The organism is Stenotrophomonas beteli (assembly GCF_001431665.1).
Classification (GTDB): Bacteria; Pseudomonadota; Gammaproteobacteria; order Xanthomonadales; family Xanthomonadaceae; genus Stenotrophomonas; species Stenotrophomonas beteli.
Genome location: NZ_LLXV01000014.1, coordinates 56423 through 111280, shown reverse-complemented (window position 1 = coordinate 111280; position 54858 = coordinate 56423). Strand labels below are relative to the sequence as shown.

General features: G+C 67.8%; 55 protein-coding genes (2 of these 55 only partly in view). 38 read left to right on the top strand and 17 right to left on the bottom strand.

Features of this window, described 5'->3' with window-relative positions:
* The 3 genes in view from ARC23_RS02155 to ARC23_RS02145 are tightly spaced (each overlapping or abutting the next) and all read left to right on the top strand, a layout consistent with a single transcriptional unit that may run on beyond the window.
* Positions 1–520: the final stretch of an ATP-binding protein gene (locus ARC23_RS02155; protein WP_057495709.1), read on the top strand. Its footprint begins 1718 nt before the window's first position; only the last 520 of its 2238 coding nucleotides appear in the window; its start codon lies off the left edge, out of view; it ends in the stop codon at positions 518–520.
* A complete protein-coding gene (locus ARC23_RS02150) occupies positions 517–984 on the top strand; it encodes a response regulator (RefSeq protein WP_057495708.1) in 468 nt (155 codons plus the stop codon). The genes ARC23_RS02155 and ARC23_RS02150 overlap by 4 nt, the downstream gene beginning before the upstream one ends.
* Complete coding sequence (locus ARC23_RS02145; protein ID WP_057495707.1) at positions 977–3376, top strand: hybrid sensor histidine kinase/response regulator; 2400 nt, start codon at positions 977–979, stop codon at positions 3374–3376. Before ARC23_RS02150 ends, ARC23_RS02145 begins: the two co-directional genes overlap by 8 nt.
* Positions 3377–3378: 2 nt before the next feature.
* Here the strand turns inward: ARC23_RS02145 and ARC23_RS02140 are convergent, their stop codons facing one another.
* The 3 genes from ARC23_RS02140 to ARC23_RS02130 are packed head-to-tail and all read right to left on the bottom strand — an operon-like array spanning position 3379 to position 5377.
* Complete coding sequence (locus tag ARC23_RS02140) at positions 3379–4071, bottom strand: NAD(P)H-binding protein (RefSeq protein ID WP_057495706.1); 693 nt, start codon at positions 4069–4071, stop codon at positions 3379–3381.
* Between the two features lie 11 nt (positions 4072–4082).
* Positions 4083–4757: a ChrR family anti-sigma-E factor gene (locus ARC23_RS02135; protein ID WP_057495705.1), complete on the bottom strand. Its 675-nt coding sequence runs from the start codon at positions 4755–4757 to the stop codon at positions 4083–4085.
* Positions 4754–5377 carry a sigma-70 family RNA polymerase sigma factor gene (locus ARC23_RS02130; RefSeq protein WP_057495704.1) on the bottom strand — a complete coding sequence of 208 codons (624 nt, stop codon included), beginning with the start codon at positions 5375–5377 and terminating at the stop codon, positions 4754–4756. Before ARC23_RS02130 ends, ARC23_RS02135 begins: the two co-directional genes overlap by 4 nt.
* 130 nt (positions 5378–5507) lie before the next feature.
* On the opposite strand from ARC23_RS02130, the gene ARC23_RS02125 reads away from it, so the two are divergent.
* From ARC23_RS02125 to ARC23_RS02085, 9 genes are all read left to right on the top strand, one after another.
* Entirely contained in the window at positions 5508–6275 is a 768-nt protein-coding gene (locus ARC23_RS02125; protein ID WP_057495703.1) for a hypothetical protein, read from the top strand.
* Positions 6276–6345: 70 nt separating this feature from the next.
* Positions 6346–7290, top strand: a complete 945-nt coding sequence (locus tag ARC23_RS02120; protein WP_057495702.1) for an acyl-CoA desaturase — start codon at positions 6346–6348, stop codon at positions 7288–7290.
* Between the two features lies 1 nt (position 7291).
* Positions 7292–8569 carry an NAD(P)/FAD-dependent oxidoreductase gene (locus ARC23_RS02115; RefSeq protein WP_057495701.1) on the top strand — a complete coding sequence of 426 codons (1278 nt, stop codon included), beginning with the start codon at positions 7292–7294 and terminating at the stop codon, positions 8567–8569.
* A complete protein-coding gene (locus ARC23_RS02110; RefSeq protein WP_057495700.1) occupies positions 8566–9333 on the top strand; it encodes a DUF1365 domain-containing protein in 768 nt (255 codons plus the stop codon). Before ARC23_RS02115 ends, ARC23_RS02110 begins: the two co-directional genes overlap by 4 nt.
* Complete coding sequence (locus ARC23_RS02105; RefSeq protein ID WP_057495699.1) at positions 9330–10589, top strand: SAM-dependent methyltransferase; 1260 nt, start codon at positions 9330–9332, stop codon at positions 10587–10589. Before ARC23_RS02110 ends, ARC23_RS02105 begins: the two co-directional genes overlap by 4 nt.
* 1 nt (position 10590) lies before the next feature.
* Positions 10591–11139 (top strand): DUF2878 domain-containing protein, encoded by a 549-nt coding sequence (locus ARC23_RS02100; RefSeq protein WP_057495698.1) that lies wholly within the window; start codon positions 10591–10593, stop codon positions 11137–11139.
* Complete coding sequence (locus ARC23_RS02095) at positions 11136–11921, top strand: DUF1295 domain-containing protein (protein ID WP_057495697.1); 786 nt, start codon at positions 11136–11138, stop codon at positions 11919–11921. The genes ARC23_RS02100 and ARC23_RS02095 overlap by 4 nt, the downstream gene beginning before the upstream one ends.
* On the top strand, positions 11918–12991 hold the full coding sequence (locus ARC23_RS02090) for an SAM-dependent methyltransferase (RefSeq protein WP_057495696.1): 1074 nt from the start codon (positions 11918–11920) through the stop codon (positions 12989–12991). The genes ARC23_RS02095 and ARC23_RS02090 overlap by 4 nt, the downstream gene beginning before the upstream one ends.
* Before the next feature lie 8 nt (positions 12992–12999).
* A complete protein-coding gene (locus tag ARC23_RS02085) occupies positions 13000–13533 on the top strand; it encodes a lipocalin family protein (protein WP_057495695.1) in 534 nt (177 codons plus the stop codon).
* 247 nt (positions 13534–13780) lie between these two features.
* Here ARC23_RS02085 and ARC23_RS02080 read toward each other — a convergent pair whose 3' ends face one another.
* The 3 genes from ARC23_RS02080 to ARC23_RS02070 all read right to left on the bottom strand — a co-directional run bounded on the left by ARC23_RS02080 (position 13781) and on the right by ARC23_RS02070 (position 20199).
* Complete coding sequence (locus ARC23_RS02080; RefSeq protein WP_057495694.1) at positions 13781–15355, bottom strand: alpha/beta fold hydrolase; 1575 nt, start codon at positions 15353–15355, stop codon at positions 13781–13783.
* Between the two features lie 152 nt (positions 15356–15507).
* Positions 15508–16734, bottom strand: coding sequence for a YadA-like family protein (locus tag ARC23_RS21280; protein WP_275044120.1), 1227 nt, complete (start codon positions 16732–16734; stop codon positions 15508–15510).
* A gap of 108 nt (positions 16735–16842) precedes the next feature.
* Complete coding sequence (locus tag ARC23_RS02070) at positions 16843–20199, bottom strand: S8 family serine peptidase (protein WP_057495692.1); 3357 nt, start codon at positions 20197–20199, stop codon at positions 16843–16845.
* 291 nt (positions 20200–20490) lie between these two features.
* Here ARC23_RS02070 and ARC23_RS02065 point away from each other — a divergent pair, with 291 nt between their 5' ends.
* The 3 genes from ARC23_RS02065 (at position 20491) to ARC23_RS02055 (ending at position 23638) form a co-directional block, all read left to right on the top strand.
* Positions 20491–21795 (top strand): hypothetical protein, encoded by a 1305-nt coding sequence (locus tag ARC23_RS02065; protein ID WP_057495691.1) that lies wholly within the window; start codon positions 20491–20493, stop codon positions 21793–21795.
* A 298-nt stretch (positions 21796–22093) separates the two neighbouring features.
* Entirely contained in the window at positions 22094–22834 is a 741-nt protein-coding gene (locus ARC23_RS02060) for a DNA/RNA non-specific endonuclease (RefSeq protein WP_057495690.1), read from the top strand.
* A gap of 108 nt (positions 22835–22942) precedes the next feature.
* Positions 22943–23638 (top strand): HAD family hydrolase, encoded by a 696-nt coding sequence (locus tag ARC23_RS02055; RefSeq protein ID WP_057495689.1) that lies wholly within the window; start codon positions 22943–22945, stop codon positions 23636–23638.
* Positions 23639–23645: 7 nt separating this feature from the next.
* Here ARC23_RS02055 and ARC23_RS02050 read toward each other — a convergent pair whose 3' ends face one another.
* Genes ARC23_RS02050 through ARC23_RS02035 form a run of 4 tightly spaced genes read right to left on the bottom strand, consistent with a single transcriptional unit; the run spans position 23646 to position 25693 of the window.
* Positions 23646–23876, bottom strand: a complete 231-nt coding sequence (locus tag ARC23_RS02050; protein ID WP_057495688.1) for a hypothetical protein — start codon at positions 23874–23876, stop codon at positions 23646–23648.
* Positions 23873–24298, bottom strand: a complete 426-nt coding sequence (locus tag ARC23_RS02045; protein ID WP_057495687.1) for a VOC family protein — start codon at positions 24296–24298, stop codon at positions 23873–23875. The genes ARC23_RS02050 and ARC23_RS02045 overlap by 4 nt, the downstream gene beginning before the upstream one ends.
* 10 nt (positions 24299–24308) lie before the next feature.
* Positions 24309–24770 carry a helix-turn-helix domain-containing protein gene (locus tag ARC23_RS02040; protein WP_057495686.1) on the bottom strand — a complete coding sequence of 154 codons (462 nt, stop codon included), beginning with the start codon at positions 24768–24770 and terminating at the stop codon, positions 24309–24311.
* Entirely contained in the window at positions 24767–25693 is a 927-nt protein-coding gene (locus ARC23_RS02035) for a LysR substrate-binding domain-containing protein (RefSeq protein WP_057495685.1), read from the bottom strand. The genes ARC23_RS02040 and ARC23_RS02035 overlap by 4 nt, the downstream gene beginning before the upstream one ends.
* Before the next feature lie 90 nt (positions 25694–25783).
* On the opposite strand from ARC23_RS02035, the gene ARC23_RS02030 reads away from it, so the two are divergent.
* Positions 25784–26824, top strand: a complete 1041-nt coding sequence (locus tag ARC23_RS02030) for a hypothetical protein (RefSeq protein ID WP_057495684.1) — start codon at positions 25784–25786, stop codon at positions 26822–26824.
* Positions 26821–27702, top strand: a complete 882-nt coding sequence (locus ARC23_RS02025) for a TolB family protein (RefSeq protein ID WP_057495683.1) — start codon at positions 26821–26823, stop codon at positions 27700–27702. The genes ARC23_RS02030 and ARC23_RS02025 overlap by 4 nt, the downstream gene beginning before the upstream one ends.
* A gap of 7 nt (positions 27703–27709) precedes the next feature.
* Here the strand turns inward: ARC23_RS02025 and ARC23_RS02020 are convergent, their stop codons facing one another.
* Positions 27710–29065: a sigma-54 dependent transcriptional regulator gene (locus ARC23_RS02020; RefSeq protein ID WP_057495682.1), complete on the bottom strand. Its 1356-nt coding sequence runs from the start codon at positions 29063–29065 to the stop codon at positions 27710–27712.
* 396 nt (positions 29066–29461) lie between these two features.
* On the opposite strand from ARC23_RS02020, the gene ARC23_RS02015 reads away from it, so the two are divergent.
* The 14 genes from ARC23_RS02015 (at position 29462) to ARC23_RS01950 (ending at position 42286) form a co-directional block, all read left to right on the top strand.
* Positions 29462–29992, top strand: coding sequence for a hypothetical protein (locus ARC23_RS02015; RefSeq protein WP_057495681.1), 531 nt, complete (start codon positions 29462–29464; stop codon positions 29990–29992).
* Positions 29993–30015: 23 nt separating this feature from the next.
* Entirely contained in the window at positions 30016–30606 is a 591-nt protein-coding gene (locus ARC23_RS02010; protein WP_057495776.1) for a hypothetical protein, read from the top strand.
* A gap of 45 nt (positions 30607–30651) precedes the next feature.
* Positions 30652–31968, top strand: a complete 1317-nt coding sequence (locus ARC23_RS02005) for a hypothetical protein (RefSeq protein WP_057495680.1) — start codon at positions 30652–30654, stop codon at positions 31966–31968.
* Between the two features lie 99 nt (positions 31969–32067).
* Entirely contained in the window at positions 32068–32769 is a 702-nt protein-coding gene (locus ARC23_RS02000) for a C39 family peptidase (protein ID WP_057495679.1), read from the top strand.
* Positions 32770–32782: 13 nt separating this feature from the next.
* Positions 32783–33532 (top strand): hypothetical protein, encoded by a 750-nt coding sequence (locus tag ARC23_RS01995; protein WP_057495678.1) that lies wholly within the window; start codon positions 32783–32785, stop codon positions 33530–33532.
* A 47-nt stretch (positions 33533–33579) separates the two neighbouring features.
* A complete protein-coding gene (locus ARC23_RS01990; RefSeq protein WP_057495677.1) occupies positions 33580–34872 on the top strand; it encodes a transporter in 1293 nt (430 codons plus the stop codon).
* A 148-nt stretch (positions 34873–35020) separates the two neighbouring features.
* Positions 35021–36160, top strand: coding sequence for an SPFH domain-containing protein (locus ARC23_RS01985; protein ID WP_057495676.1), 1140 nt, complete (start codon positions 35021–35023; stop codon positions 36158–36160).
* Between the two features lie 21 nt (positions 36161–36181).
* Entirely contained in the window at positions 36182–37534 is a 1353-nt protein-coding gene (locus tag ARC23_RS01980; RefSeq protein WP_057495675.1) for a hypothetical protein, read from the top strand.
* Positions 37531–37788 (top strand): hypothetical protein, encoded by a 258-nt coding sequence (locus ARC23_RS01975; RefSeq protein WP_057495674.1) that lies wholly within the window; start codon positions 37531–37533, stop codon positions 37786–37788. The genes ARC23_RS01980 and ARC23_RS01975 overlap by 4 nt, the downstream gene beginning before the upstream one ends.
* Before the next feature lie 143 nt (positions 37789–37931).
* Positions 37932–38516 carry an AprI/Inh family metalloprotease inhibitor gene (locus ARC23_RS01970; RefSeq protein WP_057495673.1) on the top strand — a complete coding sequence of 195 codons (585 nt, stop codon included), beginning with the start codon at positions 37932–37934 and terminating at the stop codon, positions 38514–38516.
* A gap of 69 nt (positions 38517–38585) precedes the next feature.
* Positions 38586–39545 (top strand): cation diffusion facilitator family transporter, encoded by a 960-nt coding sequence (locus ARC23_RS01965; protein ID WP_057495672.1) that lies wholly within the window; start codon positions 38586–38588, stop codon positions 39543–39545.
* Positions 39546–39617: 72 nt separating this feature from the next.
* A complete protein-coding gene (locus ARC23_RS01960; RefSeq protein ID WP_057495775.1) occupies positions 39618–40253 on the top strand; it encodes a DNA-3-methyladenine glycosylase in 636 nt (211 codons plus the stop codon).
* A complete protein-coding gene (locus ARC23_RS01955) occupies positions 40253–40447 on the top strand; it encodes a hypothetical protein (RefSeq protein ID WP_057495671.1) in 195 nt (64 codons plus the stop codon). The genes ARC23_RS01960 and ARC23_RS01955 overlap by 1 nt, the downstream gene beginning before the upstream one ends.
* 120 nt (positions 40448–40567) lie before the next feature.
* Positions 40568–42286, top strand: a complete 1719-nt coding sequence (locus ARC23_RS01950) for a sensor domain-containing diguanylate cyclase (protein ID WP_057495670.1) — start codon at positions 40568–40570, stop codon at positions 42284–42286.
* Here ARC23_RS01950 and xth read toward each other — a convergent pair whose 3' ends face one another.
* Positions 42287–43078, bottom strand: coding sequence for an exodeoxyribonuclease III (gene xth / locus ARC23_RS01945; protein ID WP_057495669.1), 792 nt, complete (start codon positions 43076–43078; stop codon positions 42287–42289).
* A 159-nt stretch (positions 43079–43237) separates the two neighbouring features.
* On the opposite strand from xth, the gene ARC23_RS01940 reads away from it, so the two are divergent.
* A complete protein-coding gene (locus tag ARC23_RS01940; protein ID WP_057495668.1) occupies positions 43238–44824 on the top strand; it encodes an alpha-amylase family glycosyl hydrolase in 1587 nt (528 codons plus the stop codon).
* On the opposite strand, the gene ARC23_RS01935 is transcribed toward ARC23_RS01940, so the two are convergent.
* On the bottom strand, positions 44794–45780 hold the full coding sequence (locus ARC23_RS01935) for a TIGR03885 family FMN-dependent LLM class oxidoreductase (protein WP_057495667.1): 987 nt from the start codon (positions 45778–45780) through the stop codon (positions 44794–44796). The genes ARC23_RS01940 and ARC23_RS01935 overlap by 31 nt on opposite strands.
* A 59-nt stretch (positions 45781–45839) precedes the next feature.
* Here ARC23_RS01935 and ARC23_RS01930 point away from each other — a divergent pair, with 59 nt between their 5' ends.
* From ARC23_RS01930 to ARC23_RS01920, 3 genes are all read left to right on the top strand, one after another.
* Positions 45840–46223: a sensory rhodopsin transducer gene (locus ARC23_RS01930; protein WP_057495666.1), complete on the top strand. Its 384-nt coding sequence runs from the start codon at positions 45840–45842 to the stop codon at positions 46221–46223.
* Positions 46224–46323: 100 nt separating this feature from the next.
* A complete protein-coding gene (locus tag ARC23_RS01925) occupies positions 46324–47190 on the top strand; it encodes a glucose 1-dehydrogenase (RefSeq protein ID WP_057495665.1) in 867 nt (288 codons plus the stop codon).
* Positions 47191–47195: 5 nt separating this feature from the next.
* Positions 47196–47789: a mechanosensitive ion channel family protein gene (locus tag ARC23_RS01920; RefSeq protein ID WP_057495664.1), complete on the top strand. Its 594-nt coding sequence runs from the start codon at positions 47196–47198 to the stop codon at positions 47787–47789.
* 117 nt (positions 47790–47906) lie between these two features.
* On the opposite strand, the gene ARC23_RS21275 is transcribed toward ARC23_RS01920, so the two are convergent.
* The 3 genes from ARC23_RS21275 to ARC23_RS01910 are packed head-to-tail and all read right to left on the bottom strand — an operon-like array spanning position 47907 to position 49785.
* Positions 47907–48029 carry a hypothetical protein gene (locus ARC23_RS21275; protein WP_275044119.1) on the bottom strand — a complete coding sequence of 41 codons (123 nt, stop codon included), beginning with the start codon at positions 48027–48029 and terminating at the stop codon, positions 47907–47909.
* A 13-nt stretch (positions 48030–48042) separates the two neighbouring features.
* The gene (locus ARC23_RS01915; RefSeq protein WP_057495663.1) at positions 48043–49131 is read right to left on the bottom strand and encodes a DNA glycosylase AlkZ-like family protein; all 1089 of its coding nucleotides are present in this window, start codon (positions 49129–49131) and stop codon (positions 48043–48045) included.
* A gap of 45 nt (positions 49132–49176) precedes the next feature.
* Positions 49177–49785, bottom strand: coding sequence for a TetR/AcrR family transcriptional regulator (locus ARC23_RS01910; RefSeq protein WP_057495662.1), 609 nt, complete (start codon positions 49783–49785; stop codon positions 49177–49179).
* A gap of 239 nt (positions 49786–50024) precedes the next feature.
* On the opposite strand from ARC23_RS01910, the gene ARC23_RS01905 reads away from it, so the two are divergent.
* Complete coding sequence (locus ARC23_RS01905) at positions 50025–52220, top strand: TonB-dependent receptor (RefSeq protein ID WP_057495661.1); 2196 nt, start codon at positions 50025–50027, stop codon at positions 52218–52220.
* Positions 52221–52335: 115 nt separating this feature from the next.
* Here ARC23_RS01905 and ARC23_RS01900 read toward each other — a convergent pair whose 3' ends face one another.
* Entirely contained in the window at positions 52336–52707 is a 372-nt protein-coding gene (locus ARC23_RS01900) for a hypothetical protein (protein ID WP_057495660.1), read from the bottom strand.
* A 566-nt stretch (positions 52708–53273) separates the two neighbouring features.
* Between ARC23_RS01900 and ARC23_RS01895 the strand changes: the two genes are divergently transcribed.
* Together ARC23_RS01895 and ARC23_RS01890 are read left to right on the top strand one after the other, a co-directional pair.
* Positions 53274–54299: a fimbrial protein gene (locus ARC23_RS01895; RefSeq protein ID WP_152985184.1), complete on the top strand. Its 1026-nt coding sequence runs from the start codon at positions 53274–53276 to the stop codon at positions 54297–54299.
* Between the two features lie 11 nt (positions 54300–54310).
* Positions 54311–54858, top strand: the 5' portion of a protein-coding gene (locus ARC23_RS01890) for a fimbrial biogenesis chaperone (protein ID WP_057495658.1). 193 nt of this gene lie beyond the right edge of the window; 548 of the gene's 741 nt are visible here — the first part of the coding sequence; the start codon lies at positions 54311–54313; its stop codon lies off the right edge, out of view.

The window sequence follows — 54858 nt, the reverse complement described above, 5'->3', positions numbered from 1 at the left end:
CACGCTGGTGGATGACCTGCTGAGCTTCTCGCAGATGGGCCGCTCGACGCTGGGCCGGGTCCGCCTGGACATGGCCGCGGTGGTCGAGGATGTACGCCATAGCCTGGCTCTGGACTATGCCGGCCGCGAGGTGCAATGGCAGATCGCGCCGCTGCCCAGGGTCGAGGCCGACCCGGCGATGATCCGCCTGGTCTGGCAGAACCTGCTGGCCAATGCCATCAAGTTCACCCGCGAGCGTGCCTCGACCGTGATCGAGATCGGCCATGCGCGTGACGCCGAGGAAGACCACTTCTTCGTGCGCGACAACGGCTGCGGCTTCGACATGCGCTACGTCGACAAGTTGTTCGGGGTGTTCCAGCGCCTGCATCACGTCGAGGAATTCGAAGGCACCGGCATCGGCCTGGCCAACGTGCGCCGCATCATCGGCCGCCATGGCGGCCGCACCTGGGCCGAAGGCGAACCCGGCAAGGGCGCCACCCTCCACTTCACCCTACCCCGTTCCACAGGAGATCACCCATGAGGGACCTGAGGCCGATCCTCCTGGTCGAGGACAGCCCCAAGGATGCCGAGCTGACAATGGCCGCGCTGTCGCGCTGCCAGCTGCTGAACGATGTCATCCATGTACGCGACGGCGCCGAAGCGCTGGATTACCTGCGCTGCGAAGGAAAATTCGCCGGCGCCAACCACGGTGGGCCGGTGGTGGTGCTGCTGGATCTGAAGCTGCCCAAGATCAACGGGCTGGAAGTCCTGGAGCAGGTCCGTGGCGATGCCCGGCTGAGCAGCACGCCGGTGGTGATGCTGACCTCCTCGCGCGAAGAACAGGACCTGGTGCGCAGCTACGAGCTGGGGGTGAACGCCTTCGTGGTCAAGCCGGTGGATTTCAAGGAGTTCTTCGACGCCATCCAGGGGCTGGGCATGTTCTGGGGCATCACCAACCAACCGCCGCCGCATCGCCCCAACGGCTCGGGGCAGCACAATGCATGATGGATCACGCCGCAGCGGGCACCTGCGCATCCTCATGCTGGAGGACAGTGCGCTTGATGCGGAGCTGATCACCGCGCAGCTGCAGCGTGCCGGCCTGGAGTTCGAGGCCGAGCGGCTGTGGACGCGCAACGCCTTCATCGAGGCGCTCGACAGCCGGCCCTTCGACGTGATCCTCGCCGATCACGTATTGCCCGGCTTCGATGGTGATGCCGCCCTGGCGCTGGCCCGCGAGCGGGTGCCGCAGACTCCTTTCATCTTCGTTTCGGGCACCCTGACCGAAGAGCTGGCAGTGCAGGCACTGACCCGTGGCGCGCGCGATTACGTGGTCAAGCAGCGGCTGCAGCGCCTGCCCGATGCGATCCGTCGCACCCAGCAGGAAGCCCGTGAGCGCAACCAGCTTGCGCAGGCGCAGGCGGCACTGGATGACAGCCAAGCGCAGCTGCAGCAGGTCACCGACGCGGTGCCGGCACTGATCGCCCAGCTCGACAACGAACACCGCTACCGGTTCGCCAACAAGAGCTTCCTGGACTGGCACGGCATCAGTCTGGCCGAACTGCTCGGCCGCACGGCGCGCGAGGTCAGCGGCATTTCCGCGTTCGAACACGCCCTGCCCAGCCTGGAACGCGTGCTGCTGGGTGAGCGCACCCGCTTCCAGGTCGAACTGGTGCACCGCAGCGGCCAGTCGCGCTTCGTGCAGATGGACTGCGTGCCGCAGCGCGGCGCCAATGGCAACGTGGTCGGCTACATCTGCCTTGGCAGCGATGTCTCGGGCCTGAAACAGGCCGAACTGGCACTGCGCGAGGACAACCAGGTGCTTGAGCGCCAGGTACAGGCGCGCACGGCGGAGCTGCGCGGCAGCAAGCGGCGCCTGCAGGCGATCTTCGAATCCAGCTTCCAGCACCAGGTGCTGCTGGACCTGGACGGCCGTGTGGTCGACGCCAACGTGGCTTCGCTGGCCTCTGTCCTGGCCGAGAAGCACACAGTGGTGGGCCAGCGTTTCGGGCAATCGCCGTGGTTCGCTACCACCGACGGGATCGGCGCGAGGCTGGACCGTGCAGTGGCCGAGGCCGCGCAGGGGCGCGGTTCGTTGCATTCGCTTGACCTGGAGCTGCCCACCGGCCGGCGCAGCTTCGATTTTTCGTTGCGCCCGCTGCTCGATGGCGACGGCGCGGTCACCGCCGTGGTGTCCGAGGCAGTGGAAACCACGGCGCGGCTGCAGGCCGAGCACGCGCTGCGCCAGTCACAGAAAATCGAGGCGGTCGGCCAGCTGACTGGCGGCATCGCCCACGATTTCAACAATATCCTGACCGTCATCTCCGGCAACGTCGAGCACGCCATGCTGCTGAGCGAGCGCGCCGGCGAGGCCGGCGTGATGCTCAGCCGCGCCCTGGACAATGCCCTGAAGGGGGTCGGCCGCGCCGCCAGCCTCACCCAGCGGCTGCTTGCATTCGCGCGGCGCCAGCCTTTGCACAGCCAGGCCACCAACCTCAATGATCGCCTGCTGGACATGCAGGACATGCTGCAACGTGCACTGGGCGAGCTGGTGCAGCTGGAGATCCGCGCGGCGGCCGATATCTGGTGCGTGGAAATCGATGTCAGCCAGCTGGAAGCCTCGGTGCTCAACCTGGCGGTCAACGCCCGCGACGCGATGCCGCATGGCGGGCGACTGACAATCGAGGCCGACAACAGCCACCTCGACCACGACTACGCCGCCTTGTTCCCCGATGCATTGCCCGGCGAGTACGTGATGCTGCGGGTGCGCGACAACGGCCACGGCATGGATGCCGATACGCTGGCGCGCGTGTTCGAGCCGTTCTTCACCACCAAGCAGGTCGGCCGCGGCACAGGGCTGGGCCTATCGATGGTGCATGGCTTCGTCAAGCAGTCTGGCGGCCACGTCCTCATCGACTCGGTTGAAGGCGGCGGCACCAGCATCACCATGATGTTCCCGCGCTCGGCGCTGGCGCTGCCCAGTGAGCCGGCACCGGCTCTGTCCGGGCTGGCCGGCTACGAGCCACGCGAGGAAACGATCCTGGTGGCCGAGGACAACGACGATGTGCGCGCGCATACCGTGGATGCGCTGCGGCTGCTGGGCTATCGCGTGCTGGAGGCGCACGACGGACCGTCTGCGCTGCGGCTGCTGGAACGTCCGGACACCCGGGTGGACCTGCTGTTCTCGGATGTGGTCATGCCCGGCATGTCAGGCTGGGAGCTGGTGCGCGAAGTGCGTGAGCGCTGGCCGCAGGTGGCCGTCCTGTTCACCTCAGGCTACCCGCGTGACCACGATGCGGTCGGCAGCCAGGGGCGCATCGCCGCCCTTCTGCCCAAACCGTTCACCCGCAGCGACCTGGCGCAGGCCGTCAGGAGTGCGCTGGGTGGCGCGGCGCACTGACTTCAGCCGGCCGGATCGCCCCTTCCTGCGGCGATCCTGTTGATCTCATCGCATTCCACCGCCTGCGGCGGGCGCTGCATGCCGGTCAGCGCGATCATCGCGCGCCCCAGCGCCAGGTTGCTGGTGACCAGCGCTGGCGAGAACGCCTCGGCCAGCTTCATCAACGGTGCACCGCCCCAATACAAGGGCTTCAGCAGGGCATGGCGGGTGCCGGTTCCTGGAACGGGCCGCACGCCTCCGGGTCGCAGCATGACAGTGCGTACCGGCAGTGCGCGTAGCGCCTCCTCGGCCTGCCCCTTCACCCGCAACGGCATCACGCGGCTTCGCGGATCGGCACCGGCACCGGACACGTACAGGAAAATACCTTGCGGATTTGCATCGGCCCACGTTCGGGCAACAGCAACGGTGGTGTCCAAGGTCACCCTCCGATACTCATCTTCGCCAGTCCCGATCGGCGTGGCGCCCGCGCAATAGAAGCAGGCATCGAACCCCGCCAGGTCATCGGCCCGCGCGTCGATGCGCAGGAAATCCGGCACCACCCGTTCGCTGCCGACGCCCTTGAGACCACCCGGCCGCCTGACCAGCGCCGTCAGCGCAGTGACCTGGGCGGAGCGCTGGCACGCAAGCGCCACGCCCTGCCCGACCAGCCCTGTTGCGCCGACCAGCAGAACCCGCACTCGCCCTGCGTCGCCCATCGCCCACCCGCCTACAGCTTCACGAACCGCTGGATCTTCCGCGCCAGCCAGCCGCTGAACACCAGCGGTGCATCCAGCGCGGACACGCAGATGCAGGGCACACCGGGAGCCGTCACCGGTTGATGCTCGACGTCCTCATCCAGATCGGCCATGTCGCCGGGGGTGAACAGGCCCAGGGCGTCGTTGTAGGAGCCCTGCAGAATCTGGGTCAGTTCCGAGCGGCCGTGGCTGTGCATCGGCAGGCACTTGCCCGGGGCGATCTTCAGCATGATCAGCGACGGCATCCTGTCGGCGCGGATGCAGTGCACCCCGGGCGCCATCCAGCGCCACGGCAGGCTGCGCAGCGAGTGCCCGAAATACGGATGCAGCGATGCCGGCAAGGCGTCAGGATCGGCGCCCGGTGGGCTCCGGTCGCCGGGCGCAGGCGCGCGGCGCGCAGCGGCCTCGCCGGCAAGGTCCAGCTGTGCCAGCATGGCACCCCGCAACTGCGCGTGCCGCGACTCCAGCGTCACCGGCTGGGTCTGTTCCAGCAACGCCGCGCCGATGGCTTCGGCCTCACGCAGCCGCTGGCGGCAGTGTGGGCATTGCTCAAGGTGGACGCCGGCCACCACGCTCAGCGGCGCCGGCAAGGCGCCGGCGGCGTAGCTCATCAGGGTGGATTCGTGCAGGTGGTGGCGCGGGCTCATGCGCGCCCCCCTACCCTTGCCTGCAGTTGCAGGAACGCGCGCCGCAGGTGAGATTTCACCGTTCCCAGCGGCATGTCCAGCGCCTGCGCGATCTCGGCGTGGCTCTTGGCCTCGAAATAGGACATGCGTACCAGCCGTGCCTGTACGGCAGGCAGTTCGCTGATGCGCTGGCGGAGCCGCATCTGGTCGGCGAACTGTTCTGCGCTGCTGCGCTCCACCGGGTCGGTGCAGCTCGCTTCTTCAACCGCAGCCTGCACCTGCATCCAACTGCGTTCACGGCGCACACGGTCGATGTGCAGATTGCGCGCAATACGGTACAGCCAGGTGCTCAGCGCGCCCTGCGCCGGGTCGAAATCGGCCGCACGCAGCCACAACCGCAGCAGGCATTCCTGGGCCAGTTCCTCTGCCACGGCAGCAGGCGCGCCCAGGCCGCGGAGGTAGACGCACAACCGCGGCATGAAATGGTCGTAGATGCGCATGAAACAGTCGCGGTCACGCAGCCGCGCCACGCCGTCCATGTCGCCGGTCCAGTTCGTCGGCTCGTTGCTCGGCTGCTGGGAACTGGACACGATGCGGGCGGCGTCGAAGTCAAGGGAGGTGGGGGCGGCGTCAGGATACATCTGCGTTCGCGGGGCGCGGGTGAAGGTTCCTCTCCTCTACGTCAGGAGGGCACAACTGGATGCAGGCCACATCTGCATCCATCTGCCTGCGCCCGCCGTAGGCTCTGCACCCCCCACCGGAAGCAAGCCCATGCGTATCCCCTGGCTCCTGCTGTGCCTGCCCCAGGCGGCCTGGTCCGCCCCGATGCTGCGGACCGAGGGAGCGGCCAGCCTCGCCGATGGCACGCCAGCCTATCGGGAGGTGCACTGGATGCAAAGCAGCGAAGACGGCGCCGAACGCTGGGTCGAGTATCTCTGCCCGGAGGGCACTCCGTTCGCCCGCAAGCGGCTGCCCCCCAGCCGCCAGGTGCAGGCCCGCGGCTATCAGCTGCAGGACCGGCGCAGCGGCCAGGAGGCGGCCGTGCGCCTCGATGGCCGCGAGGTGCGGGTACTGTGGAAGGAATCGCAGTCCGCCACGACGCGCACCGGCGAGCTCGCGCTGCCCGACGGCGCGGTGATCGATGCTGGTTTCGACGCCGCGGTCCGCCTGCATTGGCAGGCATTGATGCGCGGTGAGGTCGTGCGCATGCCCTTCCTCGTACCGGGCCGGCAACGCTTCTTTCCGGTCAAGGTTGTCCACCGCGGCGCTGTGCGCTGGCAGGGCATCGCCGCGCAGTCCATCGAGGTGGGCCTGGATGCCTGGTACGGAGGCGTCGCGCCACGCCTGACACTGACCTATGCCGATACCGATCGACGCCTGCTGGAGTTCCGCGGCACCAGCAATCTGCGCGACGCACAGGGCCGCTATCCGCAGGTCGTGGTGCGCTTTGCCACCGCACCCGAGCCGCGCGACGAAGCGCTGTGGCGGCGCGCATGGGCGCAGCCCCTGGTCGCCGCCTGCGCCGTTACGAGGAAGTGAACTCCACATCCTCTGCATCCAGATGCCTCGATCCTGCGTAGAGGATGCATACGCCAACCCGGATCGCATGATGGCCGCTGTCGAGTCCCCTCCCCGCCGTCGCCTGCTGCGCACGCTGCAACGATGGTTCGACACCGGCAGTGCACCGGACGCCGTGAGCGAGCGCGGCGAGCGCATCGACTGGCTGCGCGCGGTCCCCTTCGCGCTGATGCACCTGGCCTGCCTGGCGGTGATCTGGGTCGGCATCTCGTGGACGGCCGTCATCGTCGCTGCTGCGCTGTACGCGGTGCGCATGTTTGCCATCACGGCGTTCTATCACCGCTATTTCTCCCACCGCACCTTCCAGGCCTCGCGGGCGGTGCAGTTCGTGTTCGCGGCCATCGGTGCCGCCAGCGTGCAGCGCGGTCCGCTATGGTGGGCCGCGCATCATCGTCATCACCACCGCCATGCCGACCAGCCTCTGGATCCGCATTCACCGCGCCAGGGAGGCTTCTGGCGCAGCCACATGGGTTGGTTCCTGACCCGTGATGCCTTCGCTACCGATCTGTCGCGGATACCGGATCTGGCGGTCTTCCCGGAGCTGCGTTGGCTGGACCGCTTCGATACCGCGGTGCCGGTGCTGCTCGCTGCCGCGCTCTATGCCGCCGGGGCGGCGTTGCAACGGTGGGCGCCGGCATTGCACACCGATGGGCCGCAGCTGCTGGTGTGGGGCTTCTTCATCTCAACGGTGGTGCTGTTCCACGCCACCGTCACCATCAACTCACTGGCACATCGCTTCGGCCGCCGTCGTTTCGATACCCGTGACGACAGCCGCAACAATCTCTGGCTGGCATTGCTGACCTTTGGCGAAGGCTGGCACAACAACCATCATTTCTTCCCCGGCACGGTGCGCCAGGGGTTCCGCTGGTGGGAGGTCGACCTGACCTGGTACGGCCTGCGCGTGATGGCGCTGCTGGGCCTGGTGAAAGGGCTCAAGCCGATCCCGGGCTGGGTGCTGGCCAGGGCGAGGTACTGACATGCGCATCGCCATTGTCGGATCGGGCATCGCAGGGCTGGCCAGTGCCTGGTGGCTGGACGGAGAGCACGAGGTCACGCTGTTCGAGGCAGGCGACCATCTGGGCGGCCATACCCACACCCATGAGGTGGAGGTTGAAGGCCGTCGCCTGGCCGTGGACACCGGCTTCATCGTCTTCAACCCACTGCATTACCCGCTGCTGACGGCCCTGTTCGACGAGCTGGGGGTGGCCTCGCAGCCCACCACCATGAGCTTTTCGATGCACAGCGAGCGCAGCGGAGTGGAATACAACGCCACCTCGCTCGATGGCCTGTTCTGCCAGCGCCGCAACCTGGTCTCGCCACGCTTCTGGGGCATGCTCTCCGACCTGCGGCGGTTCTATCGTGATGCGCCACGATTGCTGTCCGAACCGGAGGGGCCGACGCTGGGGCAGTACCTGCGCAGCCAGCGCTACGGCAGCGCCTTCGTCGAAGAGCACCTGCTGCCGATGGCATCGGCCTTGTGGTCCTCGCCCAGCGCCACCGTAGAAGCGTTCCCTGCCCGCTACCTGGCCCAGTTCATGGCCAATCACCAGATGCTGCAGATCCGCGGACGCTCGCCGTGGCGGGTGGTCAGCGGGGGCTCTGCGCGCTATGTCGATGCACTGCGCCGGCGCTGGCGGGTGCATGAGCGGCTGCATTGCCCGGTGCATTCCATCGAGCGCATGCCGCACGGCGTGCGCGTGCGCAGCGCAGCGGGCGTGGAGGGCTTCGATGAGGTGATCCTGGCCTGCCACAGCGATCAGGCGCTGGCGCTGCTGGGCGATGCGGACGCCGCCGAGCGCGAGGTGCTGGGCGCCATCCGCTACCAGGCCAACGAAGTGGTGCTGCATACCGACGCTGCGTTGCTGCCGCGCAACCGCAAGGCCTGGGCGGCCTGGAACGCGCACGTGCCGCGCGACCCTGCAGCGCCTTGCACGGTCAGCTATTGCATGAACCTGCTGCAGGGCCTGCCGGGTCGCACGCCGCTGGTGGTCACGCTCAACCGCAGCCAGGCCATCGATCCAGACAAGGTGCTGCGCACCCTGCACTATGCCCACCCGGTACACGACCACGCCGCAGTGCGTGCGCAGCAGCGCTGGGCCGAACTGCAGGGACGGCGCCATACGTGGTTCGCAGGGGCCTACTGGGGCTGGGGCTTCCACGAGGACGGCATCCGCAGTGCGCGGCAGGTGGTCGATGCGCTGCGCGCTCAGATGCAGCAACGGCTGGTGCCGCTGCCGGGCGGGGTGGCCGCGTGAGCGCCAGCGCCCTCTACTTCGGCCATGTGCTGCATCGCAGGCACCAGCCGCACCCCCATCAGTTCCGCTACCCGATCGCGCAGCTGCTGCTCGATCTGGACGAGCTGGATTCGGTGTTCGCCGGCCGCTGGTTGTGGTCCGTGAACCGCCGCAACCTGGCCGAGTTCCGCCGCAGCGACTACTTCGGCGATGCGGCCAGGCCCTTGGCCGATGCCGTTCGTGATCATGCCGCAGCCGCCCTCGGCCATCGCCCGGCCGGGCCGGTGCGCCTGCTGACCCATCTGCGCTATGGCGGGCATGTGTTCAACCCGGTCAGCTTCTACTACTGCTATGCCGCTGACGGCAGCACGCTGGAGTGCATCGTTGCCGAGATCACCAACACTCCGTGGAAGGAGCGCCACGCCTACGTCCTGCCGGCGGCGGCGGCCACCCGCGAAGGCGCCTCGCTGCGCTGGCAGTTCGACAAGTGCTTCCATGTCTCGCCGTTCATGGCAATGGACTGCCGTTATGACTGGCGCTTCAGCATGCCCGGGCAGGATCTGCGCGTGCACATGCAGGTGCTGCAGCACGGCGCGCGCCAGTTCGACGCCACCCAGACCCTGCGGCGCCGTCCGTTGGACGGACGCGGCCTGGCACGCGTACTGGCCTGTTATCCGCTGATGACCGTGCAGGTGGTGGCAGCCATCCACTGGCATGCGCTGCGCCTGTGGTTCAAACGCAACCCCGTGCATGACCACCCTTCCCTTGCCGAGAAGCCCCGATGAACGACGTGACCCCTTCCGTGGCGCTGCCCCGGCCTGGCGCCCTGGATACCTTCCTGCGCCGGCGGCTGCTGGCACAGCTGGCCCCGATGCGCGGTGGATGCCTGTGCGTACGCGATGCCCTGGGCGAGGTAAGGCTGGGAGAAACGGACGCCGCGCTGCGCGTCACGCTGCACATCGACGATCCGGCCTTCTTCCGTAGAGTGGCGGCGCAGGGCAGCGTCGGCGCCGGCGAGAGCTACATCCTGGGCGAATGGCAGTGCGATGACCTGGTCGGGCTGGTGCAGCTGCTGGTGCGCAACCGCGACCTGCTGGACGGCATGGAGCACGGCCCGGCCCGTATCGGCGGTTGGCTGCTTCGCGGGTGGGGCCGGTTGCGCCGCAACAGCCGCGAGGGAAGCCGCCGCAACATCGCAGCGCACTACGACCTGGGCAATGATTTCTTCAGCCTGTTCCTGTCGCCGGACCTGATGTACTCCTCCGCCCTGTTCGCCAGTGAAACCGAGTCGCTTGAGGCCGCCTCGCTGCGCAAGCTGGAGCAGGTCTGCCAGCAGCTGCAACTGGGCCCCGAAGACCGGGTGATCGAGATCGGCACCGGCTGGGGCGGTTTCGCCCTGCACGCCGCCCGCCATCATGGCTGCCATGTCACCACCACCACGCTTTCCGCCGAGCAGCATGCGCTGGCCACACAGCGTGTGCACGCCGCCGGCCTGCAGGACCGCATCACGCTGTTGATGCAGGACTACCGTGACCTGGACGGGCAGTTCGACAAGCTGGTGTCCATTGAAATGATCGAGGCCATCGGCGCTGAGTATCTGGACACCTACATGGCCACTCTGCAGCGGCTGCTGAAGCCTGATGGCCTGGCGCTGCTGCAGGCGATCACCATCGAGGACCATCGGTACGAACAGGCGCGGCGCAGCGTGGACTACATCAAGCGTTACGTATTTCCAGGCAGCTTCATTCCTTCGATCAACGCGATCATGGCTGCCAAGACCCGCGCCAGCGATCTGCAGCTGATCGCCCAGCGCGACTTCGGCCATTCCTACGCGCTGACCCTGCGGGCCTGGCGCCGCCGCTTCCTGGCCCAGCGGGCGGCGGTGCAGGCGCAGGGGTTCGATGAGCGGTTCTGCCGCCTGTGGGAGTTCTACCTTGCGTATTGCGAGGGGGGCTTCCTGGAGCGCTCGATCGGGGTCTCGCACCTGCTGATGGCGCGGCCGGGTCACCGGTGCAGCCTGGCGCCAGGGCGGGAAGGCTGAGATGCGCCGGGCCTGGGTCAACCTGGTCGGCAACCAACTGGTCTGGCTGTGCGCCGTGGCCGGCGCCGGCCGCGGCTGGCAGTGGCCCGCGCTGCTGGGTGCAGCCCTGTATGTCGGCAGCCAGCTGTCGAGCTCTCCGCATGTCCGCCTGGACCTGCGGTTGATCCTGCTTGCGATGGCATGCGCCTGGCTGGTGGATGCCAGCGCCGCCGCCAGCGGCACCGTGCGCTATGCCGCAGCACCGCTGGGCTGGGCGCCGCCGCCGTGGATCCTGTCGCTGTGGGCGGCGTTCGCCATGACGCTCACCTCGTCGATGCGCTTCCTGCAGCGCCACGCTGCGCTGCCGTTCCTGTTCGGCCTGCTGCTCGCACCGCTGGCCTATCTTTCCGCCGCGCGGGGCTTCGGTGCCGTGCAGTTCATGGCGCCGGCCTGGCACGGCGTGCTGCTGCTCGGCGCAGGCTGGAGCATCGCCCTGTCCGTGCTGTGCCTTGCCGCCCGGCGCTGGTCGCCCGCGACGCCGCGGCCACCGCTTGCGGGGGTGTCGCCATGAGCGCGCTGCTGTGGGTGCTGCTGTACGCGGCACTGATCATGTGCTGGGGCTGGGCCTGGCAGCGTCGCCACCGCAACATCGGCGTGGTCGATGTGCTGTGGGCCAAAGGCGTGGGTGCATCGGCCCTGCTGCTGGCAGTACTGGGCGACGGCGCGCTCGCGCCCCGTGCAACGCTGGCTGTGCTCGGCGGCCTGTGGGGCAGCCGGCTCGCGCTGCATCTGTGGCGTCGCGTGCGCAGCGAAAGCGAGGACGGGCGGTATCGTTATCTGCGTGAGCACTGGCAGGGCGATCAACGGCGGATCTTCGGCTTCTTCATGGCGCAGGCGGTGCTGGTGGCCGTGTTCGCCCTGCCCTTTGCTGCCGCTGCCGCCAATCCGCGCCCGGGCCTGTCGCCCTGGCTGCTGGCCGCCGGAGGCGTGTGGCTGCTGAGTGTGGGCGGTGAGGCACTGGCCGACCGCCAGCTGGCGCGCTTCCGCGCCGATCCGGCCAACCAGGGACGGACCTGTCGCGCCGGCCTGTGGCGGTACTCGCGCCATCCCAACTACTTCTTTGAATGGCTGCACTGGTTCAGCTACGTGCTGTTGGCGGTCGGCTCCCCGCTGTGGTGGCTGGCCTGGTCCGGGCCCCTGCTGATGTACGTGTTCCTGCGCTACCTGAGCGGCATCCCGTTCACCGAGAAGCAGGCCCTGCGCAGCCGCGGCGACGACTACCGCGACTACCAGCGCAGTACACCGATGTTCTTCCCATGGTTTCCCCACCGTTCCCAGGAGCCCCAGAAATGACCGCCACCGCTTCATTGCCCGCCAGCGACGGGAAAGAGACCGGCCTGATCGCCTGGGCCGAGCGCGGCCTGGTACCCGATGCGGCCCTGCGCGCGGGTATCCGCCGCCTGTGCGCGCAGCGCCTGCATGACGAAGCGCGCGGCGGCATCGAGGCGCAGTCCGCGCGCTTCCGGCAGCGCATTGCCGAACTGGCCGGCAGCGCGGTAGCGCTGCATACCGACGCCGCCAATCGCCAGCACTACGAGGTACCGGCCGCCTTCTTCCAGGCCTGCCTGGGCAAACGCCTGAAGTACAGCAGCTGCTATTACGCCAGCGGCCAGGAGACCCTGGACCAGGCCGAAGAGGCGATGCTGGCGCTGTACGGCGAGCGTGCTGCACTGGCCGATGGCCAGCAGATCCTGGAGCTCGGCTGTGGCTGGGGCTCGCTGACGCTGTGGATGGCCGAGCGCTATCCGAATGCGCGGATCACCGCAGTATCCAACTCGCACAGCCAGCGAGCGCACATCCTGGCACAGTGCACTGCACGTGGGCTGGGCAACGTCGAGGTGATCACCTGCGATGTCAACCAGCTGGCGCTGCCCGATGCTGGATTCGACCGCTGCGTCTCGGTGGAGATGTTCGAGCATGTGCGCAACTACCCGCAGCTGCTGCAGCGCATCGGCCGCTGGCTGAAGGCCGATGGCGCGCTGTTCGTTCACATCTTCGCGCACCGCACCCTGATGTACCCGTTCGAGACCGACGGCGGCGACAACTGGATGGGCCGCCACTTCTTCACCGGCGGCCTGATGCCGGCGGCCGATACCCTGCTGCATTTCCAGCGCGACCTCCGGCTGGAGCAGCGCTGGCTGCTCGATGGCACCCATTACCAGCGCACCGCCGAGCATTGGCTGGCCAACCAGGATGCCGCACGCGAGCGGGTGATGCCGGTGCTGGTGGCCACCTACGGCGAGGCCGCCGCCCGGATCTGGTGGCAGCGCTGGCGGATGTTCTGGATGGCCTGTGCCGAGTTGTTCGGCTATGACGGCGGCCAGCAATGGCTGGTGGCTCACTATCTGTTCCGCCCCCGCTGAGGTGACCCATGCGCCTGCTCTCCCTGCTTCCTTTGCTGGCCGTGGGCCTGTTCGGCACCGGCTGCAGTGCCCAGGACACCCGCCCGCTGCCACGCCCACCCTCGGTGGATGTGCCACGCTTCATGGGCGACTGGTACGTGATCGCGCACATTCCCTCGTGGCCGGAGCGCGAGGCTTACGATGCGGTCGAGAGCTACGCGCTGCGAGCGGACGGGCGCATCCAGACCACCTTCACCTACCGCAAGGGCAGCTTTGCCGCCCCGCAGCGCTCGATGCACCCGCTGGGGCGCGTGGAGAAGGATGGCCAGGGCGCGGTCTGGGGCATGCAGTTCGTCTGGCCCATCCAGGCCGAATACATCATTGCCTGGCTGGACGATGACTACAGCCAGACGATCGTAGCCCGTAGCAAGCGCGACTACGTCTGGTACATGGCGCGCACGCCGAAGGTGTCCGAGCAGGACTACCAGCAGGCCGTGCAGCGGATCGCGCAGATGGGCTACGACGTCCGCAGGCTGCGGCGCGTGCCGCAATCGATCCGGTAACCGGCAGGCGACGCGCGTGCTTTGCCCGCACGTGGCGGTGCGGGACAGGTCGCCCCGCTGCTGGACATGGACAACCAGCGCAAGGTGCGCCGCGTCGATCATCCACCGTTTCGTGCAACGGGCCACGCTGTGCAAGCAGCACGAGGTGATCCGGACCCTGCTGCCACAGCCGCTTTGAGCCGTGGCATGCAGGCCTTCCGGGCGTGCACGTCGGCCGGGCACCGGTATCGGTGCCCGCCGTTGCACCTCAGTGCAGCGGCACCTTCAGCACCGAAGGCGAAGCGGCCGGCGAACTGAAGGTCACCGTCCCGCCCAGCTGGCTGATGCCGGCGTAGCGCAGATCCACCGTGTCGATCACCAGCGTCAACCGGCTGCCGGCCGGCAGGTCCCAGCTGCTGGCCTCCAGGCGCAGGTCCAGCGTCTGCGCCTGGCCCGGCGTTGCACCGCGCAGCGTGTAGGGCTTGTGGCTGATCAGCTGGCCATTGCCGAGCACGTCTTCGGCGTACAGGTAGGCATACAGCGTTGTATTGGCGCGGCTGGGCGTCACGGTGACCCGCAGCTCGGGCGTGCCGTCGAGCCGGCGTGCGCTCCACTGCACCGGGCCCTGCCAGACACCGGCCGCCGTGCGGCCCACGAACGGAATGTAGGCCCCCGGTGGCAGGTTGATCATCTGCAGGGCGCCCGATGCCATCGCGACGCCGGAGTCGGCAGCGGTCAACAGGCCGCTGCCGATGCGATAGCTCCAGCCGTTGCTGTGGCCGTTCCCGGCCAGGCCGCCGGTGGGCAGCAGCAGGCCACCGGGTGCGGTGAGCGCGTAGCGGGCGGCGCCGTTGCCGGTGGCCTGCCAGTCGGGATATCGGCGCCAGAGACCCCTCTGTGACTTCAGCTGCACTGCGGCCTGGCGATTGATGCCGTTGTCCACGCCCTTGAGGTAGTGATCGAACCAGTCGCCGGCCTGCTCATAGACTTCATTGGGAATACCCAGCGCACCGAGCAGCTCGTTGAGCGCATGATCGCCGTGGCGCAGCTGCAGTTGCTTGGGCCCTTGCAGCCGGTTGAAGAAGTCCACCAGCTGGCCGGGCGGGAACAGGCTGTCATTGAAGGCATTGGCGAGGAACACCGCCGGCCGGTTGGCGTTGATCTCATCCACGCTGCTGGCCGGGCTGCGCTGGGCCGCGACCGGCAACAGCGAATCGACCGCGCCCTGGAAGTTGCCCAGCAGCACGTTGCGGTTGATGGTGGCCAGCTCGGCACCCGGACGCCCGGTGGCCAGCCCGGCCGCCACCAGCAAGGCGATGCCCTGCGCGCTGGGGGTGTGGTTGCTGTACAGCGAGGCCTCCAGGTCGGCCCAGCCGCTCAGGGCGGCAACCACCTTGATCCGCGGATCACGCGCGGCCGCCAGCAGACTGGTGCCGGCGCCGTAGGAGATGCCCGAGACGCCGATGCGCGCCGGGTCGGCCCGCGTGTGGTCCAGCGCCCAATCGATCAGCGCACTGACATCTTCCACCGTGGCCGGGCCAGCGATGTCGATGGTACCGCCCGACTCCCAGAAGCCACGCGAGCTGTAGCTGATGACGATGTAGCCGCGCCCGGCCAGGGATTGCGCCACGCCCACGTACTCGGCGCTGGGCACCGCCCAGCTGCTGGGCATCACCAGCAGCGGGAGCCGTCCGCTGCCTGCGTCCTGTGGTTCGATGACGAAGGCGCCCAGCGGCGTTCCGTCCCAGCTGGTGATGGTGGTATGGGTGGTCTTGACCGTGGCCGCCCAGGCGGAGGGGGCCAGGCCCGTCAGCAGGATCAACAGCAGCACCGTCTTGCGCATCGTCGTCTCTCCCCGTCGTTGGTAGGCAACGGGCTGGACCGTACCAGTGCGAATGGTGGCTGGCACCTTGCGACGCAACATGCCGTTGCCGGCATGTTGCCGGGCGCTCACTGCTGAACAGGGGGCCTCAGCCCCCTGCCAGCGTCGCGCAGCTACAGGTCGACGCCGAAGCCCATGCCCGCGGACTTCTCGCCATTGCTGAAAGCCCCACCCAGCGAGAACGAGGCACGCTCGCCAATGCGCTTGCCGTACCCGATCGACAGCGCCTGCTCACCGCCCTGGAAGCCGGCACCCACCGCAATGCGGCCGCGCGGACTCTGCGAGCCTGCCGCATTGATGGCCATGTTCAACATCGCCGAACTCATCGCGCCCATGCGATCAATACGCTGATCCTGGTGGCGCAGCCGGCGCTCCATTTCCTGGCGCAGGCCGTTGTTGTCCACCGCGAACTGGGCCAGGCGCTGATCGGTGTAGGCGTTGGCCGTGGTGACCGCCTGCGCCGATTTGGTATCGGTGTAGCCATTGGCCGAGGACAGCGTGGCGGCGCTGCTGGCATCGGTGTAGGCGTTGGCCGTGGTGACGGCGGCAGCGGCGCGGGTGTCGGTGTAGCCGTTGGCCGAGGACAGCGTCGCTGCACTGCTGGCGTCGGTGTAGGCATTGGCAGTGGTGACGGCGGCGGCGGCCCGGGTGTCGGCATATCCGTTCGCCGACGACAGCGTACTGGCACTGGCGGCATTCATCTGGTTGAGATTGACCGCATCGGTGCCCTGGGTGGCGGCGGCCACATGGGTCAATTGACGTTCGTTGCCGGCACTGCCGATCGACACGGCGTTGGCACGATCGGCGACCGAGCCGTTGCCGAGTGCCACGCTGTCGTTGGCCGAGGCCACGGCACCGTTGCCCAGTGCGCTGCTGTTGGTGCCACTGGCTTCGGACAGGCTGCCCAGCGCGGTGCTGTTCTCGCCGCTGGCGGTACTGCCGGCACCGGACGCCGTGGCGAACGAACCGGTCGCGGAACTGCCGGAGCCGCTGGCGCTGCTGAAATCGCCACTGGCGGTGCTGCTGTCACCGATCGCCGCGCTGTTGGCGCCGGACGCGGAGGCGCCCACGCCAACCGCAGCGCTCTGGTCGCCCGAGGCACTACTGGCCGCACCGATGGCGGTGCTGCCGGTGCCGCTGGCGCTGGCGCCGGTACCGACGGCAGCGGACAGATCGCCACTGGCAGCGGCGCCACTGCCACAGGCCGTGGATGCGGCGCCGCCGGCGGTCGCACCACTGGTGGAAACGCCGCCGAACCCATCGTCCAGCTGGCAGGTGTCACCGGCCCACGCCGGCGCGGTTGCCATGGCCAGTGCCACGGCAAGGATGTGCTTGTGCATCGTCTTCACGGTACCCCCGAGATCCATCAAGGAAGGTTTCCGGCGACGGCCGGAAACACTGGAGAACGGGCCGGCCCCTGCAGGACCGGCCCGTATGCTGCGCGCGCCTTACGGTGTGACGGTCAACGCAACACGAACGGCGGTCTTCGGCGTGGCCGGGTCATTGCTGCCCACGCAGACGAAGCCGGAGTAGTTGCCCGGCGCCAGTCCACCGGCGTTGATCTGCACCTGCGTGGTCTGGCTGGCACCGGCCACGATGCGGCCAAGCGCGCGCGAGGGCGTGCCGATCCAGCCGGCGCCGCAGGCGTTGCTGCCGCCCAGTCCGTAGGCCAGGCCCGGCGCACCGGCGATGGCCGACCAGGCCCCGCTGCCATCGGGATTGATGATCGCGCCGCGGTACACACTGTCGCCGCTGGTGGCGTTGAACCAGAACCAGCTGGTGGCCAGCGGTGCCCGCACCGATACCACCAGCCAGTAGCGGCCCGCAGGCAGGCTGACGTTCTGCCCGGCTGCGGCCATATCCAGGTTGATGCTGGCCAGGGTGGCAGACGTGCTCACGCCCGCGCTGCCGACGGTAGCGGTGTGCGACCAGACCGCCAGTTGCGGGCTCGATTCCGGATTGCCTTCCGGATTGCCGCCGACGTCACGGAAAATCGACCAGTTGAGGTTGGTCGACGTGGCCAGCGAGCCGCCGTTGACGAAGCCATCGGCCACGATGCGGGTAATGCCGGTGGTCTCGCCGAGGGTGAAATCGTCGGCGGACAGCTGCGCGCGCGCACCGACCGTGGCGGCATCGGTGAAACGCGTGGAACGGCGCCCATTGGCGTTGTTCGGCGCCTGCGCAACCAGCGTGCGGGTACCGACCCCGGAGTTGTCGATCTGCCATTCCAGCGGCGACCCGCCGGTGTTGGTGATCTGCAGGTTGACCGAGCCACTGCCGCCGGCCGGCAGGGTCAGCGAACTGGTCGGCGGCGTGGCGGCGATCTGCGGCGGCGGCACCGAAACGGCGATCGGCAGGCGCAGCAACGGCTGGCTGGTGTCACCGCCCTGCGGTGCCAAGGTCAGGCGTGCGAAGCGCCAGCTGCCATCGTTGGGCACCGCGCCCGTAGTGACAATCACCCGCACCGCCTTGCTTTCGCCCGGCGCCAGAGTGAACACCGACGGCGACACCACGGCGGTCAGGCCGGTGACCTTCGCCGTCCAGGTCTGCCGGGTCGGCAACACGTTGCGGAACACGCGGGTGAAGCTGCAGCTGTCCGGGCATTTGCGCTTGCCCATGCTGGCAATGTTGAGCGAAGCCACATCACCGCCGGTGGCGGGGTTGGCGGCCAGGAAGTTGGCCTTGGTCTCGTTCAGTACCAGCCCGGCGCGTAGTGCCTGATCCACCTGGATGCGACCGGCGCCCATGGCGAACGCATCGGCCGGGGTGACACCGTCCTCCTTCAGCACCTCCTGGCGCGCCGTCATCATCAGCGCCGAACGCGCTTCCTGCACGGTCCAGTCCGGTCGGGCCTGGCGCAGCAGCGCGGCCGCACCGGCATGATGCGGTGATGCCATCGAGGTGCCGTCCATCAGGCCCACCGCATTCTCCGAGCCGGTCACGCTGGTACCGGCCACCACCGCCAGCACGCGCACGCCGGGCGCGGTCACGTCCGGCTTGACCAGGTCGAATATGCCGGCCGGGCCGCGCGAGCTGAAATCACCCAGCACGTCCGGAGTGTTGCTCACCTTCGTGGCCGGATACGCGATACCACCGGTGGCGGCATTGCCGACGCTGTTGGCAAACGTGCGCAGCGCGTTGGCGTCGGCCTGGTCGATGGCAAAGGCCGGGATGGTGGCGCCAGCCACGTTGGGCAGGATCGGCGTGGGCTGGTTGTTGGCGATCAGCACCGCGATGGCCCCGGCACCGGCCGCATTGTTGACCTTTTCGCTGAAGTTGCATGTGCCACGCCGGACCACCGCAATCGCGCCCTGGAAGGAGTTGGCCGGGAATGCGGCGCAGCCATCATTGGTGGTGTCGATGCCGGCACTGACCCGCAGCGGCGTGCTGGCGGCAATCGGCGTGGTGAACGGCACGCCACCGGAGCCTTCGGTCAGCAGGATGACACTCAGCGCCGGCGGCACCACGCCGGGCCCGCTCACCGCAGCGTACAGCTCGATATCGCCGCGCCCATGGGTGGCAGCGGCGGTGCTGCCGGTCCACGGCTCCAGATGCCCCAGGGTATTCGGGCCCGGGCCGGAGTTGCCGGCCGAGGTCGCCACATAGATGCCTGCATCGGACGCATTGAGGAAGGCCAGCGACACCGCTTCACCCCACGGTGCGGTGCCGCCGGCAATGGAGTAATTGATGACATCGACCACACCGTCGGCCAGCGCCTGGTTCACGGCCGCCAGTGTCGAGGTGTTGGGGCACAGGCCACGGCCGCTGGACACCTCGGTGTAGCAGGCGTCGTAGGCAATCAGGTTGGCGCGCGGGGCGACACCGGAAATGTGGATCTGGTTGCCACGGTAGGATGCGGTGTGCGGGTTGCCGGCCGCGGTCGACGCGGTATGGCTGCCATGGCCGTTGGTATCGCCGAATCCAGGTTCCTCACGCACATCGGCCACGCCGCACTGGTTGCCCGGTGCGGTGCAGACAAAATCGTAGCCGCCGATCAGTTTGCTGTTGCAGCGCCCCTCATCGACACCGCCGGGGGCACAGGTGCCCAGATAGGTGCCTGCCCCCAGCGGATTGACGTGCTCGTAGCCATCTTCAGCGCGGGCGGTGAAGGCCGGGCTGCCGAAATTGATGCCCGAGTCGATGACGCCGACGACGATGCCCTCGCCGCGATACGGCGTCGGAGTGGCGTTCCACAGCGCGGTGGCACCGATCAGGCCCGGACCGACATCGGTGTCCTGCTCGTACTCCTTGTACTCCTCCACCAGCTCCACTTCAGGCAGCTGGCGCACCTGCTCGGCTTCCTGCGGATTCATCTGCAGCACCGAGGCGTTGATCGCGTGCTGCATCCGGCGCTCCACACGCACGCTGCGGCCAAGCGCCGCGTTGATGCGCGCTTCGTGCTGCGCCTGGCGACCGGCCAGGAAGCGCACGTAGTCGCGCGAGCGTGCGCCCTGCACCGCGATGCGCGGGGTGGGCGTATTGCCGGTGGCCGCCGCGGCGCGTGCGGCACTGGCCGAGGGCCGCAGGCGTTCCGGCGCGGCCAGGCCCTGGATGTCACCCTTGTAGGTGGCCAGCGGTTCCTCGCGGTAGACCACGATGTAGCGGTTGGACAGTTCGCCCAGGCTGCTGCCGGGGCCGGTGGCGGCCGGACCGGCAGGGTTGCCGGCGCGCGCGTCGACCGAGGGATTGCCGGTTTTCGACGGGGTGGCGGTACTCCGCACGCCGACGGTGGCGGCCGCCAGAGCGGCACCGGCGACCAGTGTCAACGCGACCCATTTGCTTCGTTTGATCCATGCATTGCGCATCGAATACCCCTTCAATGAAAGCCCGAGATGCACGCCGGCGCAGCGCCGGCGCTGTGGTGTCTGGTGCTTCAATTGCTGGTGCCGCGCGTCGTCCCCAACGCTGCACACCTCGCTGCGTCCCCGGCAGCGACCCCGACACTACCCTAAAATTTGACGTGTCGCACAGTTTTTGCGTTGCGACGGCGCGGCGCCTCGCTGTACGCCCGGGTATGGATCGCGCCATTGCCCCGCCAACGACGATCCGCCGCAACCGCTACCATGCGTGCACGCCACGTACCGAGCAGGGATGCCATGGAGTTGCGACGTTTCGCGCTGATGTGCCTGATGCCCTGCGTAATCGGGCATGCGACGGCCGTTGAAGCACCGATTGCAGATGCAGCGGCCCATGCGGTTTTCGAGGAAGCCGATGCGCTGTGCCGCGGTGACGACGGTGAGCTGTGGGGCGCGTCGCTGTGTGGGCCGATGATGCTGGTCGATGCCGCCAGCCGCCAAGTGGCAGCATCGCAGCAGGATGCGCAGGGCGCCCTGAGTGCGCGTGGCCCGATCTTTGTCGGCCAGCTGCCCGCCGATGCAATCGTTGCCAATACCGCCGTCGACTGGTCCGGCACACGCTGGACGCAGCTGCTGTGGCCGCTGCCCCCGGATGACGCGCGGCGCCGCACGCTGCTGGCGCACGAGATGTTCCATCGGCTGCAACCGGCACTGTCCATCGCCAGGCCGGCCGAGGGCGGCAATGATCATCTCGACACCCTCGATGGGCGCTATCTGCTGCAACTGGAATGGCGGGCGCTGGCGGCGGCACTATCGGCCAACGACAGCGGCATCCGACGCATCGCGGTGGCTGACGCCCTCGCGTTCCGGGCCGAGCGCCATCGGCGTTTTCCCACTGCGGCGCAGGAAGAAGCGGCGCTTGAGTTGAACGAAGGCCTGGCCGAGTACACCGGTGTGCGGGTCGGCAATCCGGCACCGGCCGCACGTATCGACGCCGCGCTGCACGATCTTCGCGCACACGTCGACGACCGCAGCTTCGTCCGATCGTTCGCCTATGCCACCGGCCCGGCGTATGGCCTGCTGCTGGACGAGGCCTCACCGCGCTGGCGCGGCGCGCTCGGCCCGCACGCCCGCGATCTCGGCACGCTGCTTGCTCAGGCGACGCGCATCGACCCTGCCGTGGGCGAACCGGCGGTGCGAGCCGCTGCCAACCGCTACGACGGCGCGGCGCTTCACCGCGCCGAAACGCTGCGCGCGCAGCATCGGCAGGCACAGATCGAACGCAACCGCGCGCGTTTCGTGACCGGGCCGGTGCTGCGGCTGGATCTGCGCCGCATGCGCATCCAGTTCGACCCCAACACCGTGCAGCCGTTGCCGGGCAGCGGTGCGGTGTACCCGACGCTGCGGCTGACCGATGACTGGGGCACGCTGCAGGTGACCGACGGTGCGCTGATGCAGAGTGACTGGAAAGCCGTGTTCGTGCAGGCCCCGGCAACGGATGGGCCGTTCCCGCAGGGCGACGGTTGGTCGCTGCAGCTCGCGCCGGGCTGGTCGGTGGTCGCGGGTGCACGCGCGGGCGACTTCATCGTGAAGGCGCTGCCCTGACCGGCTGCGCAGGCATCGCCTGGCCTTAGCACGCGCGCATTTCACCCACCCATCGGCTGATCTGACACGGCGCCAGTGCTTGCGCACTGTCACAGCTTGGGCGTTTCCTCGTTGACCGCAATGCGCCAGCTTGTGACGCTTGTGACACCGCGCGGCCTGTCCCGCCCCTTCGCCGCGGTCACGCTCCACCGCAATCGGCAGCACCCGCATTCCGCATCCGCAGTGTCTCCCCCTTGACCTCGCCACGGCCAGGCCAGGGTGGACAGCTGCGCCCTGAACCTTCTGCTGGAGAACCGCAATGCGCCTTGCAGGCTTCGTCTTCGCGTTCGTCCTCAGCGCCTTCGCCGGCACTGCCCAGGCCCAGGTCGTCACCCTCAACAAGGGCGGCTTCGTGCTCACCTACGACTGTGCCATCCACAGCGCCACGCGCTACGAGTACACGCTTACCGCCGACACCGGCTCGGCGGCCAGGCCGTCCAGCTTCTACACGGATCCGGACCTGCCGGCCGGCTGCCTGGGCCAGTCCAGCACCGCCTCCTACGCCAGCATCCGCGCCGGCTACGACCGCGGCCATCTGGTGACCTCCAACCACATGGATGACAACGCGACCTACATCCGCCGCGCCAACTACATGACCAACATCGTCCCACAGGTCTCCAGCTTCAACCAGGGCATCTGGGTCAAGGCCGAGAACGTGGCCGAGTGCTACCGCGATATCGCCCCGGTGGACGTCTACGGGGGCGTGGTCTACGGCGATGCCGCCAACGATTACTTCCTGGCCAGCCACGGCATTCCGACCCCCGAGTTCTTCTGGAAGACGATCATCACGCGCGACCCGAACACCGGCACCGCCAAGGCGATCAGCTGGATCATCCCCAATGAAGCCAGCCTGGGCAGCCTGGACAGTTACCTGGTGACCATCGCCGATCTGGAGGAGCTGCTGGGTGCCAGCTACGTGGCCATCAATGCACCGGCCTCGCTGAAGAACATGCTGCCGGCCACCACCTGGCCGCAGCCGGCCGGCTGCGACCTGGGCTGAGCCGTGCTAGGGCTGCCTCCGGGCATGCGCCACGGGGCGATGCCCGGCTCTGGCCGCTGTGGGACAATGGCGGATCATTGCAGGGCAGCCTTGTTCCAGGAGTTTCAGATGTCCCCTTATCCCTTCGATGCCGTGCTGTTCGACTGCGACGGCGTGCTGGTCGATTCCGAGCCGCTGGTGGCGCGCGTGCTCTCGGAGATGCTGACCGAGCGCGGCTGGCCGTTGACCCCGGCACAGGCCGGCGAGGTGTTCCTCGGCCAGTCCGTGGCCCACCTCGCTGGGCTGATCGAAGAACGCACCGGCAAGCCGTTCACCGAGGCATGGCTGGAGGCGTTCCGCCAGCAGCGCAACATCGCACTGGAGCGTGACCTGCAGCCGATCCAGGGCGCGCCGGAGGCGGTGCGTGCGATTGCCGCAGCCACCCACGGGCGGGTTGCCTGTGCCTCCGGCGCCGACCTGCACAAAGTGCGGCTGCAACTGGGCAAGGTCGGCATCCTCGATGTCTTCGGCGGGCACGTGTACAGCGGCCAGGACCAGCCGAACACCAAACCGCACCCCGACGTCTACCTCGCGGCGGCGGCCGCGCTGGGCGTGGATCCGAAGCGTTGCGCGGTCATTGAAGACACCGTGACCGGCGCAACCGCCGGCGTCGCGGCCGGCGCCACCGTGTTCGGCTTCAGCGAAGGCGGCCCGCACCACAGTACTCCGGAGGCACTGCGTGCGGCCGGTGCGCAGGTGATCTTCCAGCGCATGGAAGATCTGCCGGCGCTGCTGGCGGCCTATGCGGCCGACGCTGCGGCCTGAGCCTGCATCACTCCGCAGCGCCGGGCGCGACGCGTCGGCGCCTGCCTGCGTAGTGCAGCGCGAACAGGTACAGGCCGGTGAACAGCTGCAGGAACAACGGCGGCAATGGCGAATAGGTGATCCACGCCGCCGGTTCCCCCTGCCCCAGGCCACGGGCGATGAAATTGGCGATCACCGCCAGGGTGAACACGATCGAGGTCCAGCGATGCACCGGCCGCGCCCAGCTGCCGCCGCTCATTGCCGCCGCCTCGTCCCGGATCGGGCTTCGATCATCTTCCAGCCGTTGCCGGAAGGGTCACGGAATCCGGCGTCGATCGCACCGAAACGCTCGATCGGCTCCTGGGTGAACTCCACCCCCAGCGCCTGCCATTGCGCATGGCGCGCCCGGCAATCCTCCACGGCCAGCACCAGTGGCGGCATCGCGCCCTTGGCCACCAGTTGCTGCAGGGCCTGCGCGGTGGCGATGTCGTGGGCAGGCGGCCCGGGCACGAACAGGCCCAGCTGGAAACCGTCCTGGCCGGGACTACGCACGGTCAGCCAGCGGTAACTGCCGTTGCGGACGTCGGTGTGGATTTCGAAGCCCAGTTTGCCGACGTAGAAGTCGAGTGCTTCATCCTGGTCGCGTACATACAGGCCGACCGTGTTTACGGTGTTCGTCATGGGACCTCCCTCAGGTGGAGCCCACGTTAGCAACCGCCTGGCGGCGACGCTTCTCCAGAACTGCGATGTTCAGGTCCGGGCGCTGCGCGGCGCGCGCGTGGCATTCGGGAACGCGGTCGGCGCCTGCAGGGCCGGACCGCTCGCGCAGGCGTACATTGCCCGGGCTGTCGCCGGTGATGTCACGGAAGATCCGGCCGAAGGTACCGAGGCTGGCCCAGCCGGTCTGCGCCGCGATCTCGGTAACCGGCAGATCGGTCTCGCGCAGCAGCGCCACCGCCCGCTCGATGCGGCGGCTGAGCAGGTATCGATGCGGCGGCAGGCCGAAGGCCTGTTTGAAAGCCCGCGCGAAATGCGCGGTCGATACCGCACTGACCTGGGCAAGGCGCGAGACCGGCCAGTCTTCGTGGCTGGCATGGTCCATGCGGTCCTTGGCACGCAGCAGGCGCCGCAGCAGTTCGGGGCTCTGGCTCATACCGTCACCGCGCGGGCCAGATGCTGTCGTGCCGCGCGCCGGGCCTGGTCGGCCTGCTCGCCGAGCCAGTCACGGAATGCGGTGACCTTGCCGCTGCGGCTGCGCGCAGACGGGGCCACGAACCAGAAGCTGCGACCATCGCTGGCGACACCCGGATGCGCCTGGACCAGGCGCCCGCTGTCCAGCTCGGCCTGGAACAGGATCGGCGAACCCAGGGCGATGCCCTGCCCTGCGATCGCAGCGCCGATATCCAGATGCTCGGCGGCAAAGGGGCTGATCACGCTCTCCGGCGCTGGCGCGGGGATACGCCCGTGCGCGGCAAACCACAGCGCCCACCAGTCCGGCCGGCCGAGCAGCGGAACATCCAACACCCGACGGCCCAGGCCCTCTGCCGCAGGCAACAGCGAGGGCGCGCACAACGGGGTGAAAATGCTGGGAAACAGCGGCGTGGCCTGGAGCCCGGGCCACTGGCCATGCCCGTTGCGGATGGCGGCGTCGAAGCGCCCGGCAGCCAGGTCCTGCGGCTCGGCCGACAGGTCCAGTTCCAGTGCGATCTGCCGATGGCGGGCGCGGAAGCCGCCCAGGCGTGGCGTCAACCAGCTGGTACCGAACGTCGGCAGCGTGGAGAGGCGCAGATGCGAGGCGTCCATGTCCGCCGCACGCATGAAGCCGGCGCGAAGCGTGTCGAAGGCCCGGCTGGCCTCCTGCGCGGCGCTGGCACCGGCTGCGGTCAGTTCCACATGCTGCGCATGGCGCAGGAACAGGCACGTGCCGGTCTGCGCCTCCAGCCGCCGTACGTGGTAGCTCACCGACGCCGCGCTGGTGTCGAGCTCGTCCGCGGCACGGGCGAAACTGCCCAGCCGCGCCGCTGCCTCGAAGGCGCGGATAGCGACAAGCGATGGCAGCTGCCGTGGGTTGACCATAAGTGTGACTTAGCCTGAGCCCTGAAATCCGGGTGGTCAATCCCCCCTGCCACCGCAACCATGGGGCCTCCTCGGCACGGGATCACGCATATGGATCGACGGCAGTTCCTGGTCTCCCTGGCCATCGCAGCGGCGACCCGTGCCCGGGCCTCCGGGCCCGCACCGGCCTGCCCTGGCGAGGATTGGCGTTGGCTGCAGGGCCGCTGGCAGGTACGCCACCAGCGGTTGAAGGAGCGACTGGTGGGCGATACCCGCTGGGAAACCTTCTCGGGCAGCAGTGCGGTCTGGCTGACCCTGGGCGGACGGGGGACCATCGATGACAACGTGATGGCACTGCCCTCAGGCACCTATCGCGGCCTCGGCGTGCGCGCCTTTGATCCGGTGTCATCCACCTGGTCGATCTGGTGGATCGATGGACGCAACCCCGGCCATATCGAGCCGCCCGTGCGGGGACGTTTCAACGCGAACAGCGGCAGTTTCCATGGCACCGATCACCTCGACGGACGCCCCATCGACGTGCGGTTCCGCTGGCACGACATCCACGGCAAGGAGCCGTGGTGGGATCAGGCGTTTTCCGCCGATGGCGGCGTGCATTGGGAAGTCAACTGGCGCAACTGGTTCCGCCGTACCGCTGCGGCACCCGCTCCCCTTCCGGCGTTGCCCGAAGCCCCGGCAGATTTCGACTTCCTGGTCGGCCACTGGAACGTCCGCCATCGCCGCCTGCGTGACCGGCTGGTGGGCAGCGATGCCTGGGAGCATTTCAACGGAACCCTGCACAACTGGCCGGTACTGGGCGGGTACGGCAACGTGGGCGACAACCTCATGCACCTTCCTGCAGCACCGCTGCGCGGGATGGGCATCCGTGCGTGGGACGCGGGCGAGCGGCACTGGCTGAGCTGGTGGCTGGATGGCCGCGAGCCCACCCGGATCGGCGCGCCGCTGCGTGGCGCGTTCGAGGGCGGTGTCGGAAGATTCTTCGGTGATGACCCGCACGACGGTCAAGCGGTGCAGACACGCGTGGTCTGGTCACGCATCACCCCACGTTCGGCACGCTGGGAACAGGCTGCCTCCATCGACGGCGGACGCAGTTGGGAAACCAACTGGGTCAGCGATTTCGAGCGAAAGGCATGAAGGCGCTGCTGGGTACGGTGCTGCTGGCATCGATTGTGTCCGCCCCCTCACCCTCGCGGGTGCTGGCGATCCTGGGCCCGGCCGAACGCTTCGCTCCCGGCATCGCATCCACGCGCTACGACGAGGTGCGGCTGACGTTGAGCCCCGACGGCAACACCGCGCTGTGGTTCAGCCGCAATCGGCCCGGCGGGCCAGGCGGCCATGACATCTGGATCTCGCGACGCGATGGAGACCGCTGGCGTCCCGCGACGCCGGTGCCGTTCAACACATCCGGGCGCGATTTCGATCCCGCGTTCTCTGCGGACGGGCGCGTGGTGTACTTCTGTTCGGACCGCGCAGGCGGCCAGGGCGGTGACGATCTGTACCGGGTCAGCGTGGAGGGCGACGGCCGCTTCGGGCAGCCCGAGAATCTGGGGCCCGCGGTGAACAGCGCAGCAGACGAGTTTGCACCGATGCTGTCGCCGGATGGTCGCACGCTGTTGTTCTCCAGCGATCGCCCAGGCGGCGCCGGTGGGCATGATCTCTACAGCGCCGGAATGCAGGACAGCGTCGCAGCGCCCGCGCAGCCGCTGCCGGGAGACATCAACACCGCTGCACAGGAGTTCGATGCCACCTTCCTCGACGATGGCCGCACGGTGGTGTTTGCCCGCGCCCTGGACTTCGGCAGCGCACCGGTGCGCCAGTTCATTGCCTACGAGCGAGGACGCCGCTACGGCGTGGGGCATGTGTTGCCCGCCCCCTTGAACGAGGCCTTCGGCGACAGCTACGGCGCGATGCTGGATCGCTCGCAACCGAACACCTTGACCTACTCGGCGCGACGCGCGGGCGGCGAAGGGCTGGACCTGTACCGCGTCCGCTACCGTTCGGGCGAACCCTGATCCGCACTCAACGCTGCGCAGGCAGCTCCAGCCGGTGCTTGCGGCACAGCCGGTAGACCGTCACCCGCGAAATCTGCATCTGCCGGGCGCACTCGGACACGTTGTAGCCGGTCTGGCGCAGGGTCTGCAGCAGCACGTCACGCTCAGCCTGGCCGCGCGCATCGTGCAGCATCGCACCCGGCAGCGCTTGAACCGGTGCGCCCAGCTCCAGGTCACGCTCGTTGATCAGCTCACCCTCGGCCATGATCGCGGCGCGCTGCACCCGGTTCAGCAGCTCACGGACGTTGCCTGGCCAGTCGAAGCGGCGCATCGCCTGGATCGCCGCGGGCGAGAAGCCACGCGCGCGCACGGGATGGCGCAGGCGGAAGCAGCGCAGGAAGTGCTCGGCCAGCAGCTGTACATCGGCGCCACGCTCGCGCAGCGGCGGCATCAGCAAGCGCAGCACATTGAGGCGGTAGTAGAGGTCACTGCGGAAGCGGCCCTGGGCCACCGCGTGTTCCAGTTCGACGTGGGTCGCGGCCAGCACCCGCACATCGGCGCGCAACGGCTGGCTGCTGCCGACCCGCTCGAAGGTGCCCTCCTGCAGGACCCGCAGCAGGCTGGTCTGCGCCTCTGCCGGAAGATCGCCCACTTCGTCGAGGAACACCGTACCGCCCTGGGCGGATTCGAAGACACCGATCTGGCGCTTGTCGGCGCCGGTGAACGAGCCACGCTCGTGCCCGAACAGTTCCGACTGCACCAGATTGGCCGGAATCGCCCCGCAGTTGACCGCAATGAATGGCTTGCCCGCGCGCCCGGACAGTGCGTGCAGTGCGTGTGCGGCCAGTTCCTTGCCGGTGCCGGTTTCACCGGTCACCAGCACCGGCAGCTCCACCGGCGCGAACTTGTGCAGCACCGTGCGCACCGCATGCATCGCCGGGCTCTCGCCGATCAAGGGGCGCGGTCCCTGGCCGCTGCACGGCGCCTCGGCCGGCACTTGGTCCGCATCGAACTGCTGGCGCATGGCGCTGACCAGATCCTGCAGCCCGAATGGCAACGTGAAGCGTGCCAGGCAATGCTGCAGCAACGGCAGCCACGCTGCTGGCGTCGCACCGGCGCTGGGCGGCAGAACCGCCAGCCATGGCAGATGCTGGTGCTGCTCGATCCATGGCATCAGCAGCTGCAGCGCCGTTGCATCGAGGTGGCGGAGGTCCAGCACGGCGAGCAGGCGGTCACGCCCGCGCAGGCCGATGGCCATGCCCGTATCAGGATGGATGCTGCGCACGTACCAGCCTGCGGCCGCCAGCGCACTGCGCTCGATCGGCAGCGGTTCGCCAAACCAGAGTACGCAACGGGATGTAGAAGCCTCCGGGACCGCCGCCATGCTTCCCCCAGCAACCGGACACCGTCGGCGGACCATCAGGCAATCACCGGCGTGCCGCCCCCCGCCGGGACCTCTCACGGCCACCACGGCGGCCTTTGTTGGGCGGATCCTAGCGCTGCGCTAAACGGCTGTGCAATGAGCGCCGCGTCAAGACGTCGCCGGCTGAAGCGGCACCGTTGCAGTCGGCGGCGCCCCCTGTAACAGGAATGCGACAGGCCCCTGGCCGCCTTGCCCTGCGGCACATGGGGCTGCGCAATCCCAACACTTTTCCCACGCCGTTGTAACACTCCGGCACCACCCCGGGCGTGCAGCCCCTGGCCATCTGTTGGCGGGCGGGCCTCCTGAAGTTGGCACGGTTGATGCGTGACTCCGCCGCACCCACCGCGGGAGATCGGCATGGACGGCACTACCCTCATTCGCAGCCTGGCAGCCACACTGGCGCTGGCCTCGTTGTCGGTCGCCCCCAGTGTCGGCGCCTCGGGTGCCCGCCAGGGGGTGAAGGCGCAGCCGGGCGAGATCGTCCTGCTGCGTGATGTGGCGGCGCGGCCGGCGTACCGGATGGCCCCACCCGGAATGGCCCTGATCGCCGACCCGAAGCCGCAGCGCGAAATCGCCACCGCGCTGGGCACCGGCGCCGCGGGCGGCGGCATGGACGAGCTGAGCGAGGAGGACTACGCCGGCATGGGTGCTGGCCGCAGCACCGGGCCTGCAACGCCACACGGCACCACGGTCGAGCGCGTGACCCAGCAGGCCCTGGGCGGCACGCTCGGCCGCAGCAGCGATGGCATGCTCGGCAGCAGCCTCGGCGGCGCCATGAGCGGTCCACTGGGCGCGGTCGGCAACAGCACACGGGGCATCGGCGATACCGTACGCGGCGCGCTTGCCCAGTTCCCGCTGCAGGGCCCTGCCCCGGCAGGTGGCAAGTGAAAGGCCGCGCCTGGCCGCTGCTGATGGTGGCCGCGGCCCCCGCGCTGGCACACGCCGATGACTACACCGGCATGCTGGCCTACCTCGATGTGACCTGCATCGAGGGCCGGACGCTGGCCGGTGCCAGCGGCGCGATCGCAGTGAACCAGGCCGCCGGTGATCTCAACCTGCAGGGCAATCTGCGCGGCATCGCCACCGGCGAGCGCGCCGACGTGGCCATCAGCGCGCAGCAGCTTCAGGGCGGCAACCGCGTGCTGCCGGCGCCGCTGCATGCACGCGCCGACATCGGCGGCGATGCACTTGCCGGCGCCAGCGGCATCGCATCGATCAACCAGGCCAGCGGCATCGCCAACACGACGCTCAACGTCGTCAGCGCGACGCTGGCCCGACAGGGCATACGCGAAACCGACGACACGGCCCTGGCCGCCGAAGGTTCCGCGTTGGCAGGGGGGCGGGACGACGCCGGTCGCGGCGTTGCGACGGGCACCCGCAGCGCCGGTGTAGCCAGCACCGCATTGCGGGGATTCGACGGAGTCCTGCAACTCAATCAGGTCGCGGGCAGCGGCAACGATACGGCCAACGTACTGGGCCTGGTCGTGCAGGACCGCCCGTGACAACCACCCAAGCGATGCACCATCCGATGAGAGAGAGAGGGCACCATGAAAGCGACCGTCAAACAGACCATGCTCGCCATGGCGATTGCCACTGCCTCGACCGCCGCTGCGGCCAATGGCTGGGACAACCAGAACGCCAATGCGAACATCAACCACAACCATACCGTCAGCGAAACCCGCAACGAGACCCACAACCACACCGACAACGACGTGCGCAACCGCACTGTCAATGTCAACGTACAGAAGCACAGCAACATCCAGGCCGACGAACGCAAGGAAAAGAACAACCACGGCGTCGACGTGAACCTGGAAAAGGACCTGCGCCTGAGTACCGACGTCAATTTCTCCGGTGATCCGAGCATCAGTGGCGACATCGACCTGGACTCGGCCGCAATTGCGGTGATCGACAACCGGCAGTCGATCAGCAACAACGCCACCAGCAACAGCCTGGTCACCAACAGCGCGTCGATCGGTGACAGCGTCGGCGCCGGTGCCTCGGGCAATCTGGGCTTCAACGTTGTCTCCGGCGACAACAATGCGCAGGACAACGCGGCCTCGCTGTCGGCGGCTGATGCGTCCTTCAGCTTCGGCATGGCCGACGCCGAAGTGTTCGTCAACCAGGCCGGCTTCGGCAACGCCACCATGAACTCCGGTGTGACCAACGCCGCGGCGCTGGGCGGCAATGCCTTTGGTGGCGCGTCGGGCAACATCGGGGTGAACATCGCCTCGGGCAACAACAACGAGCAGAAGAACGCACTGGCCGCGTCGGTTGCCACCACTGCCGTTGCCCAGTCCAGCATCAGTTCCAACCAGGTCTCCACCGGCAACACGGTCAGCAATGCCGGGTTCGTGCAGTCCTACACCGATACGGTGCAGGTCGGCATGCGCGGGGGCGTCAGTGGCCTGACCCTGGCCTACGGCGCCGGCACCTACCGTGGCACCGGCAACGCCTACCAGATGGCCAACTACTACCTGGATACGTGGAGTGGCGACCTGCCGCACCCGGGTGGCAACAGCACCGGCCATATCGATCTGGACAACCAGATCCAGAACGCCACGATGAACCCCAACCGGCCGGGGGTGGGCGGCCTGGGCTTCGATACGCGTGAAAGCGGCACCAGCCAGTTTGTCGAACTGGGAGTGGCCGACCTGTACGCCAGCCTCAGCGGCACGGTCAGCACCACGCGCTGGGTGAACGTCAATGCGACCAACACCTCGGCGCTGTCCGGCAGTGCGTTCTCCGGCGCCTCCGGCAACATCGGCGTGAACGTGGCCGCCGGCACCGGCAACCTGCAGGCCAACAGCCTCGCCCTGGCGGTGGCCCAGCCCAGTACGGGCGGCGGTGGTGGCAACGGCGAGTAAGCGCAACACCCCGGCCGTCCGCCAATGGCCGGGTCCCCGGGAGCCCCTGTTCCTCCTCCCCCTTGGGACAGGGGCTCCCCCCTGCTGACGGAGAACGACATGATCCGGTGTCGCGCGTGGTTGCTGCTGATGGCGCTGTTGCTGCTGGGCACGGGCCCGGCGTGGGCAGGCGATGTGCGCTTCAGTGGCGTGCTGCCCAACGGCGCGCTGCTGCAGCAGAAGGTGGAGAGCATGCAGGAGCGGCGCTACCGCAACGTGGTGCGCCAGCACACCGACTACAGCTGCGGCGCAGCGGCGCTGGCGACCATCCTGCGCCATGCCTACCACCTGCAGACCGACGAGGCGACGGTGATCGAGGGGATGATGGGGGTATCCGATCCTGCGCTGGTGGCCGAGCGCGGGTTCTCCCTGCTGGACATCAAGCGCTACGTGGAGTCGCTGGGCATGCGCGGCCGCGGCTATCGCATCGACGAGGCACGCCTGCGCACGCTGCGTGTTCCCGGCCTGGTGCTGATGGATGTGCGCGGCTTCCGCCACTTCGTGGTGCTCAAGCAGGTGCGCGACGGCTACGTGGAAGTGGCCGACCCGATTCTCGGCAACCGCAGCCTGGCCCTTCCCGACTTTCTGGCTGCCTGGCCATCACGCGCTGTGTTCGTGGTGATCGGCAGTGATTTCGACCGCACGACCGTCCTGCTGCAACCCAGCGAACGGCCCAGCGCACGCGCGCTCTACGCGCGGCAGGGGCCGATCACCGATGCGGAACTGGTCGACTTCGGCTTCAGCCACGCCGACCTGTTCTGAAGGAGGCCTGCACATGTTTCGTCAATGTTGCTGGATGGCCCTGCTGCTGGCGACGCCTGCCCTGCCGCTCCAGGCAGCGGAGGCCGCCCCCGGCCGTGGCCTGACCGAGATTCCGGACCCGGAACTGAACCTGATGCGGGGACGCTACACCGTGGGTGGCAACACGGTGGCCTGGTTCGGGGTCACCATGGTGTCGCAGTGGCAGGCCGGCAATGGCGCCGCACTGCAGGGCGCACTGACGCTGGGCATGGATTTCCGCGGCGGCGGCGCCCCCCGGCTGAGCTTCCAGCCCAGCGTGCAGGTCACCGCGGCCGATGCACCGCTGCCGGACACCTCCGGCCGCAGCATCGACAGCAGCGGGCTGGGCAATGCCAGCGGGCTGGTGCAGAGCGTGCAGGTGGCCGGCGATGGCAACGTGGCGCGCAACGCGACCATGCTGACCGTGCGCGATGGCGCCATGCCCGCCGGCTTCACCGACGGCGCACGTTCGGCCAGCGCGCAGCAGGCGGGCCTCCACGCCACCGCCGCACTGGACGGCAACCAGGCGCGCCTGCTGTTGCAGGTGGACGGACAGGGCCTGGTCCAGCAGTGGATACGCAACGGCAGTGTCGGCCAGGGCATTGCCCTGGTGGGCGATGGCCAGAGCGCCAGCAACCAGCTGCGGCTGGAGCTGGTACGCGATACCGCGGGCGGCAACCTGCCGTTGAGCCAGAACGTGGCCCAGGCGATTGCACTGAACCGCGGCATGGGGCCGGGCCAGTAGCAGCGGCCCGGCATTGGGGGAAGCGAGTCACAACGCAGGGCACGAACATGCACACCCTACTGAGGATCACCCCGCTGGCGCTGGCGGCGCTGGCAGGCACCGCGCTTGCCGCGCCGCCAGCGGCCGACGATGGCGCCGACGTGCAGGCACTGGCCAACCAGCTGGAGCAGCTGAAGAGCAATTACGCCCAGGAGGTCCGGCGGCTGCGCGAGCTGGACATGCAGGTACAGGCGATGCAGGCGCGCCTGGCAGGCCGGGCCGGCCCGGACGCCGTCGCGCCTGCGGCGCCCTTGGCACAGGCCGCGGCGGCAGCCGTTCCTCCCAGCAGTGAGGGCTATGCCAGCACCGCCGCCGAGGCGCAGCAGGCGAAACAGGAGTCACGGCGCAGCGTGGATGATGTGAAGCAACAGCAGTCGGCGCTGTTCTCGCGTCGTTTCACCCTCGAGAACAGCCTCACCTACGCACGCTACGACCGCAAGCAGCTCACCCTCAACGGCTTCCTGGCGCTGGATGCGATCTTCCTGGGCAACATCGCCATCGAGAACGTGGAATCCGATTCGCTCACCTACAACCTGGCCGCGCGCTGGGGTGTCAGCCCGAACCTGACGCTGAACCTGGATGTGCCATACCTGGCGCGGCGTACCGTCTACCAGAAAGGCGGTGCCGGCGGCGCGGCGGCGGCGATCGCGCAGGAAGAGACCAACGGCAACGGCCTGGGTGATATCGGCCTGAGTGCCAACTACCGGTTGTTCGGCGAACGTGGCTGGCGCCCGGAAACCGTGCTCACCGCCGGGGTAACCGCGCCTACCGGGCGCGCACCGTATGGCCTGGACTGGAAAGTGATTGAACGCGACGACGATGACTACATCCGGTTCGCGGTGCCGCGCGAGCAACCCACCGGCAACGGCGTCTGGCAGGCCAACCTGGGCCTGTCGATGGTGAAAACCGCCGATCCGGCCATCCTGTTCGCCAATGTGGGCTACGTGCACTCGTTCGCGCGCAGTTTCAACGATATCGACAGCAACCCCGACACCGTCAATCCTGGAGAAGTGAAGCTGGGCGGTTCGGTGTACTTCGGCGCGGGCGTGGCGTTCGCCTTCAACGAGCGCACCAGCCTCAGCCTGTCCTTCAGCGACCGCATCAGCGCCCGCGCCTCCACCCGCTTCGAGGGCGGCCAGTGGGTGAAAGTGATCGGCAGCGACGCCAACGCCGCGTCACTGAACCTGGGCGTGACCTATGCGCTGAACCAGCACACCACCTTGGTGACCCTGCTGGGCATCGGCCTTACCCCGGATGCGCCCGACTTCACCCTGGCATTCAAGATCCCGTACATGTTGTAGCGACAGCGCCCGGCCAGGCCTGCGCCGAACACCGCTGACCCGCGCAGGCCCGGGTTCATCTTCCGGCACCACAGCGGTCGGCGCCCGCTGCTATATTCGGTGCAGTTCGGCAGGCATGGTGCCTGCCCGCGAATCTCAGGGAGCGGTCATGGGTCTGGTACAGGCAGTGAAGGGTGCGGTCGGCGGCGTGCTGGCCGACCAGTGGAAGGACTTCTACACCGTGCCGACGGGGTTGCCATCCACTGCGGCGCTGTTCGCAGCGGTACCACAGGGCACCAATGCCGGCCGCGGCGCCAATACCCGTGGCTCGTCCAACATCATCAGCAACGGCTCGAAGATCATCGTACCGGAGGGCTATGGCCTGCTGCTGTTCCAGGACGGCGCCATTACCGCATTCGTTGCCGAACCCGGCGGCTACGAGTGGCGTTCGGACGATCTGAATTCGCAGTCGATCTTCGCCGGTGACGGCCTGGTCAGCACCTTCATCAAGCAGAGCTGGGAGCGCTTCAAGTTCGGTGGCCAGCCCGGCTCGCAGCAGGCCGCCTATTTCGTGTCGCTGAAGGAACTGCCGGACAACCGCTTCGGTACCCAGTCGGAGATCTATTGGGACGACGGTTTCCTCAATACCCAGGTCGGTGCAGTCACGCGTGGTTCGTACACGCTGAAGATCGTCGACCCGATCCTGTTCGTGAAGAACTTCGTGCCGGCCAGCTACCTGCGGCCGGACCAGGTGTTCGACTTCACCGATCTGGACAACGCCGCCGCCAGCCAGCTGTTCAATGAAGTGGTCGGCTCGCTGGCCCCGGCCTTCAGCCTGTATACCAACGATCCGGGCAAGGGCAACCGCATCACCAAGCTGCAACAGGACTCGCTGGGCTTCGCGCAGAGCCTGTCGGCAGCGGTCGAACAGGGCTACCAGTGGAAGTCCGACCGCGGCCTGGCCATCGTCAAGACCGCGATCGTCTCCATCGAATACGACGCCAACACGCGCGAGCTGCTGAAGACGGTGCAGCGCGCCGATGCCCTGTCCGGTTCGCGTGGCAATTCCAACCTGCAGGCCAGCGTGGCCCAGGGCATCCAGTCCGCCGGTGAGAACGGTGGCGCGGCCGGCCTGGTCGGCGTCGGCATGGCCTCAGGCATGTTCGGCGTGGGCGGCATGCAGCAGCCGGTCACGCCGGCCGCCGATGACCCCGTGGCCAAGCTGAAGAAGGCCAAGGAGATGCTGGATCTGGGCCTGATCACCCAGAGCGACTATGACGCGCTGAAGGCCAAGGCACTGGGCCTGTAACGGGCAGGACGCACGACGACCATGTCCGATCCCCGAAACGGCCCACCGCCGCTGCCTGGATCCGCGCCTGTGACGCCGCCGCCCCTGCCGGCGGCGTCGCTCGATGGCCCGGGTTCGCCGCAGGATGTCCCGCCCCTGCCCGGCAGCTTCCCACTGGACACCTCGAAACTGCCCCAGGCGATCCGCGATGAAGTGGAAGCGCCCGACCCGATGGCCATCGACACCTCGGCCAGCGAACTGAAGGACGGTATCAACCGCTGCCCCAGGTGCGGCGCCACCGATATCCGGCCCAAGGCCGGCACCGACATCCTCATCTGCCTGTACTGCCGTCACCAATGGCATGGCGAGCGGGTGGAAGAAGCATTCGGGCTGGGCGAGAACATCGACCAGCTGCGCGGCACCGTCATCGCCTCCGGCGCGCGCGACATCGATGCCGATACCTCGGCGCTGATGACCTTCAAGTGCACCGGCTGCGGCGCGGAAGTGACGGTCAACACCGAAAGCACCATGACCGCACGCTGCCACTGGTGCCGGCATGTGTTCGGCGTCAACGAGCAGATCGCCAACGGCGCCGTGCCCGACGCCGTACTGCCCTTCCATATCAGCAAGGACGATGCGGTGGCGCGCATCCGCCAGTTCGTGGACAAGCGCCGGCTGTTCGCGCTGAAGGCCTTCAAGCAGCAGTTCACTCCGGAAAACGTGGTGGGCGTGTACCTGCCCTACATGATTGTCGACAGCAATGTCAGCGCAGCGGTGGCCGGCAAGGGCGAGATCCAGACCCGCCAGTACGAGGTGGGCAACGACAAGAACAAGCGCACCGTCTATGACGCCGATGTCTACCAGATCGAGCGCCAGATCGACTTCACCGTCGACGACCTGCAGATGGAATCCTCGGCCGAGCGCGGCAACCTGGATGTCAGCGCCAATACCAACAACATCATCAACACTATCCTGCCGTTCGACACCAAGAACGCGGTCAAGTGGAACGCCTCCTACCTGGCCGGCTTCACCTCGGAAAAGCGCAACGTGGACGTGGAAAAGCTGCGCCCGCGGCTGGAGGACCAGCTGCTGTCCATCGCGCGCGCGCAGGTGGAGGCGTCGGTCCGCGGCTACAACCGTGGCGTGCGCTGGGAGCAGGAACAACTGGAAGTCCACGGCACCCGCTGGGTATCGATGTACCTGCCGGTCTGGCTGTACTCCTACCACCAGCCGGGCCGCAACGGCGGCATGCTGCACTACATCGCGGTGAACGGCCGCACCGGTGAAACCATGGGCAGCGTGCCGGTGCAGCAATGGAAGATGCTGCTGGCGGCACTGGCCGCCGGCACCGTCATCGAAACCCTCGCAATTGCAATCCTGATGGCAACCTCATGAGCGACGACAGTGGCCTCTGGCTGTTGGCGGCAGGCCCGGCCGGCGCAACCGCGCTGTACTGGGCGCTGTACCGCTACTACCGCAACACCGACAAATCGCACTCCTTCGAGCACGAGACCGAGGTCAAGGCGAAACCGGTCACCGGTTCCAACCAGAAGGTGGGCCAGGTGCGGGGCACCGAAGCCACGCGCATCGAAGGCGACAACGTGTACGAATATCGACGGCGCGTGGTCCGCGTGAAACCCGAGCCGTAGCGCCAGGCCACGCCTGGCTTGCGGGGAGAGCGCTGCCTTCTGGCCGGCGCCGTCCCGTACTGGCCGGCCGCCCTGCGTCATCACGCGCCCTCCCACCCGTGCGGCGGGATACTCGGCCACTCCCGCCTGCCGAGGATCCTGCGATGGCCGCCGCTCTTGCCCGCACCTGCCTGTCTGCGCTGTGCTGCGTTACCCTGCCCGTCCTGGCCCAGGACGCCTCGTTCGGATTCGGCGAACAGACCACCCGCACCGAGCAGGCCACGCAATCGAGCAGTACCCAGGTCCAGAACAGCGGTTCGATGACCACCCAGACCACCACCAGCGGCAGCACCCAGTCTGAGTCGCGCACCGAAAGCAAGGAGGTCGGCGTGGGCTTCGGTTTCCACGACGACAACGATGACTGGAGCCATGACCGCCACCGTGGCGACCGCGATATGCGCGACAGCGATCTGTTCGGCAGCTGGACGCTGGGCCAGGAAAACGGCAGCACCTGCACCATCGAGCTGAAGGACAGCGAGTGGTTCGGTGGCTACAGCGCCTACGTGCCCGCCGGCTGCCCGGACGGCTTCTTCCCGGCCAACCGCTGGGTACTGTCCGGCAACCAGCTGCTGCTGACCGATACCAGCAATACGGTTTTCGGGCGTTTCCGCGCGTCCGGCGGCGGGCGCTGGACCGGGTACCGTGAATCGGATGGGGCGCGCCTGTACCTCAACCCCAAGGGGCGTTGAGCGTAGCGTGCACGCAGCGGGCACGCGGCGACCGCGAAGATCAGGCGTCCGCCCCGCCCGCTCACCGAAATGTCCGCTCCCACTGGCTCCCGCCTCGTCATCTACGCTGCTCTGGCGGGCAACCTCGCCATCGCCATCGCAAAGTTCATCGCTGCCGGCATCTCAGGCAGCTCGGCCATGCTCAGCGAGGGCGTGCATTCGCTGGTCGACACGCTGAACGAGATATTGCTGCTGTACGGCCTGCGCCGCGCCGGCAAGGCGCCGGACCCGGTGCATCCGTTCGGCTATGGCCGCGAGCTGTACTTCTGGAGCTTCATCGTCGCCCTGCTGGTGTTCGCCGCTGGCGCCGGCGTTTCGGCTTACGAGGGCATCCAGCACATCCGCCAGCCGGAGCCGGCCACCAACCACGCGTTGAGCTACAGCGTGCTGGGCATCTCCATCCTGTTCGAAGGGGCTTCATGGTGGGTGGCGCTGCGCGAGTTCCGGCGCACCAAGGGCAAGCTTGGCTACTTCGAAGCCTTCCGCCGCAGCAAGGATCCTTCCACCTTCACCGTACTGCTGGAAGACAGCGCTGCATTGATGGGCCTGGGCTTCGCGTTGATCGGCCTGGTGGCCGCCCAGCTGCTGGACATGCCGGTGCTGGACGGCGTGGCGTCGCTCTGCATCGCCGGCGTGCTTGCCGCAACCGCCTTCCTCCTCGCCCGCGAAACCAAAGGCCTTCTGGTGGGGGAGCCGGCCCATCCTGCGGTGGCCGAGCGGATCATGGCGGTGGCCGAAACCGATCCGGACCTGCGTCGCGCGAACGGCGTGACCACCATGCAGATGGGCCCGGAACAGGTCGTGGCCATGCTCAGCGCCGAGTTCGAGGATGACCGGCAGACCCCGCAGATCGAAGCCTGCATCACCCGCATCGAAACAGCGGTGAAGCGCGAGTATCCGGAACTGGTGGCACTGTTCATCAAGCCGCAGACACCGGAGGTGTATGCCGCCCGGCGCGCTGCACTGGCCGCACCGCCTGCGCCGGAATGACGCGGCGTCTGCGCCCGTTTCACCTGATCGATGCCACAGTGCCACGATCTTTCACCCGAGCCTGCCACCACCGTGCCGGACTGGTTGCCCGCCTCCCTGCAGATCCTGCCGCGCAGCTTCTACCGGCGTCCGTCGACCGACGTTGCGCCGGAGCTGCTCAACAAGCTGCTGGTGCGCGACGATGGTCGCGCTGGCCGCATCGTCGAGGTTGAAGCCTATGCCGGCAGCGACGATCCCGCCGCGCACTCCTATCGCGGGCCAACGCCGCGCACCGCCAGCATGTTCGGTGAGGCCGGCCACCTGTATGTCTACTTCACGTACGGCATGCACTGGGGCAGCAACGTGGTCTGCGGAGAGGTCGGTGAAGGCGTGGCGGTGCTGCTGCGGGCCGTCGAGCCGCTGGCGGGCCTGGAGCGCATGCGCGAACTGCGCCCCGCCGCGCGCCGCGACCACGATCTGGCCAGTGGCCCCGGCAAGCTCTCGCAGGCCTTCGGGCTGGACCGCAGCTTCGACGGCGCCGATCTGGTGACAGGCAGCCACGGCGTCGTCATTGCCAGCGATGGCATGCCGCCCCCGGAAAATCCGGTGGTCGGCCCCCGCATCGGCATCACCCGCGCTGTCGATTTCCCTTGGCGTTGGCACGTCCGTGATCACCGTCACGTATCGATCCAGCCACGTCGTACGCCCGCCCCCGCGAGGAAACGATGATGACCCCGCTCGACAAACCGCTGCGACGCGAACTGGACATCGACGGCCAGCCCTACACCCTTACGCTGGACCCTCAAGGCCTCAAGCTGGTTGAAAAGGGGCGGCGCAAGGGCATCACACTGCGCTGGCAGGACCTGGTGTCCGGTGATGCCGCACTGGCCACCGCCCTGCAGGCCTCGCTCCAGCAACACTGAGCCGGCGCGCCCGGCTCACGTCGGCATCACCCTGCCATGGCGATACATAACGCCGTGCGCATTACCGTGATCTCAGCCAGCCGCCGCAACCGCCCTCGCCACCCTGCCCTGAAAAGCGCCATGGACGAAGCCGAACGACTGCTCGAAATCGAACGACTGCACCTGTTGGATACCCCCCCGGAGCCGGTGTTCGATGCCATCGTCGCCGCCGCCCGCGCCGCGACCGGCCTGAGCATGGGCCTGATCACCGTGGTGGCCGAAGACCGCCAATGGTTCAAGGCCAACATCGGCCTTGAGGGCGTCAGCGAGACCGCCCGCGAAATTTCCTTCTGCACCCACGCCATACGCCAGGACCAGCTGTTCGAGATTGCCGATGCGCGCCAGGACCCACACTTTTCCACCAACCCATTGGTGACCGGCGGGCCACGCATCCGCCATTACGCCGGCATTCCGCTGGGATCGGCCCACGGTGCACGCATCGGCACGCTATGCCTGCTCGACCCGATGCCCGGCGTGCTGTCGCCGTCCCAGCGTGAACTGATGGTGCATCTGGCGCGGGTCACCACCCAGGTACTGGAACAGCGCAGCACGCTGATGGCGCAGGTCGGCCAGGCCAGGGCGCTGCATCGCGAACTGAAGCGCAGCGAGGACTTCCTGGAGCGCACCAACCGCGCCGCCCGGGTGGGCGGCTGGGAGATGGACCTGGTCACCAACGAAGTGCGCTGGACCCGGGAAACCAAGCAGCTGCACGGGGTACGCAGCAACTTCGAACCCACGCTGGAGACCGCGCTCTCGTTCTATCGCGAGGACAGCCGCAACATCATCCAGGCGGCGGTGCAGCGTTGCATCGACGAGGGAACATCCTGGGAAGTGCAGCTGCCGATGACCACGGCCGACGGCCGCGCGATCTGGACCCGTGTAGTCGGCAGCCGGCAACAGGTCGACGGCCATCCACGCCTGGTCGGGGCGATCCAGGACATCACCGACGAGCGAGCCGCGCTCGACGCGCTGGAAGCGAGCGAAACCCGCTACCGGCGGCTGTTCCACTACAGCCTGGGCCTGATCTGCACCCACACGCTGGACGGCACATTGACCTCGGTGAATCCGGCGGCGGTGCAGTCGCTGGGCTTCGAGGAAAGCCAGATGATCGGTCGCAGCCTGTGTGACCTGATGCCGCCGGAGAAACGCGAGGGCTTCAAGGCCTACCTCGCTCGGATCCAGGCGAACCACACCGACGCTGGCGTGATCGAGCTGATCGCCGCCGACGGGACGCGCCATTACTGGGCGTACCACAACGTGCTCGACAACGAGGCCAGTCCGCCCTATGTGCTGGGACATGCGCAGGACGTCACCGCGTTGCGGACGCAGGAACAGCAGCTGCGCGACATGTCCTTCAAGGATCCGCTCACGCAGTGCTACAACCGGCGATACCTGCACCGGCTGGATGAACTGATTGATGAGCGCTGGGCCTGCGTGATGTTCGATCTGGACCATTTCAAGCATATCAACGACACCCAGGGCCACCGGCGTGGCGACGCCGTCCTGGTCGAGTTCGCTACCTTCCTGCGCTCACCGCTGGGCAAGGACGAGACGGTGGTTCGGCTGGGCGGCGACGAATTCATGGTGGTGCTGGTCGCGCCCGCGAATGGCCGCTTGAGCGAACTGGAGCACTGGTACCGCGGCCACGCCGCGCTCTCGCCCTGTGCGTTCTCGATGGGTGCGGCCATCAACACGCCCGGCGAGCCGGTAGCCGACACCATCCAGAAAGCGGACAGCCGCCTGTACCGCACCCGCGCGCGGGTACGCCGCGAGCGACGCGAAGACCCGGCCGCACGCTGATCACGCCCTGACCGTCACCCAGGCCGGCGCGTGGTCGCTGGCCTTTTCCTGCAGGCGTACCCAGCGATCGACGCCGGCATCCTTCAGTCGCTCCGCCAATACGGGATTCAACAGCAGATGATCGATGCGCAGCCCACGGTCGCGCTCGGCATGCTGGCGGAAGTAGTCCCAGAAGGTGTAGATCGTGGCGTCGCCGTGCACCTTCCGCAACGCATCGGTCCAGCCCTGCGCCAGCAGTCGTTCAAAGGCCTCGCGCACCTCGGGCTGGAACAGCGCATCGCGGCGCCAGGCCTTGGGGTCGTAGACATCGGCGTCGGTGGGAATCACGTTGAAATCGCCCAGCAGCAGCGCCGGGTGCGGCAGCTCGACCAGGCTGCGCGCATGGCGGATGAGGCGCTCCATCCAGCGCAGCTTGTAGTCAAACCTGGGCCCGGGCTGCGGGTTGCCGTTGGGCAGGTAGAGAGCGCCCACCACAATGCCATGCGCCGCCGCCTCCAGGTAGCGGCTCTGGGTGTCCTTGGGCTCGCCCGGCAATCGGCGGCGGCTCTCGACCGGCGTGGTCCCCCGTGCAAGCAGCGCCACCCCGTTCCAGCGCGCCTCGCCCTGCCACAGCGCGCCGTAACCAGCCTCTTCCAATGCCGAAGCCGGAAACGCGGCGTCGGTCGCCTTCAGTTCCTGCAGGGCAACCACATCCGGCGATTCCCTGTGCAGCCAGTCCAACAGCTGCGGCAGGCGCGTGCCGATGCCGTTGACGTTGAACGTGGCAATGCGAAGCGTCTTGCGGCGGGCCATGCAGGAAGTCTCCGCGGCGCAGCGGGTGAGCGTCCACTGTGCGCGCCCAGGCATGCAGGGGGCGTGGATGCCGCGTCATGATGCAGCGCCATCCGGTTCACGGACCGCTGCCGTGACGCACAGCAGGCTGGTCACCCGTGAACGGTACTGGAGAAGCCAATGGCGCCGCTTCCGCTGCGCGCGATCTACCAGGTCGACCCCTACCTGTTCCGCGACAGCAATGGCCGTGGCTGGGGCACGCTGGATGGCATCACTGAAAAACTGGGCTACCTGCAGTGGCTCGGCATCAGCCATCTCTGGCTGCTGCCGTTCTACCGCAACGCCGGGCGTGACGGTGGCTACGACGTCACCGATCACTACCGCATCGATCCACGCCTCGGCGATGAGGCCGCGTTCCAGCGGCTGGTCGATGCCGCCGACGCACGCGGCATCGGCATCATCGTGGAACTGGTGATGCAGCACACCGCCAGCGCGCATCCCTGGTTCGTCGCCGCGCAGCAGGGCGACCCCGCCTGGCGCGACTGGTACCTCTGGAGCGACCACGTGCCCGACGACGCCCTGCAGCCGATGTTCCCGCCGATCGAGGCCTCGGCCTGGACGTGGGATGCCGAGGCTGGCGCGTTCAACCGGCACATGTTCTACCGGCACGAACCGGACCTGGAGCTGGCCCATGCGCCGGTGCGCGACGAACTGCTGCGGGTGATGACCTCCTGGCTGCAGCGCGGCGTGGCCGGCTTCCGCGTGGATGCGGTCCCGTACATGGTCGAGCGCGCCCGCCACGCAGACCCGCGCGACGACGGGTTGTGGCTGCTGGAGGCGATGCGCGCCACGGCAGATGAACAGCAGCCAGGCCTGCCGCTGATCGGCGAAGCGGATGTCAGCGCATCCCGCTACGGTGACTTCCTGTGCCAGGGCCGGCGGCTTTCGCACCTGCTCGACTTCCATCTCAACAATCACTTCTTCCTGGCACTGGCACGCGGCGACGCCAGCGAAGTGGCCCGGGTCATGGCCGAATACGGACCGCAGGCACCGCCGCACACGCGCATCGCCTGGCTGCGCAACAATGATGAGCTCGACCTGGAGCAGCTGGAGCCGGACGAACGCGAAGCGGTGATGGAGCGTTTCGCGCCCGAACCGGGCATGCGCATCTATGGCCGCGGCATCCGCCGCCGCCTTGCGCCCATGCTGGAGGGAGACACAGCATGGCAGGCCATGGCCTGGGCCGCACTGCTGTCACTGGGTCAGGTGCCGGTGATCCGCTATGGCGAGGAGATCGGCCTCGGCGACTGCCTGGAGCTGCCCGAACGCAACGCGGTGAGGATGCCAATGCACTGGCACGACCGCCCAGGTGCAGGGTTCACCGATCAGCCGCGGCATGCCTGGCGCGCGCCGCCGGCAGACGGCCCCTACGGTTACCGGACGGTGAATGTCGAGGCGCAACGCACGGCACCCGGCTCGCTGCTGCTGCGCGTGCGCGAGCTGCTGCAGCAACGCAATGCACATCCCATACTGCAGCAGGGCCCGCATACGCTCGACCCGCCGTCTCCCGCGCTGCTGATGCTCCTGTACGGCGATGCACCCCGCCAGGCGCTGGCGCTGATCAACTTCGGCGACGAGCCAGTTGAGGTGGATGTACCCCTGCATGGTCCGCTGCACACGCTGGTAGGCCATGGCGCTAGGTTGCAGGATCGCCGCTGTTACCTGCAGGGCCACGGCTACACATGGCTGGCCGCCGAGGGCGCCTGAGTGCGCAGCGCGGGAAGCACGTGTTCGGCGAAATCATCGATGAAGCGGTCCTGCTCGCGGTTCACGTTGTGCAGGTAGATGCGATCGAAGCCCAGTGACTGCAGTTCCTGCAGCCAGGCCCGGTGCTGGCCCAGGTCCGCCGAGACATGCACGTGCTGGCGCAGCACCTCGGCACTGACCGACCGCGCCCGTGCTTCGAACTGCTCGGGCTGGTCCAGGCCTTCGGCCAGTTCCGGTGGCAGCACATTGGCGCTCCACTGCTCCATCGCGCCTTCCAGCGCCGCCTGTTCGGCACGCGCGTAGGAGAGCTTGGCCTGCAGGTACATCGGCTTGCCCCTGCCCCCGCCCTGCTCGAACGCCGCCACCACGCGCTGCAACTGCGCCAGCGGCTGGCTGATGGTGATCAGGCCATCGGCCCAGCCGCCCATCCAGCGTGCGGTGTCCTCCGTGACCGCTGCACCCAGCAGCGGCAGCGGTAGCGCCGGTCGGCTGTACAGCCGCGCCTGGCGCACCTGGAAGCCGCCGTCGTGGTCGACCTGCTCGCCGCGCCACAGCCGTCGCATCACCTCAGCGGCATCGCGCAGCGCCTTCTGGCGCTCCCGCTTGGCCGGCCACGGCAGGCCGGTGACGCGTTCGTTCAGCGCCTCGCCGGTGCCCAGCGCCAGCCAGATCCGGCCCGGCGCCAGCTGCTCCAGCGTCGCCGCTGCCTGTGCCACCAATGCCGGGTGCTGGCGCAGCATCGGGCAGGTCACCATGCCCAGGGTCAATGCGCTCTGCACCGCCAGTGCGCCGGCCCACACCCAGCTGTGGCCCGACTGCCCCTGCGCGGTCGTCCATGGGTGGAAATGGTCGGAGCACATCAGGGCCTCGAATCCCGCCTGTTCGGCGCGCAGCGCCAGGCCCAGCAAGGTGGCGGGCGGGAACTGCTCATGCGATGCGTGGTAGCCGATGGTCATCACGGATTCCGTGCGGGGACTGGACACGATGGCAACACCGGCCGGGCTAAAACGGCGTCATGGAAACGAACACGTCCTGCATCGGGCATCGACGCTGGGCTATCGCCGAGGGCTACATTCCAGCCTGGAGCACCGGCCCCGCACCGGAGATGCAAAGTCACGAAACCTGCTGCGTGCTCAATGCCGGCGACCAGGACGCCCACGTCACGCTGACCCTCTACTTCGAGGACCGCGATCCGGTGGGCCCCTACCGGATCACGGTACCGGCGCAACGCACCTGCCACCTGCGCTTCAACGACCTGCAGGATCCGGCGCCGGTGCCACGCGGCACCGGCTTCGCCACCCTCGTCGAATCCGACCAGCCGAGCATCGTGCAGCACACGCGGCTGGATTCACGGCAACCGGCCAACAGCATCATGACCACCATCGCGCATCCATTGTGAAGCCGCGCGCGCAGGCGTCCACGCTGCAACGACACCGCGCCCTCCAGCCGTTTACCCGCTTGGAGCGAGACTGGCGCCGGTTTCCTTGCGGAGAGTGACGATGGCCCTGCCCGACTACCCACGCCCGCCCTTCCCGGCGCAGCAGCAATCCTTCCCCGGCAAGACCGCGCAGATGCAGCCCCGGCCGGATCACGGCGAGGACAGTTATCGCGGGCATGGCCTGCTGCAGGGCAAGAAGGCACTGATCACCGGCGGTGACAGCGGTATCGGCGCGGCGGTGGCGATCGCTTTCGCGCGCGAAGGCGCCGACGTTGCCATCGCATTCCTCGATGGCGAGCAGGACGACGCCCGCCATGTGCAGCAGCAGATCGAACAAGCCGGGCGCAAAGCCGTGCTGGTACCGTGTGACATCAGTGACCCGGCACAGGCGCGCTCGCTCGTGGACCGCGCGGCCAGCGAGCTGGACGGTCTCGACATCCTGGTGAACAACGCGGCCTACCAGCGCTACTACGAGCACTTCGACGACATCACCCTGGATGACTGGAAGCGGACGTTTGATACAAACGTCCATGCCGTGTTCAATCTGACCCGGCTGTGCGTCCCGCACCTGCGCGGTGGCGGTGCGATCATCAACACGGCCTCGGTCAATTCCAAGCGACCGACGCCGAACATCCTTCCCTATTCTGCAACCAAAGGTGCCGTCGCCAACCTGACGCTGGGGCTGGCCGGCCTGCTGGCCGAGCACCAGATACGCGTCAATGCCGTGCTGCCCGGCCCGATCTGGACGCCGTTCATTCCCGCAGGCATGGCCGCCGAAGAGGTCGAACAGTTCGGCGCGCAGACGCCGTTCGGCCGCCCCGGGCAGCCAGCCGAACTGGCCTCTGCGTATGTGATGCTGGCTTCGGACAGCGCCAGCTACACCTCCGGTGCACTGCTGACCATCTCCGGCGGCGCAGCCACGCTGTAGCCGCCATGACCGGATTGCCTGCCTGGGTCGAGGACTGGCTGACCGTGGTGGTGCCGGTCGCCGAGGTGCTGGCCATCCTCGGCGTTGCATGGGTGATGGTTCGCGCACTGGCGTGGCTGCTGGTGCAGGCCCGTCAACGCGGCCGGCTGGCGCCCGAGCTGCATGTGGGCCTGCGCCGAGGGGGCGCCCTGCTGCTGTACATGGCGGCCGGGCTGCTGATACTGGAGCGGCTGGGCGTTTCACGCTCGGTACTGTGGACGGCGCTCACTGGCTTCATGGCCGTCGGTGCGGTGGCGTTCTTCGCGGCATGGAGCGTGCTCTCCAACCTGTTCTGTTCGTTCCTGATCGTCGCCACGCGCCCGTTCCGCATCAACGACACCATCGAGGTGCTGGAAAGCGTGGACAAGCCCGGGCTGTGCGGCCAGGTGGTGGACATCAACCTGATCTACACCACGCTGAGTGATCGTGGCGAAGGTGCCCGCGGTTGCCTGCTGCGCGTGCCCAACTCTCTGTTCTTCCAGCGCATCACCCGGCACTGGGGTGACGGCGGGTATTCCCAGCTGCCGGGAAGCGTGCCAATCAAAGGCAAGGTGCGCTGAGCACCTGTAGAGCCGAGCCCGTGCTCGGCTTGCTCCGCGCAGCGCACGGTGCATTGCGACCTGAGCGGAGAGCAGCCGAGCGTGGGCTCGGCTCTACAGGTGCCACAGCGGGCGACCCTACTCCGCTGTCAATGCCGGGATCGGGTCCAGCTGCGCCGCACTGCGCGCCGGGAAGTAGCCGAAACCGAGCCCGATAGCAGACGAACACGCCAGCGCGGCGAGCACCAGATAGGTGCCCATGCGCCGCTTGGCGCTACAGGAACGCCGCCATGCGCTGCAACTCGTCGTCCAGCGCGCCACGAAACACCTTGTCGCGGGCCAGTGACCTGCCGGCGTAGCCCAGGCTTGACGCCAGTTCGCCATCGCGCACGCTCAGGTTGGCCCAGCCCACTACCTGGTCATGCCACAACACCGGCAGTGCGTAGTAGCCGTACTGGCGTTTCGGCGCAGGCGTATACGCCTCGAACCTGTACACCCAGCCCCACAGCAGCTCGAAACGGCGGCGGTCCCACACCACCGGGTCGAATGGCGCCAGCAGGCGCACCTGCTCGTCTGGCGCATGCCGCCGCGAGCGCGGATTCTCTTCGGCTGGCCAGTACCAGGTAGTGCCCTCCAACGTGCAACTGGCCAGCTGCTGCTTTGCCAGTGCCAATGCCTTGCGGGTCTGCCCCGCCAGGTGCGGTGCGCCATAGCCCAACAAGCGCACCAGGTAGGTCAGGCTCGCCGATGGCAGCGGCGCGTACTTGCGTACTACCAGATCGATCAGGGCGGCGGCCCGTTCGACCTGCGCCTGCTCGCTGGCATCCGCCTCGGCATGCTCGGCAACGGCGTAGATGCGCGTGCCGTTGTCACGCCGCGCCACGCGCAGCATGCCGCGGTAGTGCATGCCATCGAGCAGATGCGTGCTGGCGCTGCTGGTACCGCCCCAGTAGTTGGTCACCCGGCCATGCGCAAACGCCTGGTCAACCTCACGCGGGTGCACGCTGCCACGCTCGCGCACGAAGGCCAGCACGTCGGCTGCGCGGCGATGGGTCTCGGCGTCCCACTCGCGCTTGGACACCCGTGGGTGCATCAGCGCCAGATGCTCACGCGGCAGGAAGCCGTAGTTCACCAGGCAATCCTCTTCCACCGGCAGGCGCGCATAGCGCCGCTCCAGATCCCCTGCGCGGTAGTCCTTCACCCGGTGCCGCAGGGTCAGGTCCTGCGCGCGCGCAGGTGCGCGGATCGGATCGGCCTGCACGAAGCCCAGCCGTCGTATCGCGGTCAGCAGCGTGGTCGGCTTGAACAGGGTGCGCGCCACCGCGTAGCGGCGCAGATCTTCAAGGGTCGGCGTGGCAGGCATGGCCGCATTGTAGATCCACGCCGTGCGTGGATGGCATCACGGTGGTCAGTCCGCGCTCTCCGCGTCCAGCAGCTGCAATGACCCGATCACCAGCGCCCGCATGCCCTGCTTGAACTCGGTGATCACCTGGCCCTCTTCGTCATCCGCAATCGCGTAGATGGTGTCGGCGCCAGCGATGCAGTAGAACGCGATCGTGGCCAGCAGCCAGCGCGCCTTGTCCATCGGCAGGCCGAATACCTCGGCCACGTGGGCCTGGTGCGAGGCGATCTTTTCCAGCATCGGCGCGGTCGCCACCGTGCGCCGCAGCAGGTACGGCGGCAGCCCGGGGTGCGCCTTCACCACCTCGCACAACGATTCGACGAAGACCATCAGATAACCCTGCAAGCCGCCCGGCGCATCTGCCGACGCGCGCGGGATCTGCCAGCGCTGGAACACCGCCTCCGCCACCAAGCGCTTCAACGCCTCCAGGTTCGCCACGCGCTTGTACAGCGCGGCCTGGGTTACCGCCAGTTCGGCGGCCACGTTGGCCATGGTCAGGTGGGGCAGACCCAGGCGGATGCCGATGTCGGCCAGGCGCTCCGGGGTAATGGTGGGCGGGCGGCCACGGGTCGGCGCCGTTGGATCGGGGTGCGGGCTCTTACGGTGTGTGCTCATACCCTGCCGAGGGTGCCAGCAAAGGGACCCTCTTGTCCGCTTTGGTCTATTTAGTTTATTTTACTCAACTAATTCGGAATGCGTCCGGTTCGCAACCACGGCGCAGCCCGAACCGAGCCCCAGGCTCACTTCCCGCCAGGTCCCCACCCAGCCGACAACCCTGCGCTGCGCGCTCTTCCCGTGCTTGCCGATGGCAGCGCGCCAGGCGCGCTCGCGCCCAAGATTCACAGGACCCTGGCATGACCACGTACCGCTCCTCTTCCCCGCAGAACGGCGCTGCCGCCGCGTCATGCGGCCACGCGCATCTGCACGGCCTGGCCCGGCGCCACCGCGCATCGGCGCTCGCGCTTGGCCTGCTGGCATCATGTGCCGCGCTGGCCGAAACCGCGCCATCCACCCTGCCCTCGGTACAGGTGCAGGAACAGCGCCGCGTGACGGGGGACTATGCGGGCGGCCAGGTGGCCGCCGGCAGCCGCGTCGGCCTGCTCGGCGACAAGGACTTCATGGACACGCCGTTCAATACGGTCAGCTACACCGAATCTTTCATCCGCGACCGCCAGGCCAAGGACCTGACCGACGTCATCGCCGCCACCGACCCCACGGTGTTCAGCAACGGCGTCACCGGTGCGTGGAGCGAGAACTACGCGATCCGCGGCTTCGCCTCCAGCACCAGCGACACCACCTTCAATGGCCTGATCGGCATGGCGCCGTACTACCGCACCTCGCCGGAAATGGTCGAACGCATCGAAGTGCTGAAGGGCCCTTCCGCACTGCTCAACGGCATGCCACCGGGTGGTTCGGTCGGTGGCAGCGTCAACCTGGTGCCCAAGCGTGCAGGCGAGCAGCCGCTGCTGCGGGTCAGCGCCAACTTCGCCTCCGATGCGCAGTTCGGCACCCATGTGGACATCGGTCGCCGCTTGGGCACCGACAAGCAGTTCGGCATCCGCTTCAACGGCGCCTACCGTGATGGCGATGGCGCCGTGGGCAAGCAGCGCAAGAAGGTCCAGCTCGGTTCGCTGGCACTGGACTGGCGCGGCGAACGTGCCCGGCTGTCGGCCGATCTGTACAGCGCCGATGACCGTGTTGATGGCCCCGCGCGTGGTGTCGGCCTCGCGCCGGGCGTCGCCATTCCGCGGCCGCCGCGTGGCGATACGCTGATCAATCCGGACTGGGCCTACGTGGACAGCCAGGACAAGGGCGCGATGCTGCGCGGCGAACTGGATATCAGCGATGCCCTGACGGCCTACCTGGCCTACGGCACCAGCAGGACCGATTACCGCTACAACGGTTCGATCAGCGCGCAGATCCTCAATCCGGCCGGCGACTTCACCACGGTGATCGGCCAGCTCGCCTTCGATATCAGGAAGCAGTCCGCAGATGCCGGCCTGCGCGGCAGCTTCCGCACCGGCGCTGTCGGCCACCAGTGGGCCGCAAACGTAATCCACTACCAGCACACCCAGAACGATTACGGCCGCCGCAGCGTGCCGGGCTGGGACTGGACCACCAATCTGTACAACCCGGTGTGGGGCCCGGCGGCGCCGTTCGTGGCGCCGCACATCTCGCATACCGAGCTGCGGCTGGACAGCCTCGGCTTCGCCGACACCCTCGCCTTCGCCGATGACCGCGTGCAGCTGACGCTGGGCGTGCGCCGCCAACAGGTGATCAGCGAGACCTTCAACGTCGCTACCGGTGCGCGCACCTCGCGCTACGACGAGAGCGCCACCACGCCGGCAGCGGCCCTGCTGGTGAAGGCGACCGACACGATCTCCCTCTACACCAACTACATTGAAGGCCTCAGCCAGGGCGCCACCGCACCGATGACCGCCGCCAACGCCGGCGATGTGTTCGCACCGTTCCGCACCCGGCAGAAGGAGCTGGGCCTGAAGCTGGACCTGGGCAGCTTCGCGCACACCTTCGGCGTGTACGAGATCAAGCGGCCCAGCAGCCACACCGACCCGGTCACGAATATCTTCTCGTTTGGCGGCCAACAACGTAACCGGGGCGTGGAATGGGGTTTCTTCGGCGCACCGCTGGACGGCGTGCGTTTGCTGGGCGGCGTGGCCTATGTGCAGCCGAAGCTGACCCGTACGGCCGGTGGTGTGAATGAGGGGCGCATGGCCACCGCCGTGGCCCAGCGCCAAGCCAAGCTCGGTGTCGAATGGGATGTGCCGATGTTGCAGGCCCTGACCTTGACCGGCAATGCCACGGCGATGTCGAAGCAGTACATCAGTGCCGACAACCGCCTGTCGGTGCCGGGGCGTACGTTGTTCGACGTGGGCGCGCGCTACAGCACGACGCTGGCCGGGCGGCCACTTGCGCTGCGCGCCGCGGTGAACAACGTGGCCAACAAGGCGTACTGGGGCATGCCGTTGCTTTCCAGCCTGGCGCTGGGAGCGCCGAGGACGGTACTGCTGTCGGCAACCATGGATTTCTAAGCTGGCGTGAACCCCCTGTAGAGCCGAGCCACGCTCGGCTCCGTTTCGCCTGCCGAGCCGAGCGCAGGCTCGGCTCTACAGGTCGTCAGGCAATTCGCAGAGGGCTTCCATGGATCTACTCCGGATGCAGGCGATAGATGGCGTGGTTGGTCAGCGCCAGCGTTGCCAGCTTCAACCCTTCCATCACTCTATCGCCCACGTAGTGTTCGGGGCCGCCATTCTGGCGGGCGCGCTCGGCGGCCAGCAGAATCTCGTTGACGATGCGCAGGCCGACCAACGCGCCATCGCTGTCGGCCAACGCGAGGCGGCGGCCCGGCGGCACGTCGCGCTCGGGCCAGGGTTGGCCGTCGGCGGCCGCGCCGCAGCCGATCTGGTGCAGCAGCGTGATCAGGTTGTTGGGGTCCGGCTTTGCGCTCGCTTCCTCGCCCTCGTCGGCATTGGCCGGGGCGTGTTTGGCGCGCAGAGGGGGAACATCCGATGCGTTCATGGCAGGTCTCCGTGCAAGGCATGCGGGACCACCGCCCTCAACAAAGGCGGCGGACGGTACGTGGTGGAAACCCGCGAGAGTGTGGCAGCTCGGGTAGATGCACTTGCGCGCACCTCACGTACCGCCCGCCATAAAGCAGGGACGGATTACCAGCCGGCGCCGCGCAAGGCGACGCCGGCTGGCACGCGTAAACACCACCTTCTCGACGGGTTTCCACACCCGGCCGCCCTTACTCGACGGCAACCCATCATGTACACGCGCTTGTGATAGCCGCAAAGCAGGCATGGCACACGGGGCGTGATGTTCTCGCCGCTCAGGATTGTCGCATATCGACAATGCACTCGTACTTTCAGCGACTTGCGAGCGCCCTGCCCTCACTGACCTGCGCCGCCAGTCCATCCCCGGGCGCGAACTCCGAGATGATTTTCTGCCAATAGCGGCACCGCCAGCAGGCCATTGGCGACAGTTCGGTCCTGCCGTATCCTGCGCGGCAGGATCCCCTCTCCCGAGGTCGGCATTTTGTGAAGACGCAGTCCTTGGCCCGGAACCGGATGCGGAAGGCGCTGATGCCCCGTATTCTTGCGTGCCTCATGCTGATGGCCGCCAGCAGTGCCGTTCAGGCCGCATGCGCGGTGGGCCCGCAGAAGTGGATGCCGGCGCCCACCGGCTTTTACGATGCCTATTCTGCCGGTGACGTTGTGACCAGCTGGGTCCGCGCAGACATCGCCTACTTCGTCGACTGCGACCCGATATCTTCGGCGGATCTGTCGCTTGGCACCACCACCGGCCTGGCGGGCATGCATGATGGTCGATTCACGTTCAGAACCGATCACGACGGGATTGGAATACAGCTGGAATATCGCTACATCCGAGCGATCTCAGGTTCCGGGCAGCCAGAGTACTCGGCGTGGATTCAACCTGGAACGGCCAGCAACCGCTTCACCGCCCACGCCGAATACATCAAGGGAAATGCAACGGCTTCCATTCCCGTCCAGGTGGACTATCGGTTCATCGCGCTTCGCGACTTCTCCGGCGAGCCCATCCTGCTGGAAGACATTGAGCCCCTGCTTGCCATCGATCTCAGCCATGGTTTCTCGCTTAACCAGCTGGTGGTGGAGGGTGTACGGCAGCGGCCGCGCGAGGAAGCCAGTTGCGAGTTCAGTGCCAGACCGCCGGCAACGCTTGAACTGCCGGCGACCGCCATGTCCAGCCTCAAGAACAAAGGTGATGTCGGCGCGGCGGCAGACTTTTCCTTTGCCTGGACATGCAAGGCAGGCAACCAGGGCCACAGCGGGCGGGCCGATTTCGAATTCCTGTCCGATGCCGCCATTGGCGCGACGCCGGGCCACCTTTCTACGACCGGCGATGCCGAGGGCGTGGACATGCTGGTGGCCATCCAGTATCCGGATGGCAGCTACAAACCGGTGGTGTTCGGTAGCGGCCAGTGGTATGCCAACCGGCTGAGCCCAGGCACCGGTGGATTACCCAGCACTGGCCGGCAGAATCTCCAGGTTCGTTTCATCCGCAATGCCGCACCTTTGCGCCCCGGCACTGCTCGCAGCACCATGACCATCAATCTCGTGCCCTTCTGAGTGAGCCCCCCATGCATGCCCTGAAGTTGTTGGCTGTCCTGGCGCTGCTTGCTGCACCGTTGCAGGCAAGCGCAGACCTGCGGGTGGGCGCGACCCGCATCGTGTACCAGGAAGGAACCGAAAGCGCACCCAGCGTCAGAGTCCGCAACATCGGCGAGCAGCCCTCGCTGGTACAGGTCTGGCTTGACAGCGGCGAGCGCGAGGTCCCGATCGAGCAGCTGCGTATGCCGCTGATGGTGACGCCACCGATCTTCAGGCTTGAACCCGGCAGCAACCGTGACATCCAGATACGGGTCGCTGACACCTCGGGTCTGCCCAAGGACCGTGAATCGCTGCTTTGGTTGAACATTCTGGACGTTCCTCCCCGTCAGGCCGGCAGTAACCAGAAGCCGCTCGAGTTCGCCATGCGTTGGCGCTTGAAGGTCTTCCACCGCCCTTCCGGGCTGCCCGGCTCACCTGACATCGCGCCGGAGGCTCTGCAATGGAGCGTACAGCGTGATGCGCAGGGGCGGGCCGTCCTGAAAGCAAGCAACGCCAGCGCCTACTTCGTCAGCCTCTC

What these genes read in the sequence shown, in the direction of transcription:
- ARC23_RS01915 (WP_057495663.1), bottom strand. Translation starts at nt 49,131, where the DNA reads ATGCCTGCCACGCCGACCCTTGAAGATCTGCGCCGCTACGCGGTGGCG.
- ARC23_RS01985 (WP_057495676.1), top strand. Translation starts at nt 35,021, where the DNA reads ATGGGTCTGGTACAGGCAGTGAAGGGTGCGGTCGGCGGCGTGCTGGCC.
- ARC23_RS01950 (WP_057495670.1), top strand. Translation starts at nt 40,568, where the DNA reads ATGGACGAAGCCGAACGACTGCTCGAAATCGAACGACTGCACCTGTTG.
- ARC23_RS02130 (WP_057495704.1), bottom strand. Translation starts at nt 5,377, where the DNA reads ATGTATCCTGACGCCGCCCCCACCTCCCTTGACTTCGACGCCGCCCGC.
- ARC23_RS02045 (WP_057495687.1), bottom strand. Translation starts at nt 24,298, where the DNA reads ATGACGAACACCGTAAACACGGTCGGCCTGTATGTACGCGACCAGGAT.
- ARC23_RS02000 (WP_057495679.1), top strand. Translation starts at nt 32,068, where the DNA reads ATGATCCGGTGTCGCGCGTGGTTGCTGCTGATGGCGCTGTTGCTGCTG.
- ARC23_RS02020 (WP_057495682.1), bottom strand. Translation starts at nt 29,065, where the DNA reads ATGGCGGCGGTCCCGGAGGCTTCTACATCCCGTTGCGTACTCTGGTTT.
- ARC23_RS01905 (WP_057495661.1), top strand. Translation starts at nt 50,025, where the DNA reads ATGACCACGTACCGCTCCTCTTCCCCGCAGAACGGCGCTGCCGCCGCG.
- ARC23_RS02015 (WP_057495681.1), top strand. Translation starts at nt 29,462, where the DNA reads ATGGACGGCACTACCCTCATTCGCAGCCTGGCAGCCACACTGGCGCTG.
- ARC23_RS02085 (WP_057495695.1), top strand. Translation starts at nt 13,000, where the DNA reads ATGCGCCTGCTCTCCCTGCTTCCTTTGCTGGCCGTGGGCCTGTTCGGC.
- ARC23_RS02025 (WP_057495683.1), top strand. Translation starts at nt 26,821, where the DNA reads ATGAAGGCGCTGCTGGGTACGGTGCTGCTGGCATCGATTGTGTCCGCC.
- ARC23_RS02055 (WP_057495689.1), top strand. Translation starts at nt 22,943, where the DNA reads ATGTCCCCTTATCCCTTCGATGCCGTGCTGTTCGACTGCGACGGCGTG.
- ARC23_RS02100 (WP_057495698.1), top strand. Translation starts at nt 10,591, where the DNA reads ATGCGCCGGGCCTGGGTCAACCTGGTCGGCAACCAACTGGTCTGGCTG.
- ARC23_RS02040 (WP_057495686.1), bottom strand. Translation starts at nt 24,770, where the DNA reads ATGAGCCAGAGCCCCGAACTGCTGCGGCGCCTGCTGCGTGCCAAGGAC.
- xth (WP_057495669.1), bottom strand. Translation starts at nt 43,078, where the DNA reads ATGGCCCGCCGCAAGACGCTTCGCATTGCCACGTTCAACGTCAACGGC.
- ARC23_RS02105 (WP_057495699.1), top strand. Translation starts at nt 9,330, where the DNA reads ATGAACGACGTGACCCCTTCCGTGGCGCTGCCCCGGCCTGGCGCCCTG.
- ARC23_RS02070 (WP_057495692.1), bottom strand. Translation starts at nt 20,199, where the DNA reads ATGCGCAATGCATGGATCAAACGAAGCAAATGGGTCGCGTTGACACTG.
- ARC23_RS01930 (WP_057495666.1), top strand. Translation starts at nt 45,840, where the DNA reads ATGGAAACGAACACGTCCTGCATCGGGCATCGACGCTGGGCTATCGCC.
- ARC23_RS02135 (WP_057495705.1), bottom strand. Translation starts at nt 4,757, where the DNA reads ATGAGCCCGCGCCACCACCTGCACGAATCCACCCTGATGAGCTACGCC.
- ARC23_RS02095 (WP_057495697.1), top strand. Translation starts at nt 11,136, where the DNA reads ATGAGCGCGCTGCTGTGGGTGCTGCTGTACGCGGCACTGATCATGTGC.
- ARC23_RS02060 (WP_057495690.1), top strand. Translation starts at nt 22,094, where the DNA reads ATGCGCCTTGCAGGCTTCGTCTTCGCGTTCGTCCTCAGCGCCTTCGCC.
- ARC23_RS02050 (WP_057495688.1), bottom strand. Translation starts at nt 23,876, where the DNA reads ATGAGCGGCGGCAGCTGGGCGCGGCCGGTGCATCGCTGGACCTCGATC.
- ARC23_RS02010 (WP_057495776.1), top strand. Translation starts at nt 30,016, where the DNA reads ATGGTGGCCGCGGCCCCCGCGCTGGCACACGCCGATGACTACACCGGC.
- ARC23_RS01965 (WP_057495672.1), top strand. Translation starts at nt 38,586, where the DNA reads ATGTCCGCTCCCACTGGCTCCCGCCTCGTCATCTACGCTGCTCTGGCG.
- ARC23_RS01900 (WP_057495660.1), bottom strand. Translation starts at nt 52,707, where the DNA reads ATGAACGCATCGGATGTTCCCCCTCTGCGCGCCAAACACGCCCCGGCC.
- ARC23_RS02145 (WP_057495707.1), top strand. Translation starts at nt 977, where the DNA reads ATGCATGATGGATCACGCCGCAGCGGGCACCTGCGCATCCTCATGCTG.
- ARC23_RS01980 (WP_057495675.1), top strand. Translation starts at nt 36,182, where the DNA reads ATGTCCGATCCCCGAAACGGCCCACCGCCGCTGCCTGGATCCGCGCCT.
- ARC23_RS02125 (WP_057495703.1), top strand. Translation starts at nt 5,508, where the DNA reads ATGCGTATCCCCTGGCTCCTGCTGTGCCTGCCCCAGGCGGCCTGGTCC.
- ARC23_RS01920 (WP_057495664.1), top strand. Translation starts at nt 47,196, where the DNA reads ATGACCGGATTGCCTGCCTGGGTCGAGGACTGGCTGACCGTGGTGGTG.
- ARC23_RS02080 (WP_057495694.1), bottom strand. Translation starts at nt 15,355, where the DNA reads ATGCGCAAGACGGTGCTGCTGTTGATCCTGCTGACGGGCCTGGCCCCC.
- ARC23_RS01995 (WP_057495678.1), top strand. Translation starts at nt 32,783, where the DNA reads ATGTTTCGTCAATGTTGCTGGATGGCCCTGCTGCTGGCGACGCCTGCC.
- ARC23_RS01940 (WP_057495668.1), top strand. Translation starts at nt 43,238, where the DNA reads ATGGCGCCGCTTCCGCTGCGCGCGATCTACCAGGTCGACCCCTACCTG.
- ARC23_RS01925 (WP_057495665.1), top strand. Translation starts at nt 46,324, where the DNA reads ATGGCCCTGCCCGACTACCCACGCCCGCCCTTCCCGGCGCAGCAGCAA.
- ARC23_RS02005 (WP_057495680.1), top strand. Translation starts at nt 30,652, where the DNA reads ATGAAAGCGACCGTCAAACAGACCATGCTCGCCATGGCGATTGCCACT.
- ARC23_RS02035 (WP_057495685.1), bottom strand. Translation starts at nt 25,693, where the DNA reads ATGGTCAACCCACGGCAGCTGCCATCGCTTGTCGCTATCCGCGCCTTC.
- ARC23_RS02115 (WP_057495701.1), top strand. Translation starts at nt 7,292, where the DNA reads ATGCGCATCGCCATTGTCGGATCGGGCATCGCAGGGCTGGCCAGTGCC.
- ARC23_RS01975 (WP_057495674.1), top strand. Translation starts at nt 37,531, where the DNA reads ATGAGCGACGACAGTGGCCTCTGGCTGTTGGCGGCAGGCCCGGCCGGC.
- ARC23_RS01935 (WP_057495667.1), bottom strand. Translation starts at nt 45,780, where the DNA reads ATGACCATCGGCTACCACGCATCGCATGAGCAGTTCCCGCCCGCCACC.
- ARC23_RS01990 (WP_057495677.1), top strand. Translation starts at nt 33,580, where the DNA reads ATGCACACCCTACTGAGGATCACCCCGCTGGCGCTGGCGGCGCTGGCA.
- ARC23_RS01955 (WP_057495671.1), top strand. Translation starts at nt 40,253, where the DNA reads ATGACCCCGCTCGACAAACCGCTGCGACGCGAACTGGACATCGACGGC.
- ARC23_RS02150 (WP_057495708.1), top strand. Translation starts at nt 517, where the DNA reads ATGAGGGACCTGAGGCCGATCCTCCTGGTCGAGGACAGCCCCAAGGAT.
- ARC23_RS01970 (WP_057495673.1), top strand. Translation starts at nt 37,932, where the DNA reads ATGGCCGCCGCTCTTGCCCGCACCTGCCTGTCTGCGCTGTGCTGCGTT.
- ARC23_RS21280 (WP_275044120.1), bottom strand. Translation starts at nt 16,734, where the DNA reads ATGCACAAGCACATCCTTGCCGTGGCACTGGCCATGGCAACCGCGCCG.
- ARC23_RS02030 (WP_057495684.1), top strand. Translation starts at nt 25,784, where the DNA reads ATGGATCGACGGCAGTTCCTGGTCTCCCTGGCCATCGCAGCGGCGACC.
- ARC23_RS01910 (WP_057495662.1), bottom strand. Translation starts at nt 49,785, where the DNA reads ATGAGCACACACCGTAAGAGCCCGCACCCCGATCCAACGGCGCCGACC.
- ARC23_RS02120 (WP_057495702.1), top strand. Translation starts at nt 6,346, where the DNA reads ATGGCCGCTGTCGAGTCCCCTCCCCGCCGTCGCCTGCTGCGCACGCTG.
- ARC23_RS02090 (WP_057495696.1), top strand. Translation starts at nt 11,918, where the DNA reads ATGACCGCCACCGCTTCATTGCCCGCCAGCGACGGGAAAGAGACCGGC.
- ARC23_RS02140 (WP_057495706.1), bottom strand. Translation starts at nt 4,071, where the DNA reads ATGGGCGACGCAGGGCGAGTGCGGGTTCTGCTGGTCGGCGCAACAGGG.
- ARC23_RS21275 (WP_275044119.1), bottom strand. Translation starts at nt 48,029, where the DNA reads ATGGGCACCTATCTGGTGCTCGCCGCGCTGGCGTGTTCGTCTGCTATC.
- ARC23_RS01895 (WP_152985184.1), top strand. Translation starts at nt 53,274, where the DNA reads ATGCCCCGTATTCTTGCGTGCCTCATGCTGATGGCCGCCAGCAGTGCC.
- ARC23_RS02065 (WP_057495691.1), top strand. Translation starts at nt 20,491, where the DNA reads ATGGAGTTGCGACGTTTCGCGCTGATGTGCCTGATGCCCTGCGTAATC.